Annotated in this window: 48 protein-coding genes (1 of these 48 running past the window's edge); 26 read left to right on the top strand and 22 right to left on the bottom strand. The window is 62.6% G+C overall.

The genetic code is table 11. The annotated features are described in order from the left end of the window. The 8 genes from BLT00_RS21970 to BLT00_RS21935 form a co-directional block, all read left to right on the top strand. On the top strand, nt 1-82 hold the 3' portion of the coding sequence (locus BLT00_RS21970) for a hypothetical protein (RefSeq protein ID WP_092146578.1). Its footprint begins 689 nt before the window's first position; 82 of the gene's 771 nt are visible here — the last part of the coding sequence; the start codon falls outside the window, past its left edge; it ends in the stop codon at nt 80-82. 320 nt (nt 83-402) lie between these two features. Next, the gene (locus tag BLT00_RS21965; RefSeq protein WP_092146580.1) at nt 403-1,644 is read left to right on the top strand and encodes an SfnB family sulfur acquisition oxidoreductase; all 1,242 of its coding nucleotides are present in this window, start codon (nt 403-405) and stop codon (nt 1,642-1,644) included. A 23-nt stretch (nt 1,645-1,667) separates the two neighbouring features. Further along, entirely contained in the window at nt 1,668-2,861 is a 1,194-nt protein-coding gene (locus BLT00_RS21960; protein WP_092146582.1) for an SfnB family sulfur acquisition oxidoreductase, read from the top strand. Next, a complete protein-coding gene (locus tag BLT00_RS21955; RefSeq protein ID WP_092146584.1) occupies nt 2,861-4,219 on the top strand; it encodes an LLM class flavin-dependent oxidoreductase in 1,359 nt (452 codons plus the stop codon). The genes BLT00_RS21960 and BLT00_RS21955 overlap by 1 nt, the downstream gene beginning before the upstream one ends. A gap of 140 nt (nt 4,220-4,359) precedes the next feature. Beyond that, on the top strand, nt 4,360-5,169 hold the full coding sequence (locus BLT00_RS21950; RefSeq protein ID WP_063323436.1) for a MetQ/NlpA family ABC transporter substrate-binding protein: 810 nt from the start codon (nt 4,360-4,362) through the stop codon (nt 5,167-5,169). Nucleotide 5,170: 1 nt separating this feature from the next. Next, the gene (locus BLT00_RS21945; RefSeq protein WP_092146586.1) at nt 5,171-6,295 is read left to right on the top strand and encodes a methionine ABC transporter ATP-binding protein; all 1,125 of its coding nucleotides are present in this window, start codon (nt 5,171-5,173) and stop codon (nt 6,293-6,295) included. Then, nucleotides 6,285-6,929 (top strand): methionine ABC transporter permease, encoded by a 645-nt coding sequence (locus tag BLT00_RS21940; RefSeq protein ID WP_092146587.1) that lies wholly within the window; start codon nt 6,285-6,287, stop codon nt 6,927-6,929. Before BLT00_RS21945 ends, BLT00_RS21940 begins: the two co-directional genes overlap by 11 nt. Before the next feature lie 63 nt (nt 6,930-6,992). Next, nucleotides 6,993-7,619: a class I SAM-dependent methyltransferase gene (locus tag BLT00_RS21935; RefSeq protein ID WP_092146589.1), complete on the top strand. Its 627-nt coding sequence runs from the start codon at nt 6,993-6,995 to the stop codon at nt 7,617-7,619. Nucleotides 7,620-7,832: 213 nt separating this feature from the next. Here the strand turns inward: BLT00_RS21935 and BLT00_RS21930 are convergent, their stop codons facing one another. Further along, entirely contained in the window at nt 7,833-8,411 is a 579-nt protein-coding gene (locus BLT00_RS21930; protein WP_092146591.1) for a transporter substrate-binding domain-containing protein, read from the bottom strand. Nucleotides 8,412-8,544: 133 nt separating this feature from the next. Here BLT00_RS21930 and BLT00_RS21925 point away from each other — a divergent pair, with 133 nt between their 5' ends. Beyond that, entirely contained in the window at nt 8,545-8,970 is a 426-nt protein-coding gene (locus tag BLT00_RS21925; protein WP_092146644.1) for a DUF4399 domain-containing protein, read from the top strand. A gap of 80 nt (nt 8,971-9,050) precedes the next feature. Here the strand turns inward: BLT00_RS21925 and serA are convergent, their stop codons facing one another. Next, nucleotides 9,051-10,280 carry a phosphoglycerate dehydrogenase gene (serA, locus tag BLT00_RS21920; RefSeq protein ID WP_003186856.1) on the bottom strand — a complete coding sequence of 410 codons (1,230 nt, stop codon included), beginning with the start codon at nt 10,278-10,280 and terminating at the stop codon, nt 9,051-9,053. A gap of 205 nt (nt 10,281-10,485) precedes the next feature. Between serA and BLT00_RS21910 the strand changes: the two genes are divergently transcribed. From BLT00_RS21910 to BLT00_RS21895, 4 genes are all read left to right on the top strand, one after another. Continuing rightward, nucleotides 10,486-11,880, top strand: a complete 1,395-nt coding sequence (locus tag BLT00_RS21910) for an FAD-binding oxidoreductase (protein ID WP_063323440.1) — start codon at nt 10,486-10,488, stop codon at nt 11,878-11,880. Between the two features lie 42 nt (nt 11,881-11,922). Further along, a complete protein-coding gene (locus tag BLT00_RS21905; RefSeq protein ID WP_063323441.1) occupies nt 11,923-12,588 on the top strand; it encodes a fumarylacetoacetate hydrolase family protein in 666 nt (221 codons plus the stop codon). A gap of 242 nt (nt 12,589-12,830) precedes the next feature. Next, a complete protein-coding gene (locus BLT00_RS21900; protein WP_092146593.1) occupies nt 12,831-13,763 on the top strand; it encodes an SdiA-regulated domain-containing protein in 933 nt (310 codons plus the stop codon). Between the two features lie 121 nt (nt 13,764-13,884). Next, nucleotides 13,885-14,802: an SdiA-regulated domain-containing protein gene (locus BLT00_RS21895; protein WP_092146595.1), complete on the top strand. Its 918-nt coding sequence runs from the start codon at nt 13,885-13,887 to the stop codon at nt 14,800-14,802. A 387-nt stretch (nt 14,803-15,189) separates the two neighbouring features. Here the strand turns inward: BLT00_RS21895 and rpiA are convergent, their stop codons facing one another. Next, nucleotides 15,190-15,861, bottom strand: coding sequence for a ribose-5-phosphate isomerase RpiA (rpiA, locus tag BLT00_RS21890; protein ID WP_063323444.1), 672 nt, complete (start codon nt 15,859-15,861; stop codon nt 15,190-15,192). 137 nt (nt 15,862-15,998) lie between these two features. Between rpiA and ilvA the strand changes: the two genes are divergently transcribed. Further along, nucleotides 15,999-17,513, top strand: a complete 1,515-nt coding sequence (gene ilvA, locus BLT00_RS21885) for a threonine ammonia-lyase, biosynthetic (protein WP_063323445.1) — start codon at nt 15,999-16,001, stop codon at nt 17,511-17,513. A gap of 144 nt (nt 17,514-17,657) precedes the next feature. Then, a complete protein-coding gene (locus BLT00_RS21880) occupies nt 17,658-18,083 on the top strand; it encodes a DUF2269 family protein (protein ID WP_092146597.1) in 426 nt (141 codons plus the stop codon). A 37-nt stretch (nt 18,084-18,120) separates the two neighbouring features. Here the strand turns inward: BLT00_RS21880 and BLT00_RS21875 are convergent, their stop codons facing one another. Next, the gene (locus BLT00_RS21875; RefSeq protein ID WP_063323447.1) at nt 18,121-18,777 is read right to left on the bottom strand and encodes a histidinol-phosphatase; all 657 of its coding nucleotides are present in this window, start codon (nt 18,775-18,777) and stop codon (nt 18,121-18,123) included. 143 nt (nt 18,778-18,920) lie between these two features. On the opposite strand from BLT00_RS21875, the gene BLT00_RS21870 reads away from it, so the two are divergent. Continuing rightward, on the top strand, nt 18,921-19,400 hold the full coding sequence (locus BLT00_RS21870; protein ID WP_003186867.1) for an RNA pyrophosphohydrolase: 480 nt from the start codon (nt 18,921-18,923) through the stop codon (nt 19,398-19,400). A 22-nt stretch (nt 19,401-19,422) separates the two neighbouring features. Further along, nucleotides 19,423-21,702 carry a phosphoenolpyruvate--protein phosphotransferase gene (gene ptsP / locus BLT00_RS21865; RefSeq protein ID WP_063323448.1) on the top strand — a complete coding sequence of 760 codons (2,280 nt, stop codon included), beginning with the start codon at nt 19,423-19,425 and terminating at the stop codon, nt 21,700-21,702. A gap of 154 nt (nt 21,703-21,856) precedes the next feature. Here the strand turns inward: ptsP and BLT00_RS21860 are convergent, their stop codons facing one another. Then, entirely contained in the window at nt 21,857-22,603 is a 747-nt protein-coding gene (locus BLT00_RS21860; protein WP_092146599.1) for an NRDE family protein, read from the bottom strand. A 331-nt stretch (nt 22,604-22,934) separates the two neighbouring features. Here BLT00_RS21860 and BLT00_RS21855 point away from each other — a divergent pair, with 331 nt between their 5' ends. The 3 genes from BLT00_RS21855 (at nt 22,935) to BLT00_RS21845 (ending at nt 25,617) form a co-directional block, all read left to right on the top strand. Next, nucleotides 22,935-23,717 carry a sulfite exporter TauE/SafE family protein gene (locus BLT00_RS21855; RefSeq protein WP_057450605.1) on the top strand — a complete coding sequence of 261 codons (783 nt, stop codon included), beginning with the start codon at nt 22,935-22,937 and terminating at the stop codon, nt 23,715-23,717. Nucleotides 23,718-23,785: 68 nt separating this feature from the next. Next, nucleotides 23,786-24,595, top strand: a complete 810-nt coding sequence (gene lgt, locus BLT00_RS21850; RefSeq protein ID WP_092146601.1) for a prolipoprotein diacylglyceryl transferase — start codon at nt 23,786-23,788, stop codon at nt 24,593-24,595. Nucleotides 24,596-24,645: 50 nt separating this feature from the next. Then, the gene (locus BLT00_RS21845; RefSeq protein WP_092146603.1) at nt 24,646-25,617 is read left to right on the top strand and encodes a thymidylate synthase; all 972 of its coding nucleotides are present in this window, start codon (nt 24,646-24,648) and stop codon (nt 25,615-25,617) included. Nucleotides 25,618-25,719: 102 nt separating this feature from the next. Here the strand turns inward: BLT00_RS21845 and cadR are convergent, their stop codons facing one another. Next, nucleotides 25,720-26,166 (bottom strand): Cd(II)/Pb(II)-responsive transcriptional regulator, encoded by a 447-nt coding sequence (cadR, locus tag BLT00_RS21840; protein ID WP_003196623.1) that lies wholly within the window; start codon nt 26,164-26,166, stop codon nt 25,720-25,722. 86 nt (nt 26,167-26,252) lie between these two features. Between cadR and BLT00_RS21835 the strand changes: the two genes are divergently transcribed. Beyond that, nucleotides 26,253-28,472 carry a heavy metal translocating P-type ATPase gene (locus tag BLT00_RS21835; protein WP_092146605.1) on the top strand — a complete coding sequence of 740 codons (2,220 nt, stop codon included), beginning with the start codon at nt 26,253-26,255 and terminating at the stop codon, nt 28,470-28,472. A 204-nt stretch (nt 28,473-28,676) separates the two neighbouring features. Here the strand turns inward: BLT00_RS21835 and BLT00_RS21825 are convergent, their stop codons facing one another. Genes BLT00_RS21825 through BLT00_RS21815 form a run of 3 tightly spaced genes read right to left on the bottom strand, consistent with a single transcriptional unit; the run spans nt 28,677 to nt 33,885 of the window. Then, entirely contained in the window at nt 28,677-31,724 is a 3,048-nt protein-coding gene (locus BLT00_RS21825; protein ID WP_092146607.1) for an efflux RND transporter permease subunit, read from the bottom strand. Continuing rightward, on the bottom strand, nt 31,721-32,785 hold the full coding sequence (locus tag BLT00_RS21820) for an efflux RND transporter periplasmic adaptor subunit (RefSeq protein ID WP_092146609.1): 1,065 nt from the start codon (nt 32,783-32,785) through the stop codon (nt 31,721-31,723). Before BLT00_RS21820 ends, BLT00_RS21825 begins: the two co-directional genes overlap by 4 nt. Continuing rightward, nucleotides 32,782-33,885 (bottom strand): efflux RND transporter periplasmic adaptor subunit, encoded by a 1,104-nt coding sequence (locus BLT00_RS21815; protein ID WP_092146611.1) that lies wholly within the window; start codon nt 33,883-33,885, stop codon nt 32,782-32,784. The genes BLT00_RS21820 and BLT00_RS21815 overlap by 4 nt, the downstream gene beginning before the upstream one ends. Before the next feature lie 140 nt (nt 33,886-34,025). On the opposite strand from BLT00_RS21815, the gene BLT00_RS21810 reads away from it, so the two are divergent. After that, nucleotides 34,026-35,186: an AAA family ATPase gene (locus BLT00_RS21810; RefSeq protein WP_092146613.1), complete on the top strand. Its 1,161-nt coding sequence runs from the start codon at nt 34,026-34,028 to the stop codon at nt 35,184-35,186. Nucleotides 35,187-35,307: 121 nt separating this feature from the next. Here the strand turns inward: BLT00_RS21810 and BLT00_RS21805 are convergent, their stop codons facing one another. The 4 genes from BLT00_RS21805 to BLT00_RS21790 all read right to left on the bottom strand — a co-directional run bounded on the left by BLT00_RS21805 (nt 35,308) and on the right by BLT00_RS21790 (nt 38,394). Next, nucleotides 35,308-36,090 carry a MetQ/NlpA family ABC transporter substrate-binding protein gene (locus BLT00_RS21805; protein ID WP_003196610.1) on the bottom strand — a complete coding sequence of 261 codons (783 nt, stop codon included), beginning with the start codon at nt 36,088-36,090 and terminating at the stop codon, nt 35,308-35,310. 281 nt (nt 36,091-36,371) lie between these two features. Further along, nucleotides 36,372-37,307 carry a sigma 54-interacting transcriptional regulator gene (locus tag BLT00_RS21800; RefSeq protein ID WP_092146615.1) on the bottom strand — a complete coding sequence of 312 codons (936 nt, stop codon included), beginning with the start codon at nt 37,305-37,307 and terminating at the stop codon, nt 36,372-36,374. Nucleotides 37,308-37,353: 46 nt separating this feature from the next. Beyond that, nucleotides 37,354-37,935 carry an alpha/beta hydrolase gene (locus BLT00_RS21795; protein ID WP_092146617.1) on the bottom strand — a complete coding sequence of 194 codons (582 nt, stop codon included), beginning with the start codon at nt 37,933-37,935 and terminating at the stop codon, nt 37,354-37,356. A gap of 213 nt (nt 37,936-38,148) precedes the next feature. Beyond that, nucleotides 38,149-38,394: a DUF2789 domain-containing protein gene (locus BLT00_RS21790; protein WP_063323458.1), complete on the bottom strand. Its 246-nt coding sequence runs from the start codon at nt 38,392-38,394 to the stop codon at nt 38,149-38,151. A gap of 148 nt (nt 38,395-38,542) precedes the next feature. Between BLT00_RS21790 and BLT00_RS21785 the strand changes: the two genes are divergently transcribed. Together BLT00_RS21785 and BLT00_RS21780 are read left to right on the top strand one after the other, a co-directional pair. Next, on the top strand, nt 38,543-39,067 hold the full coding sequence (locus BLT00_RS21785) for an NfeD family protein (protein ID WP_092146619.1): 525 nt from the start codon (nt 38,543-38,545) through the stop codon (nt 39,065-39,067). 1 nt (nt 39,068) lies between these two features. Beyond that, complete coding sequence (locus BLT00_RS21780) at nt 39,069-39,830, top strand: slipin family protein (RefSeq protein ID WP_063323460.1); 762 nt, start codon at nt 39,069-39,071, stop codon at nt 39,828-39,830. 136 nt (nt 39,831-39,966) lie between these two features. On the opposite strand, the gene BLT00_RS21775 is transcribed toward BLT00_RS21780, so the two are convergent. Genes BLT00_RS21775 through BLT00_RS21755 form a run of 5 tightly spaced genes read right to left on the bottom strand, consistent with a single transcriptional unit; the run spans nt 39,967 to nt 51,384 of the window. Continuing rightward, nucleotides 39,967-40,911 (bottom strand): sulfotransferase family protein, encoded by a 945-nt coding sequence (locus tag BLT00_RS21775; RefSeq protein WP_092146620.1) that lies wholly within the window; start codon nt 40,909-40,911, stop codon nt 39,967-39,969. Continuing rightward, nucleotides 40,899-41,684 (bottom strand): aspartyl/asparaginyl beta-hydroxylase domain-containing protein, encoded by a 786-nt coding sequence (locus BLT00_RS21770; protein ID WP_092146622.1) that lies wholly within the window; start codon nt 41,682-41,684, stop codon nt 40,899-40,901. Before BLT00_RS21770 ends, BLT00_RS21775 begins: the two co-directional genes overlap by 13 nt. A 12-nt stretch (nt 41,685-41,696) precedes the next feature. Beyond that, on the bottom strand, nt 41,697-43,211 hold the full coding sequence (locus tag BLT00_RS21765) for a TolC family protein (RefSeq protein WP_092146624.1): 1,515 nt from the start codon (nt 43,209-43,211) through the stop codon (nt 41,697-41,699). 40 nt (nt 43,212-43,251) lie between these two features. Next, complete coding sequence (locus BLT00_RS21760) at nt 43,252-50,487, bottom strand: Ig-like domain-containing protein (protein ID WP_092146626.1); 7,236 nt, start codon at nt 50,485-50,487, stop codon at nt 43,252-43,254. 51 nt (nt 50,488-50,538) lie between these two features. Continuing rightward, entirely contained in the window at nt 50,539-51,384 is an 846-nt protein-coding gene (locus BLT00_RS21755; RefSeq protein ID WP_092146628.1) for a sulfotransferase family protein, read from the bottom strand. 306 nt (nt 51,385-51,690) lie between these two features. Here BLT00_RS21755 and BLT00_RS21750 point away from each other — a divergent pair, with 306 nt between their 5' ends. Next, a complete protein-coding gene (locus tag BLT00_RS21750) occupies nt 51,691-52,278 on the top strand; it encodes a phage tail protein (RefSeq protein WP_092146630.1) in 588 nt (195 codons plus the stop codon). Between the two features lie 46 nt (nt 52,279-52,324). Beyond that, a complete protein-coding gene (locus tag BLT00_RS21745) occupies nt 52,325-52,636 on the top strand; it encodes a DUF6916 family protein (RefSeq protein ID WP_092146632.1) in 312 nt (103 codons plus the stop codon). Nucleotides 52,637-52,702: 66 nt separating this feature from the next. On the opposite strand, the gene BLT00_RS21740 is transcribed toward BLT00_RS21745, so the two are convergent. From BLT00_RS21740 to BLT00_RS21725, 4 genes are read right to left on the bottom strand one after another with little or no spacing between them, the layout of a single operon-like run. Next, nucleotides 52,703-53,194 carry a GNAT family N-acetyltransferase gene (locus BLT00_RS21740; protein WP_092146634.1) on the bottom strand — a complete coding sequence of 164 codons (492 nt, stop codon included), beginning with the start codon at nt 53,192-53,194 and terminating at the stop codon, nt 52,703-52,705. A 9-nt stretch (nt 53,195-53,203) separates the two neighbouring features. Further along, nucleotides 53,204-55,300 (bottom strand): efflux RND transporter periplasmic adaptor subunit, encoded by a 2,097-nt coding sequence (locus BLT00_RS21735; RefSeq protein ID WP_092146636.1) that lies wholly within the window; start codon nt 55,298-55,300, stop codon nt 53,204-53,206. Between the two features lies 1 nt (nt 55,301). Continuing rightward, nucleotides 55,302-56,621, bottom strand: coding sequence for an efflux RND transporter periplasmic adaptor subunit (locus BLT00_RS21730; protein ID WP_092146638.1), 1,320 nt, complete (start codon nt 56,619-56,621; stop codon nt 55,302-55,304). Beyond that, complete coding sequence (locus BLT00_RS21725) at nt 56,618-57,397, bottom strand: efflux RND transporter periplasmic adaptor subunit (RefSeq protein ID WP_092146640.1); 780 nt, start codon at nt 57,395-57,397, stop codon at nt 56,618-56,620. Before BLT00_RS21725 ends, BLT00_RS21730 begins: the two co-directional genes overlap by 4 nt. Between the last annotated feature and the right edge of the window lie 274 nt (nt 57,398-57,671).

The raw sequence follows: 57,671 nt of genomic DNA, 5'->3' as shown, positions 1-57,671 counted from the left end.
GATCGGTTGCGCCAATCCCTATCTGAAGAAGCCCTCGAAAGAGGCCCTCATGGCCGCGGAACCGCGACATCGAGCGCCTTGATACAGAGCGCTTTTGGTGGCGAGGGAGTTTGCTCCCGCTTGGGTAAAAGAAGGGTTGCTGCGCAACCCAGCGGGAGCAAGCTCCCTCGCCACAGAGGACTCCTTCCAATTGAATCCAACCTATACATATTCCTAAAAGTTAGTTCAAAAATAATTTATACACGCTTAGGGTATATATACCGGACCACCGGACATTCTTGATTTTGACTCGCCGCATTTCTCGCGGCGTTTTCCGAAAAGATGTGAGGTGGGTATGGAACGGAACACAATCACCCCAGTGCAATACGCCAAGGCACTGCCTGCAGCCACGGAGTGGCTGTAATGTCGGATCTGGCGCAAGCAAAAGTCCAGAGCGACCTGGACATCGCACCACTGTTGTTGCCCGCACAGGTGTTGCGCAACGATGCCGAGGCCATCAAAGCTGCCCATGAACTGGCGCAGGTCGCCCGCCAGCAGGCCGCGCGTCGTGACCAGCAACGCAAGCTGCCCTGGGCAGAAGTCGAGCAGTTCACCCGCAGCGGACTGGGCAGCATTGCCATTCCCCGGGCATACGGCGGTCCGCAGGTTTCGTTCGTCACCCTGGCCGACGTGTTCGCGATCATTTCCGCCGCTGACCCGGCCCTTGGGCAGATCCCGCAGAACCAGTTCGGCGTGCTCCAGCTGATTCTCGGCACCGGCACCGAACGGCAGAAAAAAATCCTCCTGCAGAGCGTGCTCGAAGGCTGGCGCATCGGCAACGCCGGGCCGGAACGCGGTACTCGCAATACCCTTGAGCTCAAGGCTCGGATCACCACTGACGGTGACGGGTTTGTCATCACTGGTCAGAAGTTCTATTCCACCGGCGCGCTGTTTGCCCATTGGGTCGCGGTCAAGGCGTTGAATGACGAGGGCCGCCAGGTGCTGGCATTCGTGCGGCGCGGCACCCCGGGCCTGCGGATCGTCGACGACTGGTCAGGATTCGGCCAGCGCACCACCGCCAGCGGCACCGTGCTGCTGAACAATGTGCGGGTGGATACCGAGTTGGTCCTGGATAACTGGCGCATCAACGAAACACCCGGCGTGCAAGGTGCGATTTCCCAACTGATCCAGGCCGCCATCGATGCGGGTATCGCCCGTGGCGCCATCGATGATGCCATCGCTTTTGTGCGTGAACGGGCCCGGCCCTGGATCGACGCCAAGGTCGACCGAGCCAGTGACGACCTCTACGTGATCGCCGACATTGGCAAACTGAAAATCGAACTGCACGCCGCCGAAGCCTTGCTGCGCAAGGCCGGACAGGTGCTGGACCAGGTCAGTGCCGCCCCCATCACGGCGCAATCTGCCGCCCGCGCCTCGATTGCCGTGGCCGAGGCCAAAGTGCTCACCACCGAAATCGCCCTGCACGCCAGCGAAAAACTCTTCGAACTGGCCGGCAGCCGCGCCACCCTCGCCGAATTCAACCTCGATCGCCACTGGCGCAACGCACGGGTCCACACCCTGCACGACCCGGTGCGCTGGAAGTATCACGCGGTAGGCGCCTACCACCTGAACGGCACCTTGCCGGCCCGCCATTCCTGGATCTGACGACCCGACCTCTGGAGCAGCACATGACGCTTTCTCAACACGTCGCGGTGATCACCAGCGATGAACAAGCCCTGATCGTGGCCAGCGACCTGGCCGATGACTTCAAGCGCGACAGCGCCCTGCGCGACCGCGAGCGCCGTTTGCCGTACCCGGAACTGGAGGCTTTCTCCCGCTCGGGCCTGTGGGGTATCAGCGTGCCCACGGCCTATGGCGGTGCCGGTGTGTCCAACGTCACCCTGGCCAAAGTCATTGCGCTGATTTCCCAGGCCGACAGCTCGCTGGGGCAGATTCCGCAAAATCATTTCTATGCCCTGGAAGTGCTACGGGTAAATGGCACTGAAGCGCAAAAACAACGCCTCTACGCCGAAGTGCTCGCCGGCCAGCGCTTTGGTAACGCCCTGGCCGAACTTGGCACCAAGACTGCCCATGATCGCATCACCCAACTGCGCCGCGACGGCGAGGGCTATCGCATCAACGGTCGCAAGTTCTACGCCACGGGCGCGATCTACGCCCAGCGCATCCCCACGTCAGTGGTGGACGAAAACGGTGTGCAACAACTGGCGTTCGTGCCTCGCAGCAGCCAAGGCCTGACGGTGATCGACGACTGGAGCGGTTTTGGCCAGCGCACCACGGGCAGCGGTTCGGTGGTGTTCGAAGACGTTTATGTCGCCGCCACCGACATCGTGCCCTTCCAGAGCGCCTTCGAACGTCCCACACCGGTAGGGCCGCTGGCGCAGATCCTTCACGCCGCTATCGACACCGGCATCGCCCGCGCCGCCTACGAAGACGCCCTGCATTTTGTCCGCAATAAAACCCGCCCCTGGATCGACGCCACCAGCGACGTCGCCACCGAAGACCCGCACACCCTCAAGAGTTTCGGCCAACTGAGCATCCGCCTGCATGCCGCCGAAGCCCTGTTGGAACGTGCCGGTGAATTCCTCGACCGGGCCCAGGCCGACACCCGGGCCGACACGGTCGCCGCCGCCTCGATTGCCGTGGCCGAAGCCCGTGCCGTCAGCACCGAAATATCCCTGGCCGCCAGCAGCACGCTGTTCGAATTGGCCGGCAGCCAGGCGACCCTGGCCGAACATGGCCTCGACCGTCACTGGCGCAACGCGCGAGTGCACACCCTGCATGACCCGGTGCGCTGGAAATACCACGCCGTGGGCAACTTCTACCTCAACGATGAAAAACCGCCGCTGCGGGGGACTATCTGATGGCTCCCGGCAAGAAAAAAATCCTGCTCAACGCGTTCAACATGAACTGCATCGGGCACATCAATCACGGCCTCTGGACCCATCCCCAGGACACGTCGACCCAGTTCAACACGATCGAATACTGGACCGCCCTGGCGCAATTGCTCGAACGCGGGTTGTTCGACGGGCTGTTCATCGCCGACATCGTCGGGGTCTATGACGTGTATCAACAGTCGGTGGACGTCACGCTCAAGGAGTCGATCCAACTGCCGGTCAACGACCCGTTGCTGCTGGTCTCGGCAATGGCCGCCGTCACGAAGAACCTCGGCTTCGGCCTCACCGCCAACCTCACCTACGAACCGCCCTACCTGTTCGCCCGCCGCATGAGCACCCTCGACCACCTGAGCCGCGGCCGGGTCGGCTGGAACATCGTCACCGGCTACTTGGACAGCGCCGCCAAGGCCATGGGCCTGACCGCGCAGGTCGAGCATGATCGCCGCTACGACCAGGCCGACGAGTACCTGCAAGTGCTCTACAAACTCTGGGAAGGCAGCTGGGAAAACGACGCGGTACTCAACGATCGCCAGCGGCGGATCTATGCGCAGCCGGAGAAAGTGCACAAGGTCCGGCATCAGGGCGAGTTCTATCAGGTCGAGGGTTATCACCTGTGCGAACCGTCGCCCCAACGCACGCCGGTGTTGTTTCAAGCCGGCAGTTCCGAGCGCGGCCTGCTGTTCGCCGGACGGCATGCCGAGTGCGTGTTCATCAGCGGCCAGAACAAATCGGCGACCAAGGCCCAGGTGGACAAGGTCCGCGCCAGCGCCGTAGAGACGGGGCGCAACCCCGGGGACATCAAGGTGTTCATGGGCCTGAACGTGATCGTCGGCGAGACCGAAGCGGCTGCCTGGGCCAAGCATGCCGAGTACCTGAGCTATGCCAGCGCCGAGGCCGGCGTGGCGCATTTTTCCGCGTCAACGGGCATCGATTTTTCCCAGTACGAACTGGACGAACCGATCCAGTACGTCAAGAGCAACGCCATCCAGTCCGCCACCAAGACCTTGCAGAACAACGACTGGACCCGGCGCAAATTGCTCGAACAACACGCCTTGGGCGGTCGCTACATCACGGTGGTCGGCTCGCCCGAACAGGTGGCCGACGAGCTGGAATCCTGGATCGGCGAAACCGGCCTCGATGGTTTCAACCTGACCCGCATCGTCACGCCGCAAAGCTACGTGGACTTCATCGACCTGGTGATTCCCGAACTGCAACGGCGCGGCGCGTACAAGACCGAATACGACAACGGCACCCTGCGGGAAAAGCTGTTTCGCGCGGGGGCTCATCTACCTGGACAACACACCGGCTCAACCTACCGACACTGACCCTGTGGCGAGGGAGCTTGCTCCCGCTGGTGGGCGAAGCCCGCCCAAAAAGGCGTTGGGGCTACTTCGTAGCCCAGCGGGAGCAAGCTCCCTCGCCACAAAAGCCTGAGACTCATCCATTAATGACTGGAACAACTGACATGACCCAGCAACTCCTGACCCTGCCAGTCAAAGCACTGGCCCTGGCCCTCGGCCTGTTCAGCTCGGCACTGTTTGCCGCCGACGCACCGTTGAAAATCGGCACCACCGCCGCGTTCGCCATTCCCCTGGAGGCCGCCGTGGAAGAGGCCAGCAAGCAAGGCCTGAAGGTCGAACTGGTGGAGTTCAGCGACTGGATAGCGCCCAACGTCAGCCTGGCCTCCGGTGATATCGACGTGAACTACTTCCAGCACATCCCGTTCCTGGAAAACGCCAAGGCCGCCGCCGGGTTCGATCTGGTGCCGTTTGCGCCGGGGATCATCAACAACGTCGGCCTCTATTCGAAAAAATACAAAAGCTTCGACGAACTCCCGGAAGGCGCCAGCGTCGCCATTGCCAACGACCCGATCAACAGCGGTCGCGGCCTGCAACTGTTGGCCAAGGCCGGGCTGATCAGCCTCAAGCCGGGCGTCGGCTACAAGGCCACCGAAGACGATATCGTCGCCAACCCGAAGAAACTCAAGATCCTGCAGGTCGAAGCCGTGCAACTGGTGCGCGCCTATGAAGACGCCGACCTGGTACAGGGCTACCCGGCCTACATCCGCCTGGCCAAGACCTTCGATGCCAGCTCTGCCTTGCTGTTCGACGGCCTCGATCACAAGGAATACGTGATTCAGTTCGTGATCCAACCCAAGAGCAAGAACGATCCACGGCTGATCAAGTTCGTCGACATCTACCAACATTCGCCAGCCGTGCGCGCCGCCCTGGACAAGGCCCACGGCAAGCTCTACCAACCCGGCTGGGAAAGCTGACATGAACGCCGTCAATGCTCGACTTCGACAAGAAGCCCCCCCGCCCAGAAGCGCCAAACACACCGAACTGCATCCAGAGCTCAACCGTGCCCATGTGCGCTTCATCGGCCTGGGCAAGACCTACGCTGGCGCCCAGGGGCCGGTGACCGCGCTGCAAGGCATCGACCTGGCGATCCAGCGCGGCGAAGTGTTCGGCATCATCGGCCGCAGCGGCGCTGGCAAATCGTCACTGATCCGCACCATCAACCGCCTCGAACAACCCACCAGTGGCCGGGTGCTGATCGATCAGATAGACATCGGCGAGTTCGATGAAGACCGCCTGGTGGACCTGCGTCGGCGCATCGGCATGATCTTCCAGCACTTCAACCTGATGTCGGCCAAGACCGTGTGGCAGAACGTCGAGCTGCCGCTGAAAGTCGCCGGCGTGCCCAAGGAGGAGCGCCAGCAGAAAGTTCGTGAGCTGTTGGAGCTGGTGGGTTTGCAGGGCAAGCACAAGGCCTACCCGGCGCAACTCTCGGGCGGACAGAAGCAGCGCGTCGGGATCGCCCGGGCGCTGGTCCATGATCCGCAGATCCTGCTCTGCGACGAGGCTACCTCGGCCCTGGACCCGGAAACCACTCAATCGATCCTCGGTTTGCTGCGTGAGATCAATCAGCGACTGGGCCTGACCATCGTGTTGATCACCCATGAAATGGCGGTGATTCGCGAGGTGTGTGACCGCGTGGTGGTCCTCGAGCAAGGTCGGATTGTCGAGCAGGGTCCGGTCTGGGAAGTGTTCGGTAACCCGCAACACGACGTCAGTCGAACACTGCTGGCCCCCCTGCAACACGCCATACCTGAAGAACTGCAAAGCCGCTTGCAGGCCCTGCCAGCATCGGCGGATGCCGCTACCGTGCTGCGCCTGCAATTCACCGGCATCGGGCGGGACGAACCGGACCTCGCGGCCTTGTTCAACGCCCTGGATGGTCGGGTTCGGCTACTGCACGGCGGCATCGAACGGATCCAAGGCCACGGGCTGGGACAATTACTGCTGGCGGTGAGTGGCTCGTCATGGGGCGCCGAAGAGCTGCGCCAACGTGCAGGCAATTGGGCGCAACAGGTGGAGGTGCTGGGCTATGTGGTTTGATCGGTTATTGCAGGGCTTCATCGACACCTTCCTGATGGTCGGCGTGTCGTCATTGATCGCTTTGCTGGCGGGCATTCCGCTGGCGGTGATTCTGGTCACCAGTGACAAGGGTGGGATCTATGAAGCGCCCGCCCTGAACCGCGTCCTGGGCGCGTTCGTGAACCTGTTCCGCTCGATACCGTTCCTGATCCTGATGGTGGCGCTGATTCCGTTCACGCGGCTGATCGTCGGCACCACCTACGGCGTCTGGGCGGCGGTGGTTCCCCTGACCATCGCCGCCACCCCGTTCTTCGCCCGCATCGCCGAAGTCAGTTTGCGGGAGGTCGACCATGGCCTGATCGAAGCGGCCCAGGCCATGGGGTGCCGACGCTGGCACATTGTCTGGCATGTGCTGCTGCCCGAAGCACGGCCGGGCATCGTCGGCGGTTTTACCATCACACTGGTGACCATGATCAACTCCTCGGCGATGGCCGGGGCAATCGGCGCTGGCGGCCTGGGGGACATCGCCTACCGGTATGGTTACCAGCGTTTCGACAGCCAGATCATGCTCACGGTGATCGTGTTGCTGGTGGCATTGGTGGCGTTGATTCAACTCGGTGGGGATCGGTTGGCGCGGGGCTTGAACAAGCGCTGACCTGAGCGATCAATGATCTTGCGGTATAGTCGGCTCACGCTTCCCCACTCCAAGCCAGCGACCATGAAACACACCCCCGACGACCTGCAAACCATCACCGCCACGACCCTGGGCCATTACAACGCGGTCGCCGACAGCTTTCGCGAAGGCACCCGTGATCACGACGTCAGCCAGAATATCGACGCGTTGCTGCGGCATATTCAGGCCCAGGCACCGTTGCACATCCTGGACTTCGGCTGCGGCCCCGGACGAGACCTGCGCACGTTCACCGCCATGGGCCATGTGGCGGTGGGCCTCGATGGCTCAGCGGAATTTGCCCGGATGGCGCGCCAGGACAGCGGGTGCGAAGTGTGGCAACAGGACTTTTTGAAACTCGACCTGCCGGCTGAACGCTTCGACGGGATCTTTGCCAACGCCGTGCTGTTTCATATCCCGGTCCAGGAACTGCCTCGGGTGCTGAAACAACTGCATGCCACGCTCAAGCCCGGCGGCGTGCTGTTCAGCTCCAACCCACGGGGCGAAAACCAGGAGGGCTGGAACGGCCAGCGCTTCGGCGCTTATCACGACCTCGCGGCCTGGCGCACGCTGCTCGGCGACGCAGACTTCGTGGAACTGGAGCATTACTACCGACCGGCTGGGCTGCCGCGCGAGCAACAGCCTTGGTTGGCAAGTGTCTGGCGCAAGTCTTGAGGACAGGCCTGTTTGGACAGGGTGAGCGGTAACCATGTCCCCCGGTCCAAACAAGAACCCAGTGGCGAGGGAGCTTGCTCCCGCTCGGCGGCGCAGCCGTCGTAAAACCGGCTGACACGGTCTGCCTGGAGTTTTGCGTTATCCCGATTGGGGCTGCTTCAGCCCAGCGGGAGCAAGCTCCCTCGCCACAAAGTGTCGCGTTGAATCCAAGCCTCAATTGTTTTCCGCTGGCTGTTTTTCCAACCACTTCTGCGACAACCGCTCCAGCCTTCCATCCTCCTTGATACGTGTCAGGGCGTTGTCCAGGCTGGCCTTGAACGCCGGGTTGCCCTTCTGGAACGGAATCACCAGGCTCGGCGCCGGGTCGCTCTTTTTTTCGGGCTGGAACGACTGCGCCATGACCAGCGGGCGTGGCGTCTGCTCCTTGCTCGCCAGCAATTGTGCATCCGGCTGACTGTAAACGGCGCTGGTGTCGAAACGTTCCACCAGTTCCGGGGTCATTGCTATGTGGTTGATGGCGACGTCGTACTTGCCGCTCTCCACCCCGCTCATCAGGTCCCCGGCATCAGTGACCACGAAGTCGGGGCGTACATCGAGCTCACTGGCAAGCATTTCGCCCAGCTCCACTTCGAAACCAGTGAGTTTGCCGTCTTCCTTGAAGTTGAAGGGCGCGGCGTTGGCCTCAAGGGCAATGCGCAGTTCGCCACGGTCATTGATGTCATCGATCAGTTCGGCATGAGCCAGGGGACTCAAAAGGGGTAGCAGGCAGATCAGGCCAGGCAGAAAGCGCATGGTCACTCCTTTGTATTTATACAAGCGACGCTCGTTTCAGGCTCGCTTTGCTATGGTTGTTGCAGGCTTCGACAACGATTGGTCATGAAGTTGTCATGGCCAGGCGGATTTCATGGAAAAATTGGAGAAAAAAATGAAAAGCTTTATGTCTCGTGCCGCGTTGGCCGGCCTGTTGCTGAGTACTTCGATGCTGGCGACTGCCGCAACCCCCGCTCCCAAAGGCGCAGAGGTATTCATCGTTTCCCCGCAAGACGGCGCCACCGTTGCCCAGGAATTCAAGGTCAAGTTCGGCGTCAAGGACATCGCCCTGGCTCCGGCGGGTGATGTGACCAAAAACACCGGGCATCATCATCTGCTGATCGATGTCGACAAACTGCCCGCCGAAGGCGCACCGATTCCGACCGACGCCAACCACATGCACTTCGGCAAAGCGCAGACCGAAGCCACCATCAAGCTGGCCCCGGGCAAACATACCTTGCAGCTGATATTGGGTGACAGCGGCCATATGCCGTTCCATCCGACGATCGTGTCCAAGAAGATCACCGTCACCGTGAAGTAACGCAGGCAAAAAAACGGGAGCCCCTTACGAAGCTCCCGTTCTTTATTGCAAGCCAAACCTCAACTTGCCGTCCAACCTTCTTAGAACAACACCCGGCAACGAATGGTGCCGTTGATGTGCTGCAGCTTCTCTTGCGCCAGGTCCGAGTATTCGGCGTCGACGTCGATCACGACGTAGCCGACTTTCTCGTTGGTCTGCAGGAACTGACCGGAAATGTTGATGCCGTTTTCGGCGAAGACCTTGTTGATCTCGCTCATCACACCCGGGATGTTCTCGTGGATGTGCAACAGGCGATGCTTGCCAGGGTGTGCCGGCAGAGCCACTTCCGGGAAGTTCACGGACGATACCGACGTACCGTTGTCGCTGTACTTGACCAGTTTTTCCGCCACTTCCAGACCGATGTTGGCCTGGGCTTCAGCGGTGGAACCGCCGATGTGCGGGGTCAGGATCACGTTGTCCAGGCCACGCAGCGGGCTTTCGAAGATGTCGTCGTTGGAGCGCGGCTCCACCGGGAACACGTCGATGGCGGCGCCGATCAGGTGCTTGTCCTTGATCGCGTCGGCCAGGGCGTCGAGCTTGACCACGGTGCCACGCGCGGCGTTGATCAGGATCCCGCCCTTCTTGATGGCACGGATTTCCTTCTCGCCGATCATCCACTGGGTGGCAGCGGTTTCCGGCACGTGCAGGGTCACGATGTCGGACATGCCCAGCAACTCGTGCAGGTTGTTGACCTGGGTGGCGTTGCCCAAGGGCAGTTTGGTCACGGTGTCGTAGAAGAACACCTGCATGCCAAGGCCTTCAGCCAGTACCGACAACTGGGTGCCGATCGAGCCGTAACCGACGATACCCAGCTTCTTGCCGCGGATTTCGAAGGAGTTGGCCGCACTCTTGATCCAGCCGCCACGGTGGCAGGAAGCGTTCTTCTCAGGGATGCCGCGCAGCAGCAGGATCGCTTCGGCCAACACCAGTTCGGCAACGGAACGGGTGTTGGAGTACGGCGCGTTGAACACCGCGATGCCGCGCTCGCGCGCCGCATTGAGGTCAACCTGGTTGGTGCCGATGCAGAAGCAGCCGACCGCCACCAGTTTCTTGGCGTGGTCGAAGATCTCTTCGGTCAATTGAGTACGGGAGCGAATGCCGATGAAGTGAGCATCGGCGATCTTTTCCTTGAGCTGGGCTTCCGGCAGAGAACTAGTGATGTACTCGATGCTGGTGTAGCCCGCCGACTTGAGGACGTCGACAGCCGATTGGTGGACGCCTTCGAGAAGAAGGAACTTGATCTTGCTCTTATCGAGAGAAGTCTTGCTCATCTGCGTAAACCTGTGTCCCGGAGAAAAATGGCAGGGAATCGGACAGCGCATGCTGGCCCGACCGGCGTGACAGCCGTCGCCGCAGAACAGCCGTTGGGCACTACGCTGCGGGGTCGGTATGCTAGCATATGCACCCCGCTAAACACTCATTCCTGCGACGTGAAGCGTTCTCAGGATGACCATGAATTGTTCGAGAGTTCTGTCGATGACCAACCCTGCCCTGATAGATGAGCTGAAGACCCTGGTTGAGCCTGGCAAGGTCCTGACCGATGCCGACTCCCTGAACGCTTACGGCAAGGATTGGACCAAGCATTTCGCCCCGGCGCCCACGGCCATCGTCTTTCCCAAGACCACCGAGCAGGTCCAGGCCATCGTGCGCTGGGCCAATGAACACAAGGTCGCGCTGGTGCCGTCGGGCGGGCGTACCGGGCTTTCCGCCGCCGCCGTGGCGGCCAACGGCGAAGTGGTCGTGTCATTCGACTACATGAACCAGGTGCTCGACGTGAACCTCACCGACCGCACCGCGGTCTGCCAGCCTGGCGTGGTCACCGAACAACTGCAGAACAAGGCCGAAGAACATGGCCTGTATTATCCGGTAGACTTCGCTTCCGCCGGTTCCAGCCAGATTGGCGGCAACATCGGAACCAATGCCGGCGGGATCAAGGTCATTCGCTACGGCATGACCCGCAACTGGGTGGCGGGCATGAAGGTCGTCACCGGCAAGGGTGACCTGCTGGAGCTGAACAAGGACCTGATCAAGAACGCCACCGGCTATGACTTGCGGCAGCTGTTCATCGGCGCCGAAGGCACCCTGGGCTTCGTGGTCGAGGCCACCATGCGCCTGGACCGTGCGCCGAAAAACCTCACCGCCATGGTGCTCGGCACGCCGGACTTCGATTCGATCATGCCGGTGCTGCACGCCTTCCAGGGCAAGCTGGACCTGACCGCCTTCGAATTTTTCTCCGACAAGGCCCTGGCCAAGGTCCTCGCTCGCGGCGACGTGCCAGCACCGTTCGAAACCGAGTGCCCGTTCTACGCCCTGCTGGAATTCGAAGCCACCACTGAAGAAGTCGCCAATCACGCCCTGGAAACCTTCGAGCATTGCGTGGAGCAAGGCTGGGTGCTGGACGGCGTGATGAGCCAGAGCGAAACCCAACTGCAGAACCTGTGGAAGCTGCGCGAATACATTTCCGAAACCATCTCCCACTGGACGCCGTACAAGAACGACATCTCGGTGACCGTCTCCAAGGTTCCGGGTTTCTTGCGGGAAATCGACGCGATCGTCGGCGAACACTACCCGGACTTCGAAATCGTCTGGTTTGGCCACATCGGCGACGGCAACCTGCACCTGAACATCCTCAAGCCGGAAAACCTGAGCAAGGATGAGTTCTTCGCCAAGTGCGCGACCGTGAACAAATGGGTCTTTGAGACCGTCGAGAAGTACAACGGCTCGATTTCCGCCGAACACGGCGTGGGCATGACCAAGCGCGACTACCTGACCTATAGTCGTTCACCTGTGGAAATCGAGTACATGAAAGCGGTGAAGGCGGTATTCGACCCGAACGGCATCATGAACCCGGGCAAGATTTTCGCGATTTGACGCCTAAAAACACCTGATGAATCCCAGAAGCAGGAGCCGGTAATGAGCTATCAGCACCAGTATGTCGACGGTACACGTATTCATTTTCCGGTAGGGAAAGTGGTGTGCATTGGCCGCAACTACGCCGAACATGCAAAGGAACTGGATAACCCGGTACCCACCGAACCCTTGCTGTTCATCAAGCCGGGCAGTTGCGTGGTGCCGCTGGAAGGTGGTTTCAGCATTCCTGCCGACCGTGGCTCGGTGCACTACGAGGCGGAAATCGCCGTGCTGATCGGCAAGCCGCTGTCCACCAAGCCCAGCGCTGAAGAAGTACTGGACGCGATCTCCGGCTTCGCCCCGGCCCTGGACCTGACCCTGCGGGACAAGCAGGCCGAGCTCAAGGCCAAGGGCCTGCCGTGGGAAGTGGCCAAGTCCTTCGACGGCGCGGCGGTGCTCGCACCGTTCGTGTCGAACGGCACCTTTGCCGACCTGACCGACATCCCCGTTCGCCTGACCATCAACGGTGAAGTGCGCCAGGACGGTAATAGCAGCCTGATGCTCAATCCCATTGTGCCGATGATCCAATACATGGCCGGCTGCTTCTCGTTGCAGGCCGGCGACGTGATCCTCACCGGCACCCCGGCAGGCGTCGGGCCGCTGAATGCAGGCGATGAACTGGTACTGGAGTTGCCGGGAGCGAGCCGCTTCGAAAGCAGCGTTCGCTAACTCGGTTTTGTGACCGCTAGAGATCATGTGGGAGCTGGCTTGCTCGCGAAGGCGGTATAACGGTCGGCATAAAGATGTTGCACCTGATGGCCCCTTCGCGAGCAAGCCCGCTCCCACAGGCATCCAGCTTTCCCGAGCCCAAGGTTTTACCGTTTTTTTCACATGCCATCCGGATAATTCCGGGGAATGCGGCATCTGAGCCAGCCACTCCCCTAGCCGAATTTTCTGGAACGCATTCCCCGATGGCCAAAACCCAAGCACTGTTTGCCGCCAAACCCGCCCGCCGCTCCCGCTTCGCCCTGCCCTGGTATGCCTGGTCGCTGCTGGCAGTGGCCGCAGCCTATGGCCTGGCGTTTGCGATGCATTGGGACGACCGCGGCCTGCTTTGGCTATCGGAACACTTCCAGAGCCCAGCCGAGCGCCAGGCGAGCATCTGGTTGCCGGACTACCATGCCGTGATCGACGCCAAGCCGCTACCCGGCTTGGAGAAGGACGAGGCGTCCGATGTGACCTACAACCCGCAGACCAAGACACTGTTCGCCGTCATGGGCAAGAACCCGTTCCTGGTGGAGCTGACCCTGCAAGGCGATGTGCTGCGCAAGATGCCGTTGGTGGGCTGGAGCAACCCCGAGGGCGTGACTTATATGGAAGACGGCCTGCTGGCTATCACCGACGAACGAAGTCACACGTTGACCATCGTCCACGTTGGTGCCGACACCCGCGAATTGAACAACGCCGATTTCCCCCACTACGATCTCGGCCCATCCAAGAACAAGAACAAAGGGTTCGAAGCGATCGCCTGGGACCCGCGCAACCAGCAACTGGTACTCGGGGAGGAACGCCCGCCGGCGCTGTTCACCTGGAAAAGCGATGGTAGCCAATTGCTCAAGGGCAACAAGCAAATCCATGTCAGCAATGAACTGGACCTGCGCAACCTCTCGGCTCTGGCGATCGATCCGCGCACCGGTCACATGCTGGTGCTTTCGGCCGACTCCCATCTGCTGCTGGAACTGGACGAAAAAGGCGAGCAGGTCAGCTTCATGACCTTGCTGGGCGGCTTCAACGGCCTGAAAGACACAATCCCTCGTGCCGAAGGCATCACCGTCGATGAGGCCGGCAATCTGTACATGGTCAGCGAACCGAATCTGTTCTATCGCTTCGAAAAACAGCGCTGACAGCACTAACTCTGTAGGATAAATCCTCCTTTGTTGTAGGGTGTGGCACACAGCCATTAAGCTTCAGTTCAGGCAACCGTGGTATTTCCAGGCACCTGTTCTTATCCGAGCCCACCCCAACATGCGTCGACTCGCCCGCCCCAAACCCTTGATCCTGATACTGCTGACGCTGGCGCTGATCTTCCTGATCGCCGCCGGCCAGCATCTGCGCCTGTTCGAACGCGCCTGGTTCAACCTCAACACCCTCTGGCGAACCCCCAGCGAACAGGCCATCGCCCTGGACCAATACCGAGTCACGCTCGAGGCGCAGGCGATCGACGGCCTGGACGATGACGTTTCAGCGCTGACGTTCGATCCGATCCGCAAGAGCCTGTTCACCGTCACCAATAAAAATGCCGAGCTGGTCGAGTTATCGCTGGACGGCAAGATTTTGCGGCGCATCGCCCTGATCGGCTTTGGCGATCCGGAGGCGGTGGAGTTCATCAGCGAAGACATCTACGTCATCACCGACGAGCGTCAGCAGCGCCTGATCAAGATTCACCTGGAAGAGGACACCCAATTCATCGACGCCGCCGAAGCCGAACAGATAACCCTGGGCGTGCACATGAGCGGCAACAAGGGGTTCGAAGGGCTGGCCTACGATTCGGTAGGCAAACGCCTGTTCGTGGCGAAGGAACGCGACCCGATGCTGATTTATGAAGTGCATGGGTTTCCCCATCACAATCCGGAAAAATCCTATGCCGTCCATGTGATCAACAACCCCAAGCGCGATGCCGGGCTGTTCGTACGCGACCTCTCAAGCCTGCAATACGACGAACGCAGCGGCCACTTACTGGCGCTGTCCGAGGAGTCGCGGCTGATTATCGAATTGGATATTGACGGCCGGCCGCTGAGCACGCTGTCGTTGAGCAAGGGCCGCCACGGCTTGCAAAAAACCGTGCCCCAGGCCGAGGGCCTCGCCATGGACGACGATGGCAACCTGTATCTGGTGAGCGAGCCGAATCTGTTCTACGTATTCAAGAAGCCGCAGCCTGATTGAACAGATAGGAAAAGATCCCGCGGCAAGGCCACCCGATCACTCAAGACCGACCTGAATCATTGTGGCGAGGGAGCTTGCTCCCGCTTGAGTGCGAAGCGCTCACCGCTTTTTTGGGGCCGCTTCGCGCCCCAGCGGGAGCAAGCTCCCTCGCCACAAAAGCATCCCGGTCGACCAACCGATTTGCGCTTGAAACTGACACTGATTCGAGGCATTCCCTTGACCCGCGCCGTGCCCAATTCCCGTGGCGAGGGAGCTTGCTCCCGCTGGGCCGCGCAGCGGCCCTAAAACCCGGCAACGCTGTGGATCAGGTTGATTGGGTGGGCTTGAGAGGGGGCTGCTACGCAACCCAGCGGGAGCAAGCTCCCTCGCCACAGTCACAACAGCGGATCAAGCCTTGAGGGTCTTCACCCCTTCAGGGGTCCCCAGCAGCAGCACATCAGCAGGACGCGCAGCGAACAAACCGTTGGTGACCACGCCCACGATGGCGTTGATCTGGCTTTCCAGTTCCACCGGGTTAGTGATCTGCAGGTTGTGTACGTCGAGGATGATGTTGCCGTTATCGGTCAGCACGCCTTCGCGATACACCGGGTCACCACCCAGTTTCACCAGTTCGCGGGCCACATGACTGCGGGCCATCGGGATGACTTCCACGGGCAACGGGAACGCGCCCAGCACCGGCACCAGCTTGCTGGCGTCGGCAATGCAGATGAAGGTCTTGGCCACGGCCGCGACGATCTTCTCGCGAGTCAGGGCCGCGCCGCCGCCCTTGATCAGGTTCAGGTGCGCGTCGCTTTCATCGGCGCCGTCGATATAGAACTCCAGGTCGCTCACGGTGTTGAGCTCGTACACCGGAATCCCGTGGCCCTTGAGGCGCGCGGCGGTGGCTTCGGAGCTGGCGACCGCGCCGTCGAACGCACCCTTGTGTTGCGCCAGCGCGTCGATGAAGCAATTGGCCGTAGAGCCGGTGCCAACCCCGACAATGCTCTTGTCATCCAGCTTCGGGAGGATGAGGTCGACGGCGGCCTGGGCCACGGCCTGTTTGAGTTGATCCTGGGTCATGCGGGCTCCGAAAGCGGGCAGGAAGTAAAGAGGGGCGCGAGTATAACCCAACAAAACCTTGGGATTCGTGTGGTCGCCCAGCTAAAAGCCGGGTTAGACTCCTTGGCCCTGCCCAACCCGCTCAGTGATGCTTTCCGATGCTTGAACAGTACGTCAAAAAGATCCTCACCTCGCGCGTTTACGACGTTGCCGTAGAAACCCCGCTGCAGTCCGCTCGCCAGCTCTCCGAGCGGCTGGGCAACAGCATCTTGCTCAAGCGCGAAGACTTGCAGCCGGTGTTCTCGTTCAAGATTCGCGGGGCCTACAACAAGCTGACCCAGCTCAGCGACGAAGAGCGCGCACGCGGCGTGGTCACCGCTTCGGCAGGCAACCATGCCCAGGGCCTGGCCCTGGCGGCCAAGGTACTGGGGGTCAAGGCCACCATCGTGATGCCCAAGACCACCCCGGAAATCAAGGTCGAAGGCGTGCGCTCACGTGGCGGCAAGGTGGTGCTGCACGGTGACTCGTTCCCCGAAGCCCTGGCCTACTCGCTGAAACTGGTCGACGAAAAAGGCTACGTCTACATCCACCCGTATGACGATCCCCACACCATTGCCGGGCAGGGCACCGTGGCGATGGAAATCCTGCGCCAGCACCCGGGGCGCCTGGATGCGATCTTCGTCCCGGTGGGCGGTGGCGGGCTGATTGCCGGGATCGCGGCCTACGTGAAATACCTGCGCCCGGACATCAAGATCATCGGCGTCGAGCCGGACGACTCCAATTGCCTGCAAGCGGCCATGGCCGCTGGCGAGCGCGTGGTCCTGCCGACCGTGGGGCTGTTCGCCGACGGCGTCGCCGTGGCACAGATCGGCCAGCACACCTTCGACATCTGCAAGCATTACGTGGACGAAGTGATCACCGTCAGCACCGACGAGATCTGCGCTGCGATCAAGGATATCTACGACGATACCCGCTCGATCACCGAACCTGCCGGCGCGTTGGGTGTGGCCGGGATCAAGAAGTACGTCGAGTCGCGCGGCATCAGCGGCCAGACCCTGGTGGCCATCGACTCCGGCGCCAACGTCAACTTCGACCGCTTGCGCCACGTTGCCGAACGCGCCGAACTGGGCGAGGGCCGCGAAGCGATCATCGCCGTGACCATCCCCGAGCAGCCGGGCAGCTTCAAGGCGTTCTGTGAAGCCGTCGGCAAGCGCCAGATCACCGAATTCAACTATCGCTACAACACCGGCAGTGAGGCGCACATCTTCGTTGGCGTGCAGACCCACCCGGAAAACGACCCGCGCAGCGCGCTGATCGCCAGCCTGACCGAACAAGGCTTCCCGGTGCTGGACCTGACCGACAATGAACTGGCCAAGCTGCACATTCGCCACATGGTCGGCGGGCATGCGGCCCATGTCATCGACGAAGTGGTGCTGCGCTTCGAATTCCCGGAACGCCCGGGTGCGCTGTTCAACTTCCTCAACAAGCTGGGCGGACGCTGGAACATCTCGATGTTCCACTACCGCAACCATGGCGCGGCGGATGGCCGTGTGGTCGCCGGGCTACAGGTGCCGCACGACGAGCGCCACCTGGTGCCGGCCGCCCTGGAAGAAATCGGCTACCCGTACTGGGATGAAAGCGATAATCCGGCGTATCAGCTGTTCTTGGGGTGAACCTTGTGGCGAGGGAGCTTGCTCCCGCTTGAGTGCGAAGCGCTCACTGCTTTTTTTGGGGCCGCTTCGCGACCCAGCGGGAGCAAGCTCCCTCGCCACAGGGGGGGCTAAGCTGTGCTGGACAAGTCATAAGGAAATCGAACCATGGAAACGTTGACCCTCCTGAAAATCGCCCACGTCGTGGCCACGGTTCTGCTGTTGGCGGGCGCCCTCGGGCTGGCCCTCTGGGTCTGGCGCACGCGCCGCAACGGCGATGCCACGGCGGCGGCACGCACGCTGCAACGTCCGCGACTGTTCGTCTGGCTGGTGATGATCCTGGCATTGGCAAGCCTGCCGTTCACGGGCTGGTGGATGGTGCATCAGGTTGGCTGGTCGCTGGGGCAGACCTGGTTGCTGGCTTCCAGCGTGCTCTACACCGTGGCGGCGCTGGCGGGGTTCTGGTTGGTGGTGCGACTGAACAAATTGCGCAAGACGCCGGGAGGTAGCGGGAAGTTTACCTTTGCCTTGGCGCTGTTCAGTGTTGCCTGCTTTATTGCCATTGCGGGGTTGATGGGCGCCAAGCCGGTTTGAGGCGTTAGACCGCGCCGGCTTGCTCGCGATAGCTGTTTCAGCCACGCAGACTGATCACCGGCCAACCCCGCTTGTGGGCCTCCGCCCGAAGATTCGGATCCGGATCCACCGCCACCGGATGCGTCACCACCTCCAGCAGCGCCAGGTCGTTCATCGAATCGCTGTAGAAATAGCTGCCGTCGAGCGAATGCCCGGTCTCTTCCAGCCAACGGTTCAGCCGGGTCACCTTGCCCTCGCGAAAGCACGGGACATCCGTGCTGCGCCCGCTGTAGCGCCCGTCGATCATCTCGCACTCGGTGGCGATCAGGGTTTCGACGCCCAGGCGCTCGGCAATCGGCCCGGTGACAAAGCGGTTGGTGGCGGTGATGATCACCAGCTTGTCGCCAGCGTCACGGTGTTTTTCCAGCAATTCGATGGCCTGGGGCAACACGATCGGCTCGATGCAGTCGCGCATGTAGTCCAGGTGCCATTGGGCCAGCACGTCCATTTCGGTACGACCGAGGATTTCCAGGCAAAAATTCAGGTACTCGGCGTTGTCGAGCTTGCCGGCCAGGTAATCCTGGTAGAACGCGTCGTTGCGTGCCTTGTATGTGACAGCGTCCAGGAAACCGCGCTCGCACAGGTAATCGCCCCACGCGTGGTCGCTGTCGCCGCCCAGCAATGTGTTATCCAAGTCGAATAAAGCCAGCCGCATTGCAGTTACTCGCTGAAAAATCTGAAGAAAGGCGTCCAGAATACGGACTTTTCACAAGAGTGCACATAAGCTAGGCGGGCTCGTTGCTGCTTTCACAACCTTTGTGGAACAATGCGGCGACATGCGTTTGCGAGGTTGTTGCCGTGATCGACCCCGATGGTTTCCGCCCCAATGTGGGGATCATTCTTACGAATGATGCAGGGCAGGTGCTATGGGCTCGCCGTATCAATCAAGACGCCTGGCAGTTTCCTCAGGGCGGGATCAACCCCCAGGAGACGCCGGAAGAGGCCTTGTACCGCGAGTTGAACGAAGAAGTGGGGCTTGAGCGAGAAGATGTCGAAATACTCGCCTGCACCCGCGGCTGGTTGCGCTATCGTTTGCCGCAACGCCTGGTCAGGACGCACAGCCAACCGCTGTGCATCGGCCAGAAGCAGAAATGGTTTCTCCTGCGCCTGATCTCCAACGAGCAGCGGGTGCGGATGGATTTGACCGGTAAACCGGAGTTCGATGGCTGGCGCTGGGTCAGCTATTGGTATCCGTTGGGCCAGGTGGTGACATTCAAGCGCGAAGTGTACCGACGCGCTCTCAAAGAGCTTGCCCCGCGCCTGCTGACGCGCGACTGACGACGGAGTTCGACCCCGAGCCATGCTCAATACGCTGCGCAAGATCGTCCAGGAAGTTAACTCCGCCAAGGATCTCAAGGCGGCGTTGGGGATTATTGTATTGCGTGTCAAAGAGGCCATGGGCAGCCAGGTCTGCTCGGTCTACCTGCTGGATCCCGAGACCAATCGTTTCGTGTTGATGGCCACCGAGGGCTTGAACAAGCGCTCCATCGGCAAAGTCAGCATGGCCCCCAATGAAGGCCTGGTCGGTCTGGTCGGCACACGCGAAGAACCCCTGAACCTCGAAAACGCCGCGGATCACCCGCGCTACCGCTACTTCGCCGAAACCGGCGAAGAACGCTACGCCTCGTTCCTCGGGGCACCGATCATCCACCACCGCCGCGTTGTCGGCGTGTTGGTCATCCAGCAAAAAGAACGCCGCCAGTTCGATGAGGGTGAAGAAGCCTTCCTCGTGACCATGAGCGCGCAACTGGCCGGCGTTATCGCCCACGCCGAGGCCACCGGCTCGATCAGCGGCCTGGGGCGCCAGGGCAAGGGCATCCAGGAAGCCAAGTTCGTCGGCGTGCCGGGTTCACCGGGCGCGGCGGTGGGTACGGCGGTGGTCATGTTGCCACCCGCCGACCTGGACGTGGTGCCGGACAAGGCCATCACCGATATCGACGCCGAGCTGGGCTTGTTCAAGACCGCCATCGAAGGCGTACGCGCCGACATGCGCGCCCTGTCGGCCAAGCTGGCAACGCAGCTGCGCCCTGAAGAGCGCGCGCTGTTCGACGTTTACCTGATGATGCTCGACGATGCCTCCCTGGGCAGCGAAGTGACCACCGTCATCAAGACCGGCCAGTGGGCCCAGGGCGCACTGCGCCAGGTGGTGACCGACCACGTCAACCGCTTCGAACTGATGGACGACGCCTACCTGCGCGAGCGGGCCTCGGACGTCAAGGACCTTGGCCGCCGGTTGCTGGCCTACTTGCAGCAAGAGCGCCAGCAGACCCTGGTCTACCCCGACAACACCATCCTGGTCAGTGAAGAACTCACGCCGGCCATGCTCGGCGAAGTGCCCGAAGGCAAACTGGCGGGACTGGTCTCGGTACTGGGTTCGGGCAACTCCCACGTAGCGATCCTGGCCCGGGCCATGGGCATCCCGACGGTGATGGGCCTGGTGGACCTGCCGTACTCCAAGGTCGACGGCATCCAGATGATCGTCGATGGCTACCACGGCGAGGTCTACACCAACCCCAGCGACGTGCTGCGCAAGCAGTTTGCCGATGTGGTGGAGGAAGAAAAGCAACTGTCCCTGGGACTGGATGCGCTGCGGGACCTGCCGTGCGTGACGCTCGACGGCCACCGCATGCCACTGTGGGTAAACACCGGCCTGCTGGCCGACGTGGCCCGGGCGCAGAAACGTGGCGCCGAGGGCGTGGGCCTGTACCGCACTGAAGTGCCGTTCATGATCAACCAGCGCTTCCCCAGCGAAAAGGAACAGCTGGCGATCTACCGCGAACAACTGGCCGCGTTCCACCCGCAACCGGTGACCATGCGCAGCCTGGACATTGGCGGCGACAAGTCCCTGTCCTACTTCCCGATCAAGGAAGACAACCCGTTCCTCGGCTGGCGCGGGATTCGCGTGACCCTCGACCACCCGGAAATCTTCCTGGTCCAGGCCCGTGCCATGCTCAAGGCCAGCGAAGGCCTGAACAACCTGCGCATCCTGTTGCCGATGATCTCCGGCACCCATGAACTGGAAGAAGCCCTGCACCTGATCCACCGGGCCTGGGGCGAAGTGCGCGACGAAGGCACCGACGTGCCGATGCCGCCGATTGGCGTGATGATCGAGATTCCGGCAGCGGTGTACCAGACCAAGGAATTGGCGCGACAGGTGGACTTCCTGTCGGTGGGCTCCAACGACCTGACCCAGTACCTGCTGGCCGTGGACCGCAACAACCCACGGGTCGCGGATCTGTACGACTACCTTCACCCGGCGGTGCTGCAAGCCTTGCAGAACGTGGTACGTGACGCCCATGCCGAAGGCAAGCCAGTGAGCATCTGCGGCGAAATGGCCGGCGACCCGGCCGCCGCAGTGCTGCTGATGGCGATGGGCTTCGACAGCTTGTCGATGAACGCCACCAACCTGCCGAAAGTGAAGTGGATGCTGCGCCAGATCAACCTCAGCAAGGCCCAGGAATTGCTCGCGGAGGTGATGACCATCGACAACCCGCAAGTGATCCACAGCTCCTTGCAACTGGCGCTGAAGAACCTTGGGTTGGCGCGGATGATCAATCCGGCTTCGAACAAGACGCTCTGACGAGCATTGGAGTGTGTGGCGAGGGAGCTTGCTCCCGCTGGAGTGCGAAGCACTCCCGATTGCGGTGATAGCGATAAGGGCAGTGTCTGCCAACTTGCGACTGCTTCGCAGCCGAGCGGGAGCAAGCTCCCTCGCCACGGGTTATCGCAGGCATTCAAATGTGCAGCTCCACCTCCCCCAAATGCCCCCCGTGGGGCCCGAAACTGCGCTCGACCATCTGCCGCGTCCCATCGGCATGGACAATCAGTGCCGTACTCGCCCGCGTCCCGTAGGCCGGGCTGGCGATGAACACACTCGATAGCAGCATCTCGGTCGCCACTCCCACCCCGGTATCAGGCAGCTCAGCCACCGGAGCAGGCCGCGAGTCGTTCAGCAGCGTAAGCAGTGCCTCGGGCTGCGGATCGTCCAGCACCTCGCCCAGCGCCGCGCGGGCCTTGAGCAGCTTGGGCCATGGCGTGTTCAACCCCGCGTTCGACAAGCCATAGAGCCCCTCGTCCAACCGCTGCGGCTGGGTATCGCGGGCGTTGTGGTGCCACAGCTCGACGCCATCGCCGAGCAACAGGTTGAACCCACCATACTCGCTGGCGCGGGGCACGATTTCGCTCAAATACTCGGTAATCGAAAGATTTCCGGTCAGGAACCGCGCCACCAATTCACCGCGCGACTTGAATGCCGGCGACTGGCCCGGGTCTCGGATGTTGGTCAGCGCCGCAAAGCGCCCTTCGGCGCCAATGCCAAGCCAGGTGCCGCCGGCCTCCAGGTCGCGACCAGCATGCACATGGGGCGCATCAGGCCACTGGGCAAGGGGCAAGGTCGGCCGGGCGTAGAATTCGTCGCGGTTGGCCGCCACGATCAGCGGTTGGGCATGGCCGGGTCGCCAGGCAAATACGATCAGGCACATCAGGTCGTCCTGTTTAAAATACCCATCCATTGAAGATAGAGCCGAACACAGCCTCTGTGGCGAGGGAGCTTGCTCCCGCTGGGCTACGAAGTAGCCCCAAAATCCAGAGGCCAGTTTTTCAGACCAGTCAGCGGGATTTTATTGGGAGGGCTTCGCCCTCCAGCGGGAGCAAGCTCCCTCGCCACAACAGCAGTTCGCCACCCAATATCTCCAGGGCTCTCAGCCCACTCTACCCAGACATGGCCCCCACATCCATCACCTTCAGTGGAGCCAGGGACCCTGGATCCGTTACCATGCCGCTCTTATTTCGGGGATGGGCGGGGAGAGTCTGGTGGAATTTGTGCTCTATCTGCTGCTCGGCGCCTGCGCCGGCGTGTTGGCCGGGTTGTTCGGCGTGGGGGGCGGGATCATCATCGTCCCGGTGCTGGTGTTCAGTTTCACCCTGCAGGGCTTCGACCCGCAGGTGCTGACGCACCTGGCCGTCGGCACCTCGCTGGCATCGATCATCTTCACCTCGGTCAATGCCGTACGCGAGCACCAACGCAAAGGCGCGGTGCGCTGGCCGGTGTTCGCCTGGATGACCGTCGGCATCCTGATCGGTGCCGGATTCGGCGCGATCACCGCCGAAGCGATTTCCGGCCCGCACCTGCAAAAGATCATCGGCGTGTTCGCCCTGATCGTTGCTCTGCAATTGGCCCTGGACTTCAAGCCCAACGCCAGTCGCAGCGTACCGGGCAAGGCCGGACTGACCCTGGCCGGCACGGTGATCGGCTGGGCCTCGGCGATTTTCGGCATCGGCGGCGGTTCGCTGACCGTACCGTTCCTGACCTGGCGCAGCGTGCCGATGCAGCAAGCAGTCGCGACCTCATCGGCCTGCGGACTGCCCATCGCCGTGGTCAGTGCACTAAGTTTCATGATTCTGGGCTGGCACGATCCGCTGCTGCCGGCCCATAGTCTCGGTTTTGTGTATTTGCCGGCGTTGCTGGGCATCGCCCTGACCAGCATGGTCTTCGCCCGCTTCGGTGCGCGACTGGCCCATCGCCTGTCGCCGCGCTTGCTCAAGCGGCTGTTCGCCGCCTTGCTATTCTGCGTGGGCTTGAGTTTTCTGTTCTGACGCAATCCTGGCTTAATCCCGAGGTGGCAGCGTCGCCCGGGTATTTTTGACGTTTACGAGGAATATCAATGCTGCCTTACCCGCAGATCGATCCGGTGGCCCTGGCCATCGGCCCGCTGAAAATCCACTGGTACGGCCTGATGTACCTGATCGGCATCGGCGGCGCCTGGTTGCTGGCGTCGCGTCGGCTCAACCGTTTCGACCCGACCTGGAACAAGGAAAAGCTCTCGGACCTGGTGTTCTGGCTGTCCATGGGCGTGATCGTCGGCGGGCGCCTGGGCTACGTGCTGTTCTACGACCTGAGTGCGTACCTGGCCAACCCGACGCTGATCCTCGAAGTCTGGAAGGGTGGCATGTCGTTCCACGGCGGGTTCATCGGCGTAATGCTGGCGGCGTTGTGGTTCGGCAAGCGCAACAACAAATCGTTTTTCGAGCTGATGGACTTCGTCGCGCCGATGGTGCCGATCGGCCTGGGCGCCGGGCGCATCGGCAACTTCATCAATGCCGAATTGTGGGGCAAGCCGACCGACGTGCCGTGGGCGATGATCTTCCCCCCGTTCAGCGACCCGGCGCAGTTGCCGCGCCACCCGTCGCAGCTTTACCAGTTTGCCCTCGAAGGCGTGGCATTGTTCCTGATCCTCTGGCTGTTCTCGCGCAAGCCGCGGCCAACCATGGCGGTGTCGGGCATGTTCGCGCTGTTCTACGGGATCTTCCGTTTCATCGTTGAATTCGTCCGCGTACCGGACGCCCAGCTCGGCTACCTGGCGTGGAACTGGCTGACCATGGGCCAGGTGCTCTGCCTGCCGATGATCGTCGGCGGCCTGGCACTGATCTGGCTGGCTTATCATCGAGCGCCGGCTGCCGCGGCCAAGGTTTAAAATTCGAACCCCGGGGCGCTGGCCCCGGGTTCAAGGACACAAGGTAACCCATGAAGCAATATCTCGATCTGGTGGCCCATGTCATCAAGAACGGCACCAAGCAGGCCAACCGCACTGGCGTGAACACCATCAGCTTCCCCGGCGCCATGCTGCGCTATGACTTGCAGGACGGTTTCCCGGCCATCACCACCCGTAAAATGGCGTTCAAATCGGCCATTGGCGAGATGTGCGGTTTTCTCCGTGGGGTTAACAACGCCGCCGAGTTCCGTGCCCTGGGCTGCAAGGTCTGGGACCAGAACGCCAACGAAAATGCCCAGTGGCTGGCCAACCCGTTCCGCCAGGGCGAAGACGACCTGGGCGAGATCTACGGCGTGCAATGGCGCAAATGGCCGGCCTACAAACAGATCCCCTTGAGCAACCCGGCGGCCATCGAGCAGACCCTGGCCCAGGGTTACCGGCAGATCGCCGAAGGTGAAGAAAACGGCCAGGCCTACGTGGTGCTGTACAAGGCCATCGACCAGGTTCGCCAGTGCGTCGACACCATCATCAAGGACCCGGGCAGCCGGCGCATCCTGTTCCACGGCTGGAACTGCGCCCAGCTCGATGAAATGGCCCTGCCGCCGTGCCATCTGCTCTACCAGTTCCACCCGAATGTCGAGACCAAGGAAATTTCCCTGACCCTCTACATCCGCTCCAACGACCTGGGCCTGGGCACGCCGTTCAACCTCACCGAAGGCGCCGCACTGCTGAGCCTGATCGGTCGCCTGACCGGCTACACGCCGCGCTGGTTCACCTATTTCATCGGCGATGCCCACGTCTACGAAAACCACTTGGACATGCTCAACGAACAGCTCAAGCGCGAGCCGTTCCCGATGCCGAAACTGGTGATTTCCGAGCGCGTGCCGGCGTTTGCCCAGACTGGTGTGTACCAGCCTGAGTGGCTGGAGTTGGTGGAACCGGGCGACTTCTCCCTCGAAGGCTACCAGCACCACGCGCCGATGACCGCGCCGATGGCGGTCTGAGCCACACCACCTCTCTTGATCGCTCCCACGCTCTGCGTCACAGGGACGCGGAGCGTCCCGGGCTGCATTCGCGCGCGGAGCGTGGGAGCGATCAATGGGCTTTCAATGCCCGTGACTGCGCCCCACATGCGAATGCTCCACCTCCGGCGCCACCGCACCACTGACCTCCAGCCGCTGCAAAATCCCGCATTGATCCAGGTCCGGCCCTTCACCACAGCGATGGCGCAGGTCGATCAGTTGCGTCTGCAAGGCCAGCAGGCCGTCGATGCGGGCCTTGACGTGTTGGATGTGCTCGTCGATCAGCGCGTTGACGCTTTCGCACTGGTCCTGGGGGCTGTCGCGCAGGGCCAGGAGGCTGCGGATTTCTTCCAGGGTCATGTCCAGGGTGCGGCAATTGCGGATGAACGTCAGCCGCTCGGCATGGGCCTGGGTGTAGACGCGGTAATTGCCGTCGCTACGGGCCGGTTCCGGCAGCAAGCCTTCGCGCTCGTAGTAGCGGATGGTTTCGACCTGGCAGTCGGTGATTTTCGCCAGTTCTCCGATCTTCATGATGCGGCCTCCCAAATAGGTGCTTGACCCTATAGTGGCTACAGGGTCTTTACTGCGCAACAGGCACTTTTCACGGACGTCACCCGATGAGCGATTCCCTTCACACCCACAAACCCGACCACGGCCATGACCACGGGCATTCCTGCTGCGCCTCGAAAGCGGCGCCAGCGGTGGTCATCCTCGGCAAAACGCCGACGGACGGTGCGCGGCTGAGCAGTTTCCGCATCGAAGCCATGGACTGCCCCACCGAACAGACGCTGATCCAGAACAAGCTCGGCAAGCTTGAAGGCGTGCAGCGACTGGACTTCAACCTGATCAACCGTGTGCTGGGCGTAACCCACGATTTGCCCAGCGACGCGCCGATCATCAAGGCTATCGAATCCTTAGGGATGCAGGCCGAGCCGATGACTCCGGGCAAAGAGAAAGCCTCCCCTGACTTGCCCGCCCCGGCCAAGCCCTGGTGGCCGCTGGCTCTGTCCGGCGTGACAGCCCTGGGCGCCGAGTTGATCCATTTCACCAACGCCGCGCCAAACTGGGTGGTCGCGCTGGTGGCGTTGGTGTCGATCCTCAGTGGCGGCCTGGGTACCTACAAGAAGGGTTGGATCGCCCTGAAGAACCGCAACTTGAACATCAACGCGCTGATGAGCATCGCCGTGACCGGCGCCGTGCTGATCGGCCAATGGCCGGAAGCGGCGATGGTGATGTTCTTGTTCACCGTGGCCGAGCTGATCGAAGCCAAATCCCTCGACCGCGCGCGCAACGCCATCAGCGGCTTGATGCAGATGGCCCCGCAACAGGCCACCGTGCAACAGGCCGATGGCAGCTGGCAGGTGCAGGACGTAAAAGTCATCGCCCTCGGTGCGCGGATACGGGTTCGCCCGGGCGAAAGGGTTGGCCTGGACGGCGACGTGGTCGCCGGTCGTTCGACCATTGACCAGGCACCGATCACGGGCGAGAGCCTGCCGGTGGAAAAAACCATCGGCGACAAGGTGTTCGCCGGCACCATCAACCAGGCCGGCGAGCTGGAATACACCGTCACCGCGGCGGCCGATCACTCCACCCTGGCGCGGATCATCCACGCCGTGGAACAGGCCCAGGGCTCCCGTGCGCCGACCCAGCGCTTCGTCGACCAGTTCTCGAAAATCTACACCCCAGCGGTGTTTGTCCTGGCCCTGGCTGTAGCCATCATCCCACCGCTGTTCATGGGCGCGGCGTGGTTCGACTGGATCTACCGGGCGCTGGTGCTGCTGGTGGTCGCTTGCCCGTGCGCCCTGGTGATATCCACCCCCGTGACCATCGTCAGCGGCCTCGCTGCCGCTGCGCGCAAAGGCATCCTGGTCAAGGGCGGCGTGTACCTGGAAGGTGGCTACAAGCTCGACTACCTGGCCCTGGACAAGACTGGCACGCTCACCCACGGCAAGCCGGTGCAAACCGACTATGTGGCGCTGGACCCGAGCGTGGAAACCACCGCTCCAGCCCTGGCCGCCAGCCTCGCCGCCCACTCCGACCACCCGGTTTCCCGGGCGATTGCCAACGCGGCTGTGGATAAGCAGCTGGCACAGCAGGTTGTGGATAACTTCGAGGCGCTTGCCGGGCGCGGCGTGCGCGGCGACATCGGCGGGCAGACTTATCACCTGGGCAATCACCGCCTCGTGGAAGATCTCGGCCTGTGCTCCCCCGAACTGGAAGAGAAACTCTTCGCCCTGGAAAAACAAGGCAAGTCCGTCGTGCTGCTGCTCGACGCTACAGGCCCCTTGGCGCTGTTTGCCGTGGCCGACACCGTGAAGGACTCCAGCCGCGAAGCCATCCGGCAACTGCATGACCTGGGCATCAAGACCTTGATGCTCACCGGCGACAACGCCCACACCGCCGACGCGATTGCCGCGCAGGTGGGCATGGACCAGGCTCGGGGCGACCTGTTGCCCGAAGACAAGCTGCAAGCCATTGAAGCGTTGTACGCCCAGGGTCACCGCGTCGGCATGGTCGGCGACGGCATCAACGACGCCCCGGCCCTGGCCCGTTCGGAAATCGGTTTCGCCATGGCGGCGGCCGGCACCGACACGGCCATCGAGACTGCCGACGTCGCGCTGATGGACGATGATCTGCGCAAGATTCCGGCTTTCATTCGTCTGTCGCGGCAGACTTCCAGCATCCTGAAACAGAACATTGCCTTGGCGTTGGTGATCAAGGCGATCTTTCTCGGGTTCACCTTCGCCGGGTTCGCCACCATGTGGATGGCGGTGTTCGCCGACATGGGGGTGAGTTTGCTGGTGGTGTTCAATGGGTTGCGGTTGTTGCGCAAGTAAAAGGCCTGGGTGACTGGGCTGGCCTCATCGCGAGCAAGCTCGCTCCCGCAGGATTTCGCTGAAGATCAAGCCCCGCAGAAACCCGTGGCGAGGGAGCTTGCTCCCGCTTGAGTGCGAAGCGCTCATCGCTTATAGGGCTGCTTCGCAGCCCAGCGGGAGCAAGCTCCCTCGCCACAGAAGTAGTGCAAAGCCAGCTCCCGTCGATCAATCGCGCTTCGGCTCGCGGATCTTGTACCAGGCCACATACAGCGCCGGCAGGAACAGCAGCGTCAGTAGGGTGGCGATGATGATCCCTCCGATCATCGCGTAGGCCATCGGCCCCCAGAACACTTCCCGGGCAATCGGGATCATCCCCAGGCTCGCCGCGGCGGCCGTGAGCAGGATCGGCCGGCGCCGGTGTTCGGTGGCCTCCACCACCGCATCCCAGGGCTCGTAGCCGTCACGTTCGTATTCATCGATCTGGGTCACCAGGATCACCGAGTTACGGATGATGATGCCGATCAACGCGAGGATCCCGAGGATCGCCACAAAGCCCATGGGCGTGCCCGTCGGCACCAGCGCCAGCACCACGCCGATCAATCCGAGGGGCGCGACGCTCGCCACCAGGAACAGCTTCTGCACGCTGTGCAACTGAATCATCAGGAAAGTCGCCATCAAGAACAGCATCAACGGCACGACACTGGCGATCGGCCCTTGGGCCTTGCTGCTCTCTTCCACCGTACCGCCCGTGGCGACCTTGTAGCCCACAGGCAGGCCGGCGGCGAACTTGTCGATGGCCGGTTGCAGTTGCTTGACCAGGTCGGTGGGTTGGATCTCGTCGCGCACGGCAGCCTTGATGGTGATGGTAGGCTTGCGGTCACGACGCCACACCAAGGGCTGTTCCAGTTCATAGCGCACCGTGGCGAACGCCAGCAACGGAATCGAGGTGCCGCCCGGGGTGACGATTTGCAGGTTCTGCAGGGTTTCCGGCGAACCGCGCTCGGCATCTTCAGCGCGACCCACCACATCGATCAGGTAGATATCGTCGTTGACCTGGGTCACCGGCGAGCCACTGACGATACTGTTCATCAGCCTGGCCACATCTTCGGAAGACAAGCCCAACTGCCGCGCCTTGTCCTGGGCGATGTCGATGCGCAGCACCTTGCCCGGTTCGTTCCAGTCGTAAATGATTTCGCCAATATGCGAGTTCTTGTCCAGCTCGGTGGCCAGCTCGATCGCATGCCTGCGCACCTGGTCGATGTCCTTGCCGCTGACCCGGTACTGAATCGGCCGGCCCACTGGCGGGCCCATTTCCAGGGCTTGCACGTAGCTGCCAATCCCGACGAAATCCTCACGCAGACGCTTTTGCAGGCGCTCGGTGAGGGCCGTGCGCGACTCCAGGCCTTTGCTGACAATCACCAGTTGCGCGTAGTACGGGTTCTGCAGTTGCTGATCCAGCGGCAGGTAAAAGCGAATCGCACCTTCGCCGATGTAGGTGCTCCAGCGCTCGATATCCGGGTCGCCCTTGAGGGTCGCTTCCAGGCGATCGACCGCCCGGCGGGTCTCGTCCATCGAGGCGTTTTGCGGCAGGTTGAGGTCCACCAGGATTTCCGGCCGGTCCGAGGACGGGAAGAACTGGTTCTGCACGAAACGCATGCAAAACACCGACAGCACGAACAGCAACACGGTGATGCCGATGGCCCACCAGCGATTGCGCATCGCCCACAACAGGCCACCGTTGAACGCCCGTCCGATCCGCCCCGGCTCGGCGCTGTGGGGTTTTACGTTGGTGCTGAGGATGTGCACGCCGATCACCGGGGCAAATAACACCGCGACGATCCATGACACCAGCATCGCCACCGCGATGACCGCGAACAGGGTGAAGGTGTACTCACCCGCAGAACTGGCGTTCAGGCCGATGGGCACGAAACCGGCCACGGTCACCAGGGTCCCGGTGAGCATCGGGAATGCCGTCGAGGTATAGGCGAACGTCGCGGCCTGGTCCTTGCTGTCGCCTTTTTCCAGGCGCGTGACCATCATTTCCACGGTGATCATCGCGTCGTCCACCAGCAGGCCGAGGGCGATGATCAACGCACCGAGGGAAATCCGCTGCATGGTGATGCCGCTGTATTCCATGAACAGGAAGACCATCGCCAGTACCAGCGGAATCGAGCAGGCCACCACCAGTCCGGCCCTGACGCCGAGGCTGACGAAGCTGACGACCAGGACGATAATCACCGCCTCGAACAAGGCACTGGTGAAGCCGCCGACCGCCTCTTCCACCACTTCGGCCTGGTCCGACACGGTATGCACGCCAACGCCCACCGGCAGGTCAGCGGTCAGCTCGCTCATGCGCGCATGCAGCGCCTTGCCGAAATCCTGGATGTTGCCGCCCTTCTTCATTGCGATGGCGAGGCCGATGGCCGGTGTACCGTTGAAACGGAACATCGGCGTGGCAGGGTCAACGTAACCGCGGCTGATGTCGGCGATGTCGGCCAGCCGATAGAAGCGGTCATTGAGCCGCAGGTTGACGTTGGCCAGGTCTTTTTCGGATTGGAACTGCCCGGACGTGCGCACGGAAATCCGCTCGGGCCCGGCATCGATCACCCCGGCCGGGGTCACGGCGTTCTGGGTTTGCAGGCTTTGCACGACCTCGCGCTGGTCGATCCCCAGCGCGGCAAGTTTGCGCGTGGAGAAGTTCAGGTAGAGCACTTCGTCCTGCTCGCCCACCATCTCGACCTTGCCCAGGCCCGGGACCTCACGGATCTCGGCGCGCACCTGTTCCACGTAGTCGCGCAACTGGCGCATCGACAGGCCGTCGCCAGTGAAGGCGTACACCGAACCGTAGACATCGCCGAACTCGTCGTTGAACCCGGGTCCTTGCAGGCCGTCAGGAAAATCGCCGCGAATGTCGTTGATCTTCTTGCGCACCTGGTACCAGATCTCGGGAATTTCCTTGGCTGCGGTGGTGTCGAGCAGGTACACGAACACCGTCGATTCTCCCGGTCGGGTGTAGCTTTTGACGTAGTCGAGGGAATCAAGCTCTTCGAGCTTCTTCTCGATGCGGTCGGTGACCTGCCTGAGGGTTTCTTCCTGGGTCGCGCCAGGCCAACGGGTCTGGATGACCATGGTCTTGATCGTGAACGATGGGTCTTCTTCGCGCCCCAGGTTCATGTACGAAAACACGCCCATCAACAACGCCACGAACATCAGGTACCAGACGAACGACTGATGCCGCAGGGCCCATTCGGACAGATTGAAAGGCCCTTTCATCGTGCATCCTCGTCGAGTTTCACTTTCTGCCCCGGCTGGAGACTGTTCACCCCGGCGCTGACCACGCGATCGCCGGCCTTGATGCCGTTGGCCACCAGCACCGAACTGGCCGAACGTTCGAGAATCCGCACGTCACGGGGGGAGACGGTCTGGCTGTGGGGGTCGACCAGCCAGATCCGCGCCTTGCCGTCGATCTCTTGCAACGCGCTGAGTGGCAGCTCGATGCGCGGTTCGATCATCGAGCTCAGGGTCACGCTGATGGCCGTGCCCAGGCGAAAACCTGGTGGTGTATCGGCCAATGTCAGGCGCGCGCGGCGGGTACGGGTGGCGCTCTGGGCCTGGGGTTCGATCTCGCGCACGGTGGCGGTGGTGTGGATGCTCGGGTCCATTTGCGCGGTGACTTCGAACACCACGTCCGCGGGCAGCCGGTCGACGAGATCGGCCGGCAGGTCGATCACTGCCTCCTTGATGTCCGGGCGGGCCAGGGTCACCACTTGCTGGCCGGCGGTGACCACCTGCCCGGCTTCGGCATTCCAGGCCGTGACGACAGCGTCGTGGTCGGTGTGCAGTTCGCTGTAGTTGAGCTGATCGCGGGCCTGCTCCACCGAAGCCCGGGCCTGTTCAAGGGACGCGCCGGTAGTTTTCAAGTCGGTCTGGGCGATGTCCAGTTGCGCCTGGGCACCGACGCCACGGTCGAACAATTGCTGCTGGCGGCGGGCATTGGCCTGGGCATTGATGTACTGCGCCTCGATCCGCGCCAGATCGCCCTGGGCGGCGCGCAATTGGTTCTGCTGGTCGGTAGGGTCGAGCGTGGCAAGCAGGTCGCCCTTCTTCACTTCAGCGCCGACGTCGACATTGCGGCTGGCGATCCGTCCTGGCACGCGGAAACCCACGTTGCTCTCGTAGCGGGCCTGGATATTCCCGGCGAACCGCCCAAGCGCCTGCTGGTCGAGAGCCCTGACTTCAATTGACAACACTGGGCGCACCGGTTCGGGTGGCGCTTCTTCCTGGGAGCAGGCGGCCAGCAAGAGGCCGACCGAGACCATCCATAAACCCTTCATGGCTGGACTCCCGACGTGGTTTTTCCAGAGGTGTTTTCAGCGATCTCGACGCGTACGCCGGGGTGTAGCAATTGCCCGCCCGCGATGATGATTTTCTCACCGCCCTTGAGGCCATCGCTGACGATGACTTTGCCGGTCAGGTAGCGGCCGACGGTCACCGTTTGCAACTGCGCCTTGCCCTCGCTGTCCACCAGCCACACGGCCGGCTCACTGAGGTTCTTGGTCAGGGCCGACCAGGGCAGCTCGAAGGCGGTCTTGCCGGCGGCTTTAGCCGTGGCACTGACCACCGAGCCCAGGCGCATGCCTTCGGGCAGATCATCAAGGGTGACCTTGACCTGCACGGTGCCGGTCTGGGCAGACACCGCCGGGGTGATCTCGCGCACCGTGCCGGTGGTCTTGATGGCGGGGTTATCCAGCAGACTGATGGTGATCGCAGGGTCCGATGGCGGTTCGCTCAACAGCGACTCGTAGATGTTGAACACTGCATCGCGTTCGCCATCCCGGGCCAGGCTGAAGATCGGCTCCGTCGCCTGCACCACCTGGCCGACTTCCGCCTGGCGCGCGGTGATGATGCCCGGGGCCTCGGCAATCAGTGCGGTGTAGCTCAGTTGTTCGCGGGCGTTGGCCAGTTGGGCCTGGGCGGCGGTCAGCGCACTCTGGCTGCTGCGCAGTTGAGCCTGGGCGGCGTCGTATTCGCTCTGGCTGGTGTAGCCCTTGGGCAAGAGTTTCTGCTGGCGCACGAAGGCCGCCGCACTCTGCTTGACCCGCGCCTGCTCGGCGGCCACCTGGGCCGCTGCGGAGTCGACGTTGGTCTGCAGGTCCCGAGGATCGAGCCGGGCCAGCACTTGCCGGGCCGAAACCCGGGCGCCGACATCGACCTTGCGCTCGATGATCTTGCCACCCACGCGAAACGACAGATCAGCCTGCACCCGCGCCTGGACATCGCCGGTCAAGGTCACCGAAGCGGCGTATTCGCTGGGCACGGCTTGCTGCACGAAAACCCGCGGCAGGGCTTTTTCCACAGGCTTTTCATCGCCGCATCCGGCCAGCAGCACACAGAGGCCCAAGCCGACTACCAGTTTGATTCGGGGACCAGCCATGCAGACTCCTTTGCGCTGTACGGACGTACCAGTGACGATACGACTGTGAGCTTAGAACAGGGTTCAACGAATACAATGGACGCAACAAATCGGGCAAACTGATCACTTCCCTATGGACCCCCAGCAGCTGGAGTCTGCTCATGCTCAAGACCCTGGCGGTGGCCAATTACCGATCCATCAACAAGCTGGTAATCCCCCTGGGCCGGCTGAACCTGATCACCGGTCCCAACGGCAGCGGCAAGTCCAATCTGTACCGCGCCCTACGCCTGTTGGCAGAGACAGCCCAGGGCGGGGTGGTCAACGCCCTGGCCCGCGAAGGCGGACTGGACTCGACCTTCTGGGCCGGGCCGGAAGAAATCAGCCGGCGCATGCGTAACGGCGAGGTGCCGGTCCAGGCGATTGTGCGCCAGGGCACCAAGCGCCTGCGCCTGGGCTTCGCTGGGGAGGACTTCAGCTATTCGATCGCCCTGGGCTTGCCAGAGCCCAGTCGTTCAGCGTTTTCACTGGACCCTGAAATCAAGCGCGAATGCATCTGGGCCGGCCCGGTGTTTCGGCCGGCCAGCCTGCTGGTGGACCGCAACGGGCCCATGATCCGTGCCCGCGAAGGCCGCTCCTGGGATGTGCTGGCCCAGCACACGCCGACCTTCGACAGCCTGTTCGACCAGGTCGGCAGCCTGCGCACTTCGCCGGAGGTCTTGCAGATGCGCGAGTTCATTCGGCGCTGGCGCTTCTACGATCATTTTCGCAGCGATGCCGACGCCCCGGTGCGCCAACCGCAACTGGGCACCCGCACGCCGGTGCTGCACCACGACGGGCGCGACCTCGCCGCCGCGCTGCAGACGATCCTGGAAATCGGTGACATCGAGGCCTTGCATGCCGCCATCGGCGACGCGTTCCCCGGTGCCCAACTGCACATCGAGAAACTGCAAGGCGGACGTTTCGCTATCGCGTTTCAACAGCATGGCCTGCTGCGCCCGCTGTCCGCTGCCGAACTGTCGGACGGGACCCTGCGCTATCTGCTACTGGTGGCCGCTCTGCTCACACCACGACCACCCTCGCTGATGGTGCTCAACGAACCGGAAACCAGCCTGCACCCCGATCTGTTGCCGGCCTTGGCGCGGCTGATCATCCGGGCTTCAGTCAATTGCCAGGTCTGGGTGGTGTCCCACGCCACGCGCCTGATCGCCGCCCTGGAGCAGGATGAAGACTGCAATTGCATCGTGCTGGAGAAAGACCTTGGACAGACCGGGATTGTCGGGCAACGGGTGTTGGATGAGCCGGCGTGGCATTGGCCGGATTGACTGGCGCCCGATCAACCGAATCGCGAGCAAGCTCGTCCCACAATTAAAACGCGAGCACAAAAAACGCCGACGCTGTATCAGCCGTCGGCGTTTGAAACCGTGACAAGGTTCAGCCCGCGAATCAGAACGCCGGCAGTACCGCGCCGCTGTATTTCTTCTCGATGAACGCCTTCACTTCAGGGCTGGTCAGGGCCTTGGCCAGCTTCTGGATGGCCGGGCTGTCCTTGTTGTCCGGACGGGCCACCAGGAAGTTGACGTAAGGCGAATCCGCGCCTTCGATTACCAGTGCGTCCTTGGCTGGGTTAAGACCCGCTTCCAGGGCATAGTTGGTGTTGATCAGGTCCAGGTCGACCTGGTCCAGCACGCGCGGCAGCATGGCCGACTCCAGTTCCTTGAACTTGAAGTTGTGCGGGTTCTTGGCGATATCTTTCGGGGTCGCCAGAGCGTTTTTCGGGTCTTTCAACTCGATCAGCCCAGCCTTCTGCAGCAGGATCAGGGCACGGCCGCTGTTGCTGCCTTCGTTAGGCAACGCGATGGTCGCGCCATTTGGCAGATCAGCCAGCTTTTTGTACTTCTTCGAGTAGCCGCCGAACGGTTCGACGTGAACGCCGATCACGGTCACCAGATGGGTGCCTTTGCCTTCGTTGAAGTTCGTCAGGTACGGCAGGGTCTGGAAGTAGTTGGCGTCCAGGCGCTTCTGATCAACCTGTACGTTGGGTTGGACGTAGTCGGTGAAGACCTTGATTTCCAGGTCCACACCTTCTTTGGCCAGGGCCGGCTTGATCAGCTCGAGGATTTCAGCGTGGGGTACCGGGGTGGCGGCCACGACCAGTTTTTCCGCGGCCTGGGCCAGGCCAGAGGCCAGGGCTGCCGCCAATGCGGTGAACAACAGAACCTTTTTCATGCAGTGTCCTTATCGAAAATCACTGTCGTCATGGACGACGGCCAAATGTGGAGTGCCAGTGAAGTGCTATCGCTGGCGTGGTGCGGACAATACCGACATTTTTTATTCCTTAACAATATCTTTTGTTCAAGTTCATATTCATTTTCCTCATATAGCTAACACCGCTTTTGTGGCGAGGGAGCTTGCTCCCGCTCGGTTGCGCAGCAACCGCAAGATCTTGGGGGCCGCTACGCAGCCCAGCGGGAGCAAGCTCCCTCGCCACAAGAGTGGGTCAGCCACACTTACAGCGTCGAGCCCAATCGACTGAGCAGCACCTTGAGTGCGGCACGCTCACCTTCCGATCCCCCTGCGATGACCTGCGCCACTTGCTGCTCGATCAGTTCAGACACTGAAGGCTGGGGCGGCAAATTCAGGTGCTCGGGTAAAATCTCGTCACCGGTGCTCACCAGCAACGCGAAGTGAATGACATTTTCCAGCTCGCGGGTGTTGCCCGGCCAACTGTGCCGCTCGAGGGCGTACTGCGCCGCTTCACTGATCAGTGGCACGCTGAGACCGAGTCGCTGGCTGTAGATGCCCAGGAAATATTCGGCCAGGGACAGGATATCGCCCACCCGCTCACGCAGGGCCGGCAGTTCCAGTTGGCCTTCGCCAAGGTAATGGTAGAGCCGCTCGTGGAATTTCCCGGCCGCCACCGCTTGCGCCAGGTCGATGCTGGTCGCTGCCACCAGGCGGACATCTACCGGGCTGGGCTGATGCGCCCCCACACGGGTGACTTCATGGTTTTCCAGGGCCGCCAGCAATTTGATCTGGATCGGCAGCGGCAAATCACCGATTTCATCCAGGTAAAGGGTGCCGCCGTTGGCCGAACCAAACCAACCGGCCCGGCTGCTGGCCGAACCGCTGTAACTGCCGGCGGCATAGCCGAACAATTCGGCGTCGGCGTAGGTCGGGCTGATGGCGCCGCAGTTGACCGACACAAACAACCCACCGCGATCACTTTCGCGATGGATATGTCGAGCCAGCAGTTCCTTGCCGCTACCGGTTTCACCCCGTATCAGCACCGAGACCGCACGTGGCGCCAGTTGCTCCAACGCCTGGCGCAGCTGCCGCGAACGTGGGTCGACGAACACCAGCGCCTTGGCGCGAATGCTCAGGGGGCTTTTTTCCGCATCGGGAAAGGTCAGCAAGGGCTGACCGAAGGTTTCATGCAAACTCATGGCAGGCTCCCGCCCCAGACCGCCGGGAGACGGGGGGCGCTAAAATTCAGGCGCGACGCAGGGCGTGATGCTCCATGCGGTTTTGCAGGCGATAGAGGTAAGCGAAACCCTGCTCCCAACGCTGGTGACCGGACTTCACGTTGATATGCCCCGCCCCGGACAGAATCCCGGCCTCGGCGCCCCAGTTGCGGGCCAGTTCCAGGGCGCGCGGAGCGCTCACGGCGGCGTCGTTGTCGGAGCTGACCACTTGGCTTGGGAACGGCAACAGATCAGTGGGAATCGGCGCGAAGTTGCGCAGCGCCGGAACGCAAGCCGGCCGCTCGACATCCGCCGGCGCCACCAACAATGCCCCGCGCACTTGGCGCAGAAACTGCACCGGCGCGGTGGCGGCCCAATGGGCCACCGTGATGCAACCCAGGCTATGGGCAATCAGGATCACTGGCGTGCTGTCGGCGGCCACGGCCTCGGCCAACGCCGCGACCCAGTCTTCACGCCGGGGCGTCAACCAGTCGGCCTGCTCGACCCGCGCGCTGTTGGGCAGGCTGTTCTGCCAGTGGGTTTGCCAATGATTTTCCGGCGATCCTTGCCAGCCCGGCACAATCAGGTAGCGAATCGATTCGTTGCGCATGGGTGCTCTCCTGCGTGTCTGTTCCCGGACGAGTATAGGGAGGAGAGCTATATTATTTAAGGAATAAGAAGCTATTTGTTAAGACCGTAAAAGAATATTGACTCAAACCTGTGAGTGCGAGCTTGCTCACGATAGTGTCAGGTCCGTTACATCAATGTTGACTGACAGTCCGCCATCGCGAGCAAGCCCGCTCCCATAGGAATTGCGTCGGTCTCACTCACTACGGCCCTTGCGCAACAACACATCCAACTGGTCTATCACCTCCGCCCAGTCCGCATCCTCGAGGATCTCGTCGCGCAGCATTTGCCGCTGGCCCTCGCTCCAGAAAAACGCATCGGCCAGGTGCAGCCCGGGCTTGAGGGGTGAATGGCTGGTGATAAATTTATCAATGCCCTCGGCGTCATCGGGCAAGCCCAGTTGCTTGAATAATGAGGAAAGAGGGTGAATTGGGGTTTCCATACGGGCCTCCTGAACATAATGGAGATGGCGGGGTGTTTCTCCGCAGTCTAGCCCCTCGACGACCGCCAGACTGATCAAAATTCAATCAACCCTCGACTCGACTAGACTTTGAATAACATCCCGACGAATACACGTTGCGGAGGGTCCTGTGAACATTCACTGGTTGACGGTTGCGCTGCTGGCGATCAGCGGGCCTGCGTTCGGCGCCGACGGACTCGTGCTGCCAGGCACCGATTCCCTGGGTTTCTGGCTGGTTGCCGTTGGCGTGGCCTTGCTGGTCTTCGAGGCGGCCCTGCCCAATTACGGTGTCGCGGGGCTGGGTGGCATTGTCCTGTGTGTGATTGGCGCAGTCATCCTGACCAACGCCGATATACCGGCTCCGCTGATGCTCGGCCTGGGCCTGGTCAGCGCCTTGCTGCTGATCGTCCTGTTGGTCCGTGCGTTGAAAACACGACCGCGCCAGCCGGTCAGCGGCGATGCGGCGCTGTTGGGCAGCGTCACGATGGTGACCGCGTTGCAGGCCGGCAATCATCATCATGGCTGGGTCCAGTTGGAAGGCGAACGCTGGCAGGTGGCAAGTGCAACGCCGCTGCGGCCTGGGCAAGCGGTGCGAGTCATCACCCGCAAGGGTTTGCTGTTGGAAGTGGCCCCCGCTGATTCACAAGGAGTCTGAGATGGGCATGCAAATCGGTTTTGTGCTGCTGTTGTTACTGTTGATTGCACTGGCGGGTGCGACGTTCCGGATCCTGCGCGAATACGAACGAGCGGTGGTGTTCCAGCTCGGTCGGTTCTGGCAGGTCAAGGGGCCGGGATTGATCCTGCTGATTCCGGTGGTGCAGCAGATGATCCGCGTCGACCTGCGCACCATTGTCCTCGACGTGCCGCCCCAGGACGTGATCACCCGCGACAACGTCTCGGTGAAGGTCAATGCGGTGCTGTATTTCCGCGTGCTCGATCCGCAGAAAGCCATCATCCAGGTCGAAAACTTCCTCATGGCCACCAGCCAACTGGCCCAGACCACCTTGCGCGCGGTCCTCGGCAAGCATGACCTGGACCAACTGCTGGCCGAGCGCGAGCAATTGAACGGCGACATCCAGCAGGTGCTCGACGCCCAGACCGATGCCTGGGGCATCAAAGTGGCAAATGTCGAGATCAAGCACGTGGACCTCAACGAATCGATGATCCGCGCCATCGCCCGCCAAGCCGAAGCCGAGCGCGAACGCCGGGCCAAGGTGATCCACGCCGAAGGCGAGTTGCAGGCCTCGGAAAAGCTCATGCAGGCCGCCGAAATGCTCGGCCGCCAGCCAGGGGCCATGCAGCTGCGCTACATGCAGACGCTGGGCTCGATTGCCGGGGATAAAAGCTCCACCATCGTCTTCCCCTTGCCGATCGAGTTGCTCAAGGGAATGGCGGAGTTGTCGCCCAACAAGCCGTGATGGATTAGGCAAGGCACAAGCGAGCCCCTGTGGCGAGGGAGCTTGCTCCCGCTGGGCTGCGTAGCGGCCCCAAGATCTTGCGGTTGCTGCGCAACCGAGCGGGAGCAAGCTCCCTCGCCACAGGACACTCCTGAATTCAAGACCTTCTCAAACACTCGAGCGCTTCGTAAGGCCCCCACGCCCAGCGCATGACCCGCTCCCGCAACAACACCGAAGCCTCGCGGCGCTTGTCCTCGCTATCGCCAACAAACGCCTGCGCCGGCTGCTTGGCATGCTGCCCCACTGCGGCGAACACTTGCCTGCCTTGCTCCTCATCAAGCCGGAAAAACGCCGCCAGCTTGCCCGTCATCACCTCGGGCAGTTCGGTGTAGTTGACCGCCATTGCACCCAATACCTGACAGTGGTCCAAACCCGTCGCCAACAACCGCCCCACCCGGCGCGAGATGAAATCTTCCGGGCTACTGAACGGCAACCCATCGTCCAGCACACTCGCGCCGATCATCCCCGGCACCATGTGCAGGCCAGGACGACGCAGATGGGAGACGGCGATTTCCAAAGGGTCGCGGTACAGGAACAGCCTGGGGGTGTCGGGAAAACATTCTCGCAACAGCGCCAACTCACCGATGTTCCAGGCGTCGAGCTTGACCACCAGCCGTTGCTCCACGCCTCGGCGGCGCTGCCCATAGGCCGACATCAAGCCCTTGAGCGCCACGCACCGCTCGGGCGATGGCAAATCACTGCGCAGCAACGTATCCAGGGGCGGTGGTTCCGAGATGACGATATGGTCGTCCAACTGGGCAAGCATCTGGCTGATCAATGTCGAGCCGCAACGGGAGGCATGGAAAATGAATGCGCTGGGCTCCAGTCCCGGGGTTTGTCGTTGCCACTGACCGAGGGCGTCCAAGGGAGTCCGGCGGCGGAACGCCTGGTTGAAGGGCAGGCGCAGGGCGTCTTCCACCGCATCGCCAAAGAATGGCTGTGACAGTCGCGCATCGCCGAACCAGCACCAATCGACCCACCACTGCCCAGCCTCTTGCCACACGCGGATCGGCAGCCAGCCGTCCAGGTTCAGGCTTTCCACTGGTCTCTCCACTGCCGGCGACCGTTGCACATGGCCGCCCGGAGTTCTTGCGCAGTGAAGTGCAGGCCTTGTCCGGCACCCAGCGCAATTGCGCACTCAATGAAAGCGTCTACGTCATGCACGCTCTGCAAGGTTCGGGCGAATTGGATATCAGTTTCTACGTGCTGCTGAAAACGGGCGAAGTCGCTATGCCCGCCGCCAGCTGCCGGTGTAGTGGGCAACCCAGCGGCAATCTGCTGCTCCAACCAGGGCTCCGGGCGGCAATCGAGCACCAGATGAACTCTGGGCTCGGCACTGCGGTTATCGACGCGATGAGGTCGCGACAAGTCGAGAAACCAGCACTCGCCCGCCGTCATAGGCACACGCTGGTCATCCAGCCAGAAGTCCACTTGCGGCGGGCTGAGCAGCGGAATGTGCAGGCGCAGGTCGGCGTCCGGCGCGCCCAGGTCATAGTCGCGATGCTCGTGAATGCACCCACCCGGCCCGAGCCGCAAAAGCCGGGCCGAGACGATCTCCAGGGAGCAATCACGCAACGCTTCGCGCCAACGACGATCCTCTGACCAAGGCGCGCGCGTCACAGGCAGACCGCGCCCGGGAGACAACTCGGTCAAGGCATCGACCGCCGAAATCAGCGCCACCCCGCTCCAGTCGCCACTGTAAAAGGCACTGTTGAAATGCCCCTGCCAGCGCTCGTCTTCAATGGCGGCCAATGCCTGCAACAGCAACGGCAGGTTCACCGCCACCGGCAGCCGGGAAAACGCCGGGCGCGTCATGCCAGCGCCCGGTTACTGAGTCACCGCGGCCGTCGTCGGCACCGTGATGTCGCCCTGGGCCCAGGCCGCTTCACGATTAGCCAGTGCCGTGGCGATCGACTGGACTGCGGTCGATTGCACTTCGTTTGGCAGTGGGTCGAGACCGGCACTGGCAAAGATCTGACCGTAGGCGTTACGCAGGTCGGCATAGGCCAGGTCCCGGCGCAGATCAGCCTGCAGGGTGTTCAGTTCGCCCTGGATCAGGTCCAGCTCGCCAATGCCGGCAGCCTGGTGCCGATTGCGCAATTGACCGACAATCTGCCCGTCAATGTCCGACAGTTGCTGGCTGGTCTTGAACTGGCGCAGCGCTTCGCGATAGTTGGCGTTGGCGACGTACAGCTGCGCCAGCACGGCAATCGACATCGCCTGGCGCCGCGCCGAGGCCACTTCTTCACCGGCCTTGGCCACGTCGATGGCCGCCGGGGCGGAGATCACGTTGAACAGGTTCCAGGTGACTTTCACACCGTAGTCAGCCCAGCCCTGTTCCACCAGGAACGAGTTGCTGTCGTAATGCCCGCCGGCGGAAAACTCCAGCCCCGGCAGCAGGCGCAGCATGGCCTTGCGGGTTTCGGCGGCGGTGATGCGGGTCTGGTAATCCTGCTCGCGCAGTTCCGGGCGGCTGGCCAGGGCTTCCTGTTCGAGACGAGCCAGGTCGACCTTGAGTTCCGGGATGACGTATTCATCCTGGGTGGCCAGGGTCAGCTCAGTCCCCAGGGGCAGGTTGATCAGGGTCGCCAGTTCGGTCTTGGCCAGGGACAGCGCCCGACGCTGCTCTTCCAGTTGACGGGTCGCCTGGATCAGCGAGCGCTGGTAACCCAGGGCCTGCACCGGGTCACCAATGCGCTGTTCGCTCATGCTCTGGCTGTTGTCGCGCGCAGCCTCGACCCGGGCCATCAGGCTGTCGATCTGCTTGAGCAAACGTTCGGCGGCCATGGCGCGCCAGTAGGCCGAACGCACGTCCTGGACGATGGTGTTGATCACCTTGCGCCGGCGCTCCTGCACGATCAGGCGCTGGTCCCCGGCCTGCTTGGCGCTGATGTAGCTGACGCCGAAATCGAGCACGTTCCAGACCATGGTCAGGTCCGCCACCTCGCGGTCGCGGTCCTGGGAGGTCGACGGTTCCAGGGACTGGGTGCCGGTTTCCACGCTCTGGCTGCTGGAGGCATTGACGTTGTTGCGGCCCACATAGCCGGCGTCCAGGGCCATGCGCGGCAGCATGTCGAAACTGGCCAGGTCCAACTGACGCTTGGCCAGGGCTTCCTCCATGATCTTCAAGCGGCCTTCGAGGTTGTACTTCACTGCCCGGGCCATGGCCTGGTGCAGGGTCAGCGGGCCACTGAGCGGCTCCTGATCCTTGTACATATTCTGCAGGTCGGTTCGAGCGCGCTGCTCGCTGACGCTACGCTCGATCGGATCGCTGGTGACCGCACATCCACTCACCACCAGCGCCAGCAAACTCATACCGAATAACTTCTGACTTCTATTCATTCCCTGGATTGCCCCTGGCTGCCCCAATATTTTTTAGAATTCAGGCCTGCGCCTGGCTGATGCCGACCTGTCGTAACGCCGTTGCCAAGCTGTCGACCTGACGCTGTTCAGTATCCTTGAGCTGTTGCAGCTGCTGGCCCAAGGTCGGTGCGCCGAACATCCCGCGCAGCCCTTGGGATACATCGCCGCCCTGCATCGACTGACTGCCGAAGGCACCCATCGATTCGCTCTCGGAAGCGGAGTCCTGGGTGAACAGGGTCGAAAGCGTGCTGCTGCCGAATACCCCACCATCGCCCCCACCAAAGCCCAGGAAGCCCTGGCCCGAACCATCGCCAGCGGCATCGCTGCTGAACACCTGAGCGATATAGCTAGGCGCCAATTGGCCCCGGTTGATGAAAATATCTCCAATCGGCTTGAGGCCCCCGCCCATGTCCCGTTGCTCGAACAGCGGCGGGAACCCCAGCGGCGAACCGAGATTGCCGGTCGGCGGGGTAAAGACGATCGGTTGCAGCGGCACCTCGGACGGCGGGATAACCGTGACCGGGTCGGAGGTCAGGAACTCCGGCGGCGGCTTCACATCGTTGGGCACCACGGTGTCGATCGCATAGTTGTTGGACACCGCCACGCTGCCCCCGGCGTTGCCCGACAGGTCGCTGACGTTGCTGGTGTCCAGGGCAATGAAGTTGCTCGGGTCGGTGAGGTTCACCGTCGGTGTGAACGTCGCGGTCCAGGTCCTGCCGCCGTCGCTGCTGGTCAGGTTGGTCAGCTCGCCGTTGGTGACGCTGAGGTCCGACAGATCGAAATTGCTCACCGCCTCGCTGAAGGTGATGGTGACCTGGGTCGTCTCGCCCACGGTCAGGTTCGGATCGGCCACCACGATGGTCGCTGTCGGCCGGGTGGCATCGAGCGCGTAGTTGGCGGAGATCGCGATGCCCACGCCGGCGTTGCCGGCCAGGTCCTGCACATTGCTGGCGTCGAGCAGGATCAGGTTGGTGGCATCGTTGACGCCTGCAGTAGGCGTCAGGATCGCCGTCCAGGTCAGGCCACCGTCACTGCTGGCGAGGTTGGACAGCACACCATTGGCCACACTCAGGTCGGACAGGTCGAAACCGGACACCGCCTCGGTGAAGGAGATAGTCACGGTGGTGCTCTGGCCGATGCCCAGGGTGGTGTCGCCCACGGTGATGGTGGCGCCTGGGCGAACCGTGTCGATTGCGTAGTTGTTGGAGTCCACCACACCGACACCGCTGTTGCCCGAGGCGTTGACCACGCCGCTGGTGTCCAGGCTGATCAGGTTGCTGGTATCGGTGATGCTGGCGCTCGGCGTGAACGTGGCCGTCCAGGTGACGCCGCCGTCGGTGGACGACACATTGCTGAGCGTGCCGTTGCTGATGGTCAGGTCACTGTTGTCGAAACCGCTCACCGCCTCCGAGAACGTAATGGTGACCTGCGAGGTTTCTCCTACGCGCAGCGCACTGTCGGCCACCACGATCGTGGCAGTCGGCACCTGCGTCTCGACCGCATAGTTGGCTGAGTCGGTGGTACCTGCCCCGCTGTTGCCAGCCGCGTCGCTCACGCCGGTATTGTCCAGGCTGATCAGGTTGCTGGCATCGGTCACGCCCAGGGTTGGCGTGAAGGTCGCGGTCCAGGTCAGGCCGCCATCGCTGCTGCTGACAGCGCTCAGGGTACCGTTGGCGACACTCAGGTCAGCGTTGCTGAAGCCGGTAACGGCCTCGCTGAAGGTGATGGTCACTTGGGCGGTTTCACCCGGTTTCAACACCGAATCGCTCAGCACGATGGTGGCGGTCGGACGCTGGCTGTCGACGCTGTAGTTGTTCGAATCGGTGGTGCCGCTGCCCGCGTTGCCCGCCAGGTCGGCGACGCCGCTGTTGGCAAGGGTGATGACGTTGCTGGTGTCCGTGATGCCAGCGGCAGGCGTGAAGGTCGCGGTCCAGGTAATGCCACCGTCATTGCTGCTCAGCCCGCTGAGGGTCCCGTTGGCGACGCTCAGGTCGGCAGTGGTGAAGCCGGTCACGGCCTCGCTGAAGGTGATGGTCACCAGCGAGGTCTCGCCCGCGGCGATGGCGGTGTCGGCGACGACGATGGTCGCGGTCGGGCGCACGGTGTCGATGGCGTAGTTATTGGAATCGGTGGTGCCGACGCCAGCGTTGCCCGAGACGTTGACGACACCGGTATTGCCCAGGGTGATCAGGTTGCTGGTATCGGCAATGCTCGCACTCGGTGTGAACGTAGCCGTCCACGTGACGCCGCCGTCGGAGGACGACACATTGCTCAGCGTGCCGTTGCTGACGGTCAGGTCGCTGTTGTCGAAACCGCTCACCGCTTCGTTGAAGGTGATGGTCACCTGGCTGGTTTCACCGATGCTCAGGGACGTATCGGCCACCACGATGGTCGCGGTCGGCACCTGGGTATCGACGGTGTAGTTGGCGGAGTTGCTGGTGCCGGTACCGGCGTTGCCGGCCGCGTCGCTCACGCCGCTGTTGTCCAGGACGATCAGGTTGGTGGCGTCCCGCGTACCGGTGGCCGGGGTAAAGGTCGCCGTCCAGGTAATGCCGCCATCGCTACTGCTCACGGCGCTCAGGGTGCCATTGGCCACGCTCAGGTCCGAATTGTCGAAACCGCTGACCGCCTCGCTGAAGGTGATGGTCACCAGTGAGGTTTCGCCGACGCTGAGGTTGCTATCGGCCATCACGATGGTCGCGGTCGGGCGCAGGGTATCGACAGCGTAGTTGTTCGAATCCGCAGTGCCGGTGTTGATGTTGCCCGCCACATCGGCGATCGAGCCACTGTTGAGGCTGATCAGGTTGGTACTGTCGCTGATTCCCGCACTCGGGGTGAAGGTCGCGGTGAAGGTAATGTTGTCGCTGGTACTCAGCCCGCTCAGGGAACCATTGGCCACGGTCAGGTCCGCCAGGGTGAAGCTCGTCACGGCCTCGCTGAAGGTAATGGTCACCAGCGAGGTTTCGCCAATGGCAACGGTTGGGTCGGCCATGACGATGGTCGCAGTGGGGCGCACGGTGTCGACCACGTAGTTATTGGAATCGGTGGTGCCGACACCTGCGTTGCCCGCGCCGTTGATCAAGCCGGTATTGTCCAGCGTGATCACGTTGCTGGTATCGGAAATGCTCGCGCTCGGCGTGAACGTGGCCGTCCAGGTGACGCCGCCGTCGGTGGACGACACATTGCTGAGCGTGCCGTTGCTGACTGTCAGGTCCGCGTTATCGAAACCGCTCACCGCCGAATTGAAGGTGATGGTCACCTGGGTCGTTTCACCGATTCCCAGCGTACTGTCGGCGACCACGATGGTCGCGGTCGGCACATTGGTGTCGACCTGGTAGTTGTTGGAGTTGGTCGTGCCGGTGCCGGTATTGCCCGCGGCATCGCTGACGCCGGTGTTGTTCAGGGTGATGACGTTGGAGGTGTCGCTGACACCGAGCGCAGGCGTGAACGTCGCCGTCCAAGTGATTCCACCGTCGCTGCTGCTGACCGCACTCAGCGTGCCATTGGCCACGCTCAGGTCCGAGTTGTCGAAACCACTGACCGCCTCGGAGAACGTAATGGTCACCAGTGAGGTTTCACCGACGCTCAGCGCGTTGTCGGCCACCACGATGGTCGCGGTGGGACGCAGCGTGTCGACGGCGTAGTTGTTGGAGTCGGTGGTGCCGCTGCCGGCGTTGCCCGCCCCATCTACGACGCCCGTGTTATTCAGCGTAATCAGGTTGGTGGCATCGCTGGTGCCGACGCTCGGGGTGAAGGTGGCGGTGTAGGTGATGTTGTCGCTGGTGCTCAGCCCGCTCAGGCTACCGTTGGCGACCGTCAGGTCAGCCAGGGTGAAGCCGGTCACCGCCTCGCTGAAAGTGATGGTCACCACCGAGGTTTCGCCCAGGGCGACGGCCGTATCGGCGACGACGATGGTGGCGGTGGGGCGCGCCGTGTCGATGGCGTAGTTGTTGGAGTCGGTGGTACCGCTGCCGGCGTTGCCGGCGGCGTCCGCCACGCCGGTGTTATCCAGGGTGATCAGGTTGGTGGCGTCGCTGATGCTGGCGCTCGGGGTCAGTGTCGCGGTCCAGGTGATACCGCCGTCGCTGCTGCTCAGCCCGGTCAGGGTGCCGTTGGCGACCGTCAGGTCGGCAGTGGTGAAGCCGGTCACTGCTTCGTTGAAGGTGATGGTCACCAGCGAGGTTTCGCCGATTCTCAAGGCGTTGTCGGCAACAACAATCGTCGCGGTCGGGCGCGCGGTGTCGACGGCGTAGTTGTTGGAACTGGTGGTGCCGGTGCCAGCGTTACCGGCCGCGTCCAGTACGCCGGTATTGGCCAGGACAATCAGGTTGGTGGCATCGCTGATGCTGGCGCTTGGAGTGAGCGTCGCGGTCCAGGTGATACCGCCGTCGCTGCTGCTCAGCCCGCTCAGGGATCCATTGGCAACGGTCAGGTCGGCCAGGGTGAACCCCGTCACCGCCTCGCTGAAGGTAATCGTCACCAGGGAGGTTTCACCGATGTTCAGCGCGTTGTCGGCCACCACGATCGTGGCGGTCGGGCGCAGGGTGTCGATCGCGTAGTTGTTCGAGGCGGTGGTGCCGGTACCGACGTTGCCGGACAGGTCGGCAACGCCGCTGTTGCTCAACGTGATCAGGTTGCTGGTATCGCTCACGCTGGCGGTCGGGGTCAGCGTTGCGGTCCAGGTGATACCTCCGTCGCTGGTGCTCAGCCCGGTGACCGTGCCGTTGGCCACCGTCAGGTCAGCGGTGGTGAAACCACTGACCGCCTCGTTGAACGTGATCGTCACCAAGGATGTTTCACCGGCGCTCAGCGCCGTGTCAGTCACCACGATCGTGGCGGTCGGCAGCACGGTGTCGATCGCGTAGTTGTTGGAGTTGGTGGTGCCAACGCCGTCGTTGCCACTCAGGTCCGCGACACCGGCATTGTTCAGCACCACCAGATTGGTGGTGTCGGTGACAGCGGCGTCGGGTGTCAGGGTTGCTGTCCAGGTGATACCGCCGTCACTGCTGCTCAGGCCGCTGAGGGTGCCATTGGCCACCGTCAGGTCGGCCGTGGTCAAGCCGCTGACCGCCTCGGAAAAGGTGATGGTCACCAGCGAGGTTTCACCGTTCCTGAGGGCCGTGTCAGATACCACGATGGACGCCGTCGGCGCCACGGTGTCGTTGACCACGTAATTATTCGAATCGGTGGTGCCCACCCCGGCGTTACCGGCCAGGTCCGCCACACCGGTGTTGTTCAAGGTGATGATGTTGGTGGTATCGGCGATGTTGCTTGCCGCCGTCAGCGTGCCGGTCCAGGTGATGCCGCCGTCGCCGCTGGTCAGTATCCCGACGGTGCCGTTCTGCACGGTCAGGTCCGCTGCGGTCAGCCCCGTCACCGCCTCGGAGAAGGTGATGGTCACCTGCGACGTACCGCCGGAGCTCAGGTTGGTGTTGGCCACCACGACTGTCGCGGTGGGCGGCGTTTCGTCCGGCACATAGTTGGTATTGATGGTGCCGCCGTCGCCATAGACGTTGGCCACCGAACTCGGCGAGACACCTGCCGTGCCGGCACTCGTTCCACCGGTGCCGCTGCCACCGACGTTGCCGGCCAGGGCCGCGAAGTTGGCCGCAGTGATCAGGATCGAACCCTTGTTCCAGATCGCACCGACACCCACGCCACCGGCGCCGCCCGCCTGGGTATAGCCGCCGCCGGCACCGCCGCCACCGCCACCACCGCCCGCGCCGATGTTGTTGGAGATGACCGAGTTGCCGATGATCCGCAGGGTTGCGCCCGTGTCGTTGTAGATACCGCCAACCGCGCCACCGCCGGCACCGCCGATGTCGTTATAGCCATCGCCACCACCCCCGCCGCCGATGGACAACCCGCCGCTGCTGGCCGTGCCACCGGAGGAGCCGGTGCTGTAGCCGGCATAGACAGCGCCGCCGGCACCGCCGGTCGCGGAGCCGCCACGCCCGCCGATGTTGAAGAAGCCGCCACCGGCACCGCCCTGGTTGGTAGAGCCCAAGGAACCCGAGGAGTTGAGCGTATCGCCGCCACGCCCGCCGATCCCGCCGCCGAGCGCACCACCGCCACCGCCACCACCACCTGCGTATTCCGGCGTCACACCACCGCCGCCGCCACCGCCCGCCGCCACGTTAGCCGTGACCGTGACGTTACGCAGGGTCAAGGTACCCGCGTTGTTGATCCCGCCGCCCTTGGCCACCAGCGCATCGTCACCACCGTTACCGCCGTTGCCCGACACAACGCCGCGGGTAATCACCAAACCATCGAGGGTGGCCGTGGTGCCGGCCGTCACGCTGATCACCTGGGTGCGGAACTGCCCGTCCAGGGTGACATCGGCGACGTTGTCGTTGTTGAGATCGCCGTCGATCGTGATGTTCTGGTTCACCACCAGCACCTGGGTCAAGGCAACGGTCATGCTGCTGTTGAAGGTGACGATGTCGCCGTTCTGCGCAGAACCCAAGGCCGCGCGCAAGGAGCCCACGCCGGAATTGGCATTGTTGGTGGCGGTCCAGGTGGCCAGGCCCCACTGGTATTCACTCATGGCATTGGCCGACAGCACGTTGGCGCTTTCGATGTTGCCGGTGGCGATCTCCAGGTCCCAGTCACCGCCAACGCCAGTGCGATCGTCGGAAGCCGCCACGTCACGCCCGGTCAACTGTGCCAATGAATCCACCAGGCTCAGGCCACGCTCGCCTTCGGCGGTGTAGCAGCCGTAGATCAGGATATCGCCGCCGGCGTTCATGTCCTGGCCGATCTGCGCCAGCACTTCGCTGCGGGCCTGGACGTTGTCCGCCGACAGGTAGCTGTTGCCCAGCCACAAATCACCGGCATTACCGTGGGCGATGATCTGCACCGAGCTGACGCCCTGGTGGGTGTCCAGGTAATCGGCGATCTGTTGCAGACCGTCCTTGGTGGCATCCAGTTGCACCACCTGGGTCCCGGGCGCCACGCCTTCGAGCAGGTTGGCGGAATCCTTGACCCGGGAATCGACAAACACTACGGATTTGCCCGGAACGGCAGCCTGGGTGGCATCGACCTGGCCTTGGGGTGCATGACTATCGGCAGGCTGGTCCGCTGTGGGCGTCTTGGCCGCCTCGGCAGTCGGATGAGCGTCCGGTTGCGCGGCGTCGGCCACGGTTGCCGCCACCGCGCCGTCGAACAGCATTCGCGGCTCCAGGGACATGATCATTGGCGATGCCAGGGCCTGTGCGCCCTCGGTTACCCGCGATTTGCCTTTGCTCCACCACATGACGATCACCTGGACTCGAACTTCTTGAACACAAATGAAAAAAAACCGCAGTCAGCTGACGGCGGCGTCGGTTTTCATACGAATGACATTGGCGGCGCTTGCGGACCCATCGCGCCAGAACGACAACTCGGCATACTTTTCAAACAGATCCGGCGGCAGCAGGGTGCGTCGAGCTTGCGGCGCGACCTTGGGCTTGACCTTGTGCAGGCCGGCAACGCCCAGTGCCTGGTCGAAGGCCGGTGCGTCGTAGGTCAAGTGATTGAAATCGTGCTCGAACCAGGGCTCGCCGATAAACTCGTACACCAGTCGCATGACCCGCTCCGGTGCCTGGCTCAGCAGGTCGTAGTCAACGACCAGCAACGACTCGGCGTTCTCGCCGTAATAGGCCTCTTTGAGCGCCGTCCAGGCAAGCCCCACCAGACGATTGCGCTGGGCCAGGGTTTCGCAGCGGCTGTAGACGGTGTTGCGCTCGTCATCGTCGTTGAACAGCTTGGTGTTCTCGAACGGATTGGCGCGATAAAGGCGCTCCAGGCTGTCGAGGATCCAGGCAACGTTGCGCACGCAAGCGATGGTCTTGGCCTGGGGAAACAGGTCCTGCAGGGCAGGCAAACGGGCACACCATTGGCGATTGGTGTCGAAGATGACCGGTTTATCGGCTTTGTCGGCGTAGTAGGAATCGAAGAGGCCACGCAACAGGCGGCGGCGCAGGTCGGTGTCGATCACCGAACCGAACTCGCTGCCGGCGCTGCATTGTTGCAGGACGGTGCTGAACAGCGAACCGACGGGACTGGTCATCCCGGCATGAAAGCGCGGATTCTGCAGCAAAATGGCAGAAAGCAGGGTCGAGCCTGAGCGCGGTAAACCGGAAATAAAGTGAAACTGCGGCAATCCATTCACCTGTTTGTAGTCCCTTTGTATCGCGAAGCGTAGCCGAGGAAACAATCTTCGCCTAGTGGTACTTTGACATCAACATCAGCCAATTCTGTAAAAAAGATGGACGGTATAGCGGCGATGCGAACCTGAATCGATTAAGCCGATCGACCACATTTTTCCTCTATTGCTGCCCAGCAGAATGAGACATCCCCGTCTACGCTCAGCCGTGCGTGACCAGGCCAGGGAATGAAGGCATCGGGCTGACCGCACTACCCTCCCTTGGATCCTGGCGGCATTGCCATACCAATAATCTGAAGGGATGAGGAATCTATGGAAGTATTTATGGGCACCATCCAACCGTTTGCCTTTAACTTCGCCCCCAATGGGTGGGCTCAGTGCAACGGGCAGAGCCTCCCAATTGCCCAGTACCAGGCTTTGTTCTCCTTGCTCGGCACGTATTACGGAGGCAACGGCACCACCAACTTCATGCTCCCCAATCTGCAAGGCCGCCTGCCGCTGGGACAAGGCAACGGCCAGGGTCTGACGCCGCGGGTCATGGGCGAAGTCTCCGGCACCGAAAACGTCACTGCAACGATCAGCAACCTGCCCGCCCACACTCACACCCTGGCGGGACTCACCGCCTCCACCACCCTGCAACTGGCAAACCCGGCCAGCAACCCGGTGAATACGCCGACGGCCACCAACTCGTTCATCGGCACCTCGGGCACCGGGCCTGGCTCGGCGGCGATTTATTCCGACCAGATCGGCGCCTCACCAGTGCCGGTCAAGGGCGTGAGCACGAGCATCGACGGCACGATTTCCCCCGCGGGCAACGGCTTGCCAATGGCGGTCATGAACCCGTTCCTGGTGGTCAACTTCAGTGTCGCCTTGAACGGTCTATTCCCAACCCGTAACTGATAAACCGCCGGAGGGCTGCGGTCCTCCGGCCTTTTGGAGTGTCGACATGCTGCAACAGGTTCATAGCCGCCATTTCCAACCGCTGCTAGGCCAGACCGGCAGCCTGACCCTGCCCGACGGCAGTTGCCTGCCGGTGCGCTTCGAAACCCTTGAAGAAACACCTCGGGCGAAGATGCCGAACACCGAGCGCATGCCCTTCAGCGTCGAGTTCAACAGCCTGGAGAGCACCGCGTTCGTGGATGGCCTGTGCGGGCTGGAGGTGCCGGAACTGGGCAAGATCGAGGGGGTGTTCGTATCACGGATGCCGCCCATGGGACGGGATCCGGCGCTGGGATACTTCTACATCGCGTTTAACTAAAAACTGATGATCCCTTGTGGGAGCAAACCCGCTCCCATATTGAACAGGTGACCAGTCAGGCACTGTTCAGTTGCCTTTCGGATACCAGACCAACCGCTCCGCCGCCGGGTTGCTTTCCTGCACTTCGAAACCCAGCGCCAGGTAGTGCCGACGCGCGTGGGGGTTGCTGGTCCAGACCACGGTCGCCACCGGGCAGCGGACCTGTTGCGCGGCTTTTTGCACCCCTTGCAGCACCGCCCGGCCATAGCCTTGCCCGCGGGCCTGAGGGATAAAGGCCAGGTACAGCACGCGAATTTCATTGGGACCAAAATCGGTGCTCAAGGCGCCGATAGCGGTGCCGAGTTTTTCCACCACGTAATGCATGGCATTGGGGAAGCACTCTCCCAACCCTTGCTCCTGCACTTGAAACTGCTGGGCAATCACCTGCCGCACCTGCTCATGCTCGCCGTCGATCCATTGCAGATCCGGTCGTGCCGCCTGGTAAAGGCTCTGCAAGAACGGACCATCGCTGACCCGCGATGGCCGCACCACCAATCCCTCCGCCGCCACTGAATCCATGCTCGCTCCTTAAAAACCGCTTTCCCTGACACCCAACGCCGCCAACCGACGCCAGGCCGCTCCCAACACCGACTCGCCCTGCCCCTGCAACACCACCACGCCACGCAGCGGTTGCACCGGCGCGGCCGAATCGTCAATGGCACTCAGGCGCACGCCATACTGCGCCTGCACCGGCTCGGCCCGTTGCTGCGAATCCCGGCGCACCGCAATCGGCCCATGGTGGTCGGACGTCAACGCTTGTTGTTCGACCCAGGCCACGCCGTTGGTGTCGATTTCATTCAACTGCACGGCAATCGATGGGTGCATCGGATCGTCGGCAATGAACCGTCCCGTGGCACCCGGCCCGACCCGCCAGAGCTCGGCTTCGGTGAGGTACCCGCGCAACCGCGAATCGGGCTGCACCACCCGCGCCAGCACCTGCGTCGGTGACAGCCAGCGCCCTACCGACAGTTGCGGCAACAAGTCGCGCACTTGGCCGGCATGGGGAGCACGCAACAACAGACGTTCGCGCTGGGCCACCAGGCCTCGGTACTCGGCCACCGCTTCGGCCAGTTGCTGTTCGATGATGCCGGCATCGGCGGCGGTTTCGCTGCGCCCGGCCTGACGGCGCATCTGCAACTGCTGGATCTGGATTTCCCGGCGCACGATGGTCAAACGCGAGGCCATGTCCGGCGATTCCAATTCAATCAACACATCGCCTTGGGCCACGGTCTGGCCATCGTGCACATTCACTTGCTTGACCCGTGCCGCCACTGGCGCATGCAGGGCACTGGCGCGGCCGGCCTCGAGCATGACCGGCACCTCCACGGCGCTGCGCCAGGGCAGCACCAGCGCCAACAGCAACCCCAGCAATACCAGGCCTGCAAACAGCACTCGCGGGCCATGGGCCTGCTCGCGGCGGCTCCACCATTGCCGCCACTCATTCGCGATGGGCATAAAAATGAACCACACCAATTCCACCATCATCAGAAAAATGCCCAGCACCTTGAAAAACAGGTGATAGACCGCCAGGGCAATCCCGAAAAACAACAATGCCCGCCACAGCCAGGAGCCGTATCCCCAGACCAGCAAACGCCGGCGCATCTTCGGCGACCAGGGTTCCGGCGCTGCCGCGCCATAACCGAACAAGGCTTCGCGTAGGCGCCAGCGGCACAGGGCGAACGCACGTCCCTGAAGGTTATCCACCGCCCAGAAATCACTGAGCAGGAAATACCCGTCAAAACGCATGAAAGGGTTCAAGTTGATGATCAGCGTGGTGATCCAGGTGGCGCTGGCCAGCATGAACGCCGCGGTGCGCGCCGGCCCGTCGGGCAGCAGCGACCAGGCCAGCAGCGCGATGCACGCCAGCAACAATTCGGCCAGGACGCCGCCGGCACCAATCAGCAACCGCGCGCGACGATCGTTGATCCGCCAGGCATCGCTGACATCGGTATAGAACATCGGCAACAGCACCATGAACGCCACGCCCATGCTTTGCACACGACAACCGGCGCGCTTGGCCATGAAGGCATGGCCGAACTCATGGCACAGCTTGGCGAAGAGCAACGCCGCCCCGAAGGCCAGCGCACCGCCCAGGCTGAACAGGTGCGGAAACGTCGCGATGAAACGCTGCCAGTCCCGCGACACCAGGAAGATGCCGAGGCCCAGGGTCAGCGGCAGGCCATAGCGCAGGATCCCGGGGCCGAACCGCGCCAACCAGGGCCAGGCCCGGTTGAGAAAGGCGTCCGGGCGCCACAGCGGGATGCGAAAAAACAGGTATTGATGCAGCAGGATCTGCCACAGGCTCTGGCGTTGTGCGGCAGTCTTGAAGAGGTAACTGTCGCGCTGTTGTGGGTCCATCGCGCTGATCAGGTCATGGCCGCGCAAGAAACCCAGCAGTTGCTCCAGCGACTCGCCATTGAGCGGCAGGCCCGGCTCGCGGTTTGCAGCTTGCAGCACCTGTTCCGGATCGCCCAGGGACCAGTGCCGCAACATGCGCATGGCCGCCGCGCCAAGCTTGAAATAGCGCCCGCGCACCGGATCGGCCAAGGTCCACTGCGGCGAACCGTCCGGGTCCGGCGCCGCCGCGGACAACTGCAGGTCCGGCCGCAGGCTCGGCAAGTCCATGCTACAGGCCTACGCTCTGGCGCAGGCCGGCCAATGGCCGACGCAGCAGGTACAACGCCAGCGGCGCGCGGTCGCCAAAGACCTTCGCCGTGCCCCGCAGGCCGATGCGCGGCGCCGTGGCATCGAAACGCGCGTCCAACCGGTACGCCAACTGCCCGGCGGCGGTAGGCTGCGCTTCATAGGCCGAGCGCTCGAGCCAGGCCAGGTGCCGCTGCAACGGGTCGCTGTCGAGAAACAACGCCACTTGCGCACCGGGCTCCAGGGCAATCGCGTCGCCCACTGCCAATTCAATACGCAACTCGGCCTGGTTCGGGTCGGCGATTTCCATCAGTCGCTCGCCGGTCTGCACGGGCTTGCCGAGCCAACGCTCGGCGTCGGCAAATACCGCAATGCCGTCGCGCTCGGCGCGGACTTCGCTGCGCTTGAGCAGCTCAAGCGCGTAGTTGCGCTCGGCCCGCTTCTGTTCGACGCGGGCGGCCAGCAAGTCAATCTTCGAACTGGATTCAGCGTCGACAAACGAGCGCTGGGAATTGGCCTTGAGTTCGGCCTCAGCCACGCCCAACGCACGCTCGGCCACATCGGCCTGGGCCTTGAGGCTGGTGCTTTCGAAACGCAGCAGCAGGTCGCCGTTCTTGACGGCCTGGTTGGGCTTGACCAGAAACTCGGCGATCACCCCGTCCAACGGTGCCGCCACCACCTGCCCGCCCAACGGTACCACTTCGGCCGGGGCCAACACGGACTGGCGCACCGGGATCAGCAAGCCCAGCAGCAACACCGCCACCAGGGCGACCTGGCGCTTGCGCGTCCAACGCAGACGCCACGGCTTGCGCGGTTGCAGCGCCAGCCACGCATGGCTGTAGGTGTCGCCCAGTTGCGATAACAGCACTTGCTCGGCCGGGGTCCACGGCAGGTCACGGGCCAGCCATAAGCCGCCGAACACCTGGCCTTGATGATCGATCAACGGCAGCCAGAACACCTGCCCGGCCGACAGGCTTCGCCAGTCTGCCCGGATGGATTCGCTCATCCCCTCGGCGGCGATCACCCGGGCCTGATTCAGTACCCCCTGCTTGAACGACTGCGCCACCGCCTGTTCGACGAACGCCACAAACGGTGCGTTCGGCTCCACGGCGCTGACGCCCGTCACGGCCTGGACCTTGCCGGCGATCAATAGCGCGGCATGGCGAAAGCCGAACAGGGCCTGACCGTCGTTGACCAGGCTGTAGCTCAGTTGCGCCGGGGTACGTGCAGCACGCGTCTGGCGCTCCAGGTCGAGGAAGCGGGCGAACACCTGCTCGGCGTTGCCGGTGATCGGCGCGTTCACTTGGGCTCCGCGAAACGCGCGGTACCACTCATGCCGGACAACAGCCCCGTGGCATCCGGCAAGGTCGCCACCAGCAGCAAGGTCTGGCTACCCTCATCGATGCGCGCGCCCAAGCGCTTGACCGTCGCTTGCAATGGCTTGCCGGTTTCATCGGGAATAAACGTGAAAGGCTGGCCGGGCTTGAGCCGGTTCATCCAGCGCGACGGCACCAGCAGATGGATTTCCAGGGTGCGGTTGTCCACCACATCGAGCAACGGCGCCCCAGCGGCCACGCTTTCATAACGCTGGACCTTGCGCGCCACCACCTGACCATCGAAGGGTGCGACCACGCTGCAGCGCTTGACCTGAACCTGATACACCTGGGACTGTGCCTGGGTCTCATTGAGCCGGGCCTCGGCCCGCGACACCTCAAAACGCCCGACTGATTTCAATTGCGCCAGTTGCCGGTTATGCGCCAATTCCTCACCAGCACCCCGGCTGGCCGCCTGGGCCGCGTTGAGCTGGGCCTGATACGCCGAGCAATCGAAACGCGCCAGGGTGTCGCCCTTCTTGAACGACTCGCCCTCACTGAACGGCAACTCGACGATACGCCCGGCCAACTCGCTGGCCAGCACCGCCTGGTCCCGCGCCCGCAGCACCCCTCGCGCCTCGTTGCCACTCGGCGCACTGGCCGTGACACTGCTTTCCAGCAAAGGATCGTCGGCAGCAGGCGTTTGTGCCTGAACCGTGCACGCTACAAAGGTCAATCCCACAACCCAACTACTCAAACGTCGCATGACCGTTACTCCCTGACGGATGGGCGGAGTCTACGACAGCGGTGGGGGGCGTCAAGGGAGGCAAGAAATTTGGTGGTCATACACGCCCTGTGGCGAGGGAGCTTGCTCCCGCTGGACTGCGCAGCAGTCCCAAAACCTGGCGCCTCGGGGTGTCAGGCAGATCGCATTCAAATTGCTTAGGGTCGCTACGCAACCCAGCGGGAGCAAGCTCCCTCGCCACAGGTTCCGTGATCGACGCAGATCACGCTGCCTACTCCACCAACGATTCACTCGC

The organism is Pseudomonas sp. NFACC51 (assembly GCF_900103575.1).
GTDB classification, from domain to species: Bacteria; Pseudomonadota; Gammaproteobacteria; order Pseudomonadales; family Pseudomonadaceae; genus Aquipseudomonas; species Aquipseudomonas fluorescens_Q.
The sequence above is the reverse complement of the archived record's forward strand: the minus strand, read 5'-3'. Positions and strand labels throughout refer to the sequence as shown.

Excerpts from the sequence above, each read along its gene's own strand:
- BLT00_RS21965 (WP_092146580.1), top strand. The coding sequence starts at position 403 with ATGTCGGATCTGGCGCAAGCAAAAGTCCAGAGCGACCTGGACATCGCA.
- BLT00_RS21960 (WP_092146582.1), top strand. The coding sequence starts at position 1,668 with ATGACGCTTTCTCAACACGTCGCGGTGATCACCAGCGATGAACAAGCC.
- BLT00_RS21955 (WP_092146584.1), top strand. The coding sequence starts at position 2,861 with ATGGCTCCCGGCAAGAAAAAAATCCTGCTCAACGCGTTCAACATGAAC.
- BLT00_RS21950 (WP_063323436.1), top strand. The coding sequence starts at position 4,360 with ATGACCCAGCAACTCCTGACCCTGCCAGTCAAAGCACTGGCCCTGGCC.
- BLT00_RS21945 (WP_092146586.1), top strand. The coding sequence starts at position 5,171 with ATGAACGCCGTCAATGCTCGACTTCGACAAGAAGCCCCCCCGCCCAGA.
- BLT00_RS21940 (WP_092146587.1), top strand. The coding sequence starts at position 6,285 with ATGTGGTTTGATCGGTTATTGCAGGGCTTCATCGACACCTTCCTGATG.
- BLT00_RS21935 (WP_092146589.1), top strand. The coding sequence starts at position 6,993 with ATGAAACACACCCCCGACGACCTGCAAACCATCACCGCCACGACCCTG.
- BLT00_RS21930 (WP_092146591.1), bottom strand. The coding sequence starts at position 8,411 with ATGCGCTTTCTGCCTGGCCTGATCTGCCTGCTACCCCTTTTGAGTCCC.
- BLT00_RS21925 (WP_092146644.1), top strand. The coding sequence starts at position 8,545 with ATGAAAAGCTTTATGTCTCGTGCCGCGTTGGCCGGCCTGTTGCTGAGT.
- serA (WP_003186856.1), bottom strand. The coding sequence starts at position 10,280 with ATGAGCAAGACTTCTCTCGATAAGAGCAAGATCAAGTTCCTTCTTCTC.
- BLT00_RS21910 (WP_063323440.1), top strand. The coding sequence starts at position 10,486 with ATGACCAACCCTGCCCTGATAGATGAGCTGAAGACCCTGGTTGAGCCT.
- BLT00_RS21905 (WP_063323441.1), top strand. The coding sequence starts at position 11,923 with ATGAGCTATCAGCACCAGTATGTCGACGGTACACGTATTCATTTTCCG.
- BLT00_RS21900 (WP_092146593.1), top strand. The coding sequence starts at position 12,831 with ATGGCCAAAACCCAAGCACTGTTTGCCGCCAAACCCGCCCGCCGCTCC.
- BLT00_RS21895 (WP_092146595.1), top strand. The coding sequence starts at position 13,885 with ATGCGTCGACTCGCCCGCCCCAAACCCTTGATCCTGATACTGCTGACG.
- rpiA (WP_063323444.1), bottom strand. The coding sequence starts at position 15,861 with ATGACCCAGGATCAACTCAAACAGGCCGTGGCCCAGGCCGCCGTCGAC.
- ilvA (WP_063323445.1), top strand. The coding sequence starts at position 15,999 with ATGCTTGAACAGTACGTCAAAAAGATCCTCACCTCGCGCGTTTACGAC.
- BLT00_RS21880 (WP_092146597.1), top strand. The coding sequence starts at position 17,658 with ATGGAAACGTTGACCCTCCTGAAAATCGCCCACGTCGTGGCCACGGTT.
- BLT00_RS21875 (WP_063323447.1), bottom strand. The coding sequence starts at position 18,777 with ATGCGGCTGGCTTTATTCGACTTGGATAACACATTGCTGGGCGGCGAC.
- ptsP (WP_063323448.1), top strand. The coding sequence starts at position 19,423 with ATGCTCAATACGCTGCGCAAGATCGTCCAGGAAGTTAACTCCGCCAAG.
- BLT00_RS21860 (WP_092146599.1), bottom strand. The coding sequence starts at position 22,603 with ATGTGCCTGATCGTATTTGCCTGGCGACCCGGCCATGCCCAACCGCTG.
- lgt (WP_092146601.1), top strand. The coding sequence starts at position 23,786 with ATGCTGCCTTACCCGCAGATCGATCCGGTGGCCCTGGCCATCGGCCCG.
- BLT00_RS21845 (WP_092146603.1), top strand. The coding sequence starts at position 24,646 with ATGAAGCAATATCTCGATCTGGTGGCCCATGTCATCAAGAACGGCACC.
- cadR (WP_003196623.1), bottom strand. The coding sequence starts at position 26,166 with ATGAAGATCGGAGAACTGGCGAAAATCACCGACTGCCAGGTCGAAACC.
- BLT00_RS21835 (WP_092146605.1), top strand. The coding sequence starts at position 26,253 with ATGAGCGATTCCCTTCACACCCACAAACCCGACCACGGCCATGACCAC.
- BLT00_RS21825 (WP_092146607.1), bottom strand. The coding sequence starts at position 31,724 with ATGAAAGGGCCTTTCAATCTGTCCGAATGGGCCCTGCGGCATCAGTCG.
- BLT00_RS21820 (WP_092146609.1), bottom strand. The coding sequence starts at position 32,785 with ATGAAGGGTTTATGGATGGTCTCGGTCGGCCTCTTGCTGGCCGCCTGC.
- BLT00_RS21815 (WP_092146611.1), bottom strand. The coding sequence starts at position 33,885 with ATGGCTGGTCCCCGAATCAAACTGGTAGTCGGCTTGGGCCTCTGTGTG.
- BLT00_RS21810 (WP_092146613.1), top strand. The coding sequence starts at position 34,026 with ATGCTCAAGACCCTGGCGGTGGCCAATTACCGATCCATCAACAAGCTG.
- BLT00_RS21805 (WP_003196610.1), bottom strand. The coding sequence starts at position 36,090 with ATGAAAAAGGTTCTGTTGTTCACCGCATTGGCGGCAGCCCTGGCCTCT.
- BLT00_RS21800 (WP_092146615.1), bottom strand. The coding sequence starts at position 37,307 with ATGAGTTTGCATGAAACCTTCGGTCAGCCCTTGCTGACCTTTCCCGAT.
- BLT00_RS21795 (WP_092146617.1), bottom strand. The coding sequence starts at position 37,935 with ATGCGCAACGAATCGATTCGCTACCTGATTGTGCCGGGCTGGCAAGGA.
- BLT00_RS21790 (WP_063323458.1), bottom strand. The coding sequence starts at position 38,394 with ATGGAAACCCCAATTCACCCTCTTTCCTCATTATTCAAGCAACTGGGC.
- BLT00_RS21780 (WP_063323460.1), top strand. The coding sequence starts at position 39,069 with ATGGGCATGCAAATCGGTTTTGTGCTGCTGTTGTTACTGTTGATTGCA.
- BLT00_RS21770 (WP_092146622.1), bottom strand. The coding sequence starts at position 41,684 with ATGACGCGCCCGGCGTTTTCCCGGCTGCCGGTGGCGGTGAACCTGCCG.
- BLT00_RS21765 (WP_092146624.1), bottom strand. The coding sequence starts at position 43,211 with ATGAATAGAAGTCAGAAGTTATTCGGTATGAGTTTGCTGGCGCTGGTG.
- BLT00_RS21760 (WP_092146626.1), bottom strand. The coding sequence starts at position 50,487 with ATGTGGTGGAGCAAAGGCAAATCGCGGGTAACCGAGGGCGCACAGGCC.
- BLT00_RS21750 (WP_092146630.1), top strand. The coding sequence starts at position 51,691 with ATGGAAGTATTTATGGGCACCATCCAACCGTTTGCCTTTAACTTCGCC.
- BLT00_RS21745 (WP_092146632.1), top strand. The coding sequence starts at position 52,325 with ATGCTGCAACAGGTTCATAGCCGCCATTTCCAACCGCTGCTAGGCCAG.
- BLT00_RS21740 (WP_092146634.1), bottom strand. The coding sequence starts at position 53,194 with ATGGATTCAGTGGCGGCGGAGGGATTGGTGGTGCGGCCATCGCGGGTC.
- BLT00_RS21735 (WP_092146636.1), bottom strand. The coding sequence starts at position 55,300 with ATGGACTTGCCGAGCCTGCGGCCGGACCTGCAGTTGTCCGCGGCGGCG.
- BLT00_RS21725 (WP_092146640.1), bottom strand. The coding sequence starts at position 57,397 with ATGCGACGTTTGAGTAGTTGGGTTGTGGGATTGACCTTTGTAGCGTGC.